Raw genomic sequence first — 56,324 nt, 5'->3', positions numbered from 1 at the left:
CATAGGTATCTACACATTTATCGTGATACCTGTTATTACTTTGCAGAATGATTTCAACCTATCTGTTGGCGGGATTGACTCTCGCCTTACCCGCCGATATCAGACGCTGGTTAAACAGCATATGACGCCCGCGGCTCTTCTTGCTTCTGCGGTTAAAGACCTCGCAAGTGCTCAAAAATCAACTTTCGCAACTACCCAAGCTGTCTGGCGTTTTCTGAATAATAAGCGAATTAGCTTCAGTCAACTCAATGAGCCAATTATTTCGCTAGCACTTGAGCAAATTTCGCTTAGCCCGCATCCATACGCTCTCGTTGTTCATGATTGGTCACGTTTACAATTTCTTTACCATCATGCCAAATACGGACGCTTAAAAATGACGCACGGTGGCGATGTTGGATATGAACTTCAAAGCAGCTTGCTGGTTGATGCTGGCACGGGTTTGCCAATAGCGCCTCTATCTCAGACACTTACCGATGCAACCGGTTGTCATTCAACGTTGGCGGAAGGACTGTCCGAACGGCAGACACATATGGACGCCTTGACGACCGATATTGCCCGTGTGGAATCGCTTAATATAGGTAAAAAGCTGATTCATATAATTGATAGAGAGGGTGACTCTATTGGACATATGCGGACGTTGAGTACTCAAGGAATATGCTGGCTTATCCGAGGAAAAGAAGGACATGGTGCAGAGTGGCAAGGTAATTCATTGAAAATTGGTGAGATTGCTGCTCTTCTGCCATACAACGGATGCGGACAGGTAGACTGGAAAGGGAAAAAAGCTGATATGGAAATCAGTGAAACCTCGATAGTCATAACCCGAGCTGCGCAGCAGAAGCGTAAAGATAAAGAAACCGGCCGCCGCATAAAAATCCAACCTGGAGAGCCTCTGACGGTCAGATTGGTTGTTGTTCGGCTTACGGATGATCTCGGTAATGTGGTGGGACGCTGGACGCTGCTTACAAACGTTTGCAGCGAGATCACCTGCGAGGAAGTAGCTCGTTGGTATTACTGGCGCTGGAATATTGAATCATTTTTTAAGTTGCTGAAAGGTGCCGGACATGACGTAGAAACATGGCTTCAGCGCAGCGCGCCAGCCGTACTACGCAGGTTGTTAATAGCCAGTATGGCTGCTGTTCTGGTATGGCGGCTGCAACGCGCTGAAGGAGAAGAAAATGCGGCAGCCCGCCAGCTGATATGTCGCTTGTCAGGACGACAGCAAAAGCGAGGCCGCAGAGAGAGCGCTCCTGCTCTGCTCGCTGGCCTATCCATCTTGTTGAATACACTAAAATTATTATCGGAATATAGTCTGGAAGAACTTACTCATTTAGCGAGAGTTGCTCTTAAGCCTCCTCCCTGATGTGTAGATACCTATGTAAGGGGCGCTGTGCCGTCTTTTTTTGCACACGGCGGTGGAAGATAAACGGATTTTACGCGCTTTTTCCTCGTCAGCCAAAGCCCGATAGCGAGAACCATCCACCGTTGGCGCCGCAGTACATCGCGTACCACGTCCCTCTAAAAAAAACGCCCGTCAGCAGCGACGGGCGGTGGAGGGTTAGCCGAAGCGGTCGGCAGAGATTGCCGCCGACCAGCTACGCGTCAGACCGCGGTTTGGAAAATGACCTGATCGGCTTTATCGGTATATTCGCTGAGACGGTCGAAATTCAGGTAGCGATAGGTATCCACCGCCGTCTGATCCACCATCGCCATCGCCTGCAGATACTCTTCGACCGTCGGTAAACGGCCCAGCAGCGAGGTGACCGCCGCCAGCTCCGCGGAGGCCAGATAGACATCGGCACCGTTGCCCAAACGATTGGGGAAGTTACGGGTCGAGGTCGACACCACCGTGGCACCATCCGTTACCCGCGCCTGGTTACCCATGCACAGCGAACAGCCCGGGATTTCCATGCGCGCACCGCTCTTGCCGAATACGCTGTAGTACCCTTCTTCGGTGAGCTGGGCGGCGTCCATTTTGGTTGGCGGCGCGACCCACAGGCGGGTCGGCAGTTGTCCTTTGTGGCTGTCGAGCAATTTGCCCGCGGCGCGGAAGTGGCCAATATTGGTCATGCAGGAGCCGATAAAGACTTCATCGATTTTGCTCCCGGCAACGTCCGACAGCAAACGGGCATCGTCTGGGTCGTTCGGCGCACACAGGATAGGCTCGTTGATCTCGGCCAGATCGATGTCGATGACCGCGGCATATTCAGCATCCGCATCCGCCGCCAGCAGCGAGGGATTGGCCAGCCAGCTTTCCATGCCGGTAACACGCCGTTCCAGCGTGCGGCGATCGCCGTAACCCTCCGAAATCATCCATTTCAACAGCACGATATTGGAATTCAAATATTCGGTAATGTGCGCCTGATCGAGCTTAATGGTACAACCGGCGGCTGAGCGTTCCGCCGAGGCGTCCGCCAATTCAAACGCCTGTTCCACTTTCAGCTCCGGCAGCCCTTCGATCTCGAGAATGCGGCCGGAGAAAATGTTTTTCTTGCCCTTTTTCTCAACCGTCAGCAGCCCCTGCTTGATGGCGTATAGCGGAATCGCATGCACCAGGTCGCGCAGGGTAATGCCCGGCTGCATGGTACCTTTGAAACGCACCAACACCGATTCAGGCATGTCCAGCGGCATCACCCCGGTCGCGGCGGCAAAGGCCACCAGACCGGACCCTGCCGGGAACGAGATGCCGATCGGGAAGCGAGTGTGGGAATCCCCGCCGGTGCCGACGGTATCGGGCAGCAGCATACGGTTCAGCCAGGAGTGGATGATCCCATCGCCCGGGCGTAAAGAGACGCCACCGCGGTTCATGATAAAGTCCGGCAGGGTATGGTGGGTCTGCACGTCCACCGGCTTGGGATAGGCGGCGGTGTGGCAGAACGACTGCATCACCAGGTCGGCGGAGAAGCCCAGACACGCCAGATCTTTCAATTCATCGCGGGTCATGGGGCCGGTGGTGTCTTGCGATCCGACCGACGTCATTTTCGGCTCGCAATATTGCCCAGGCCGCACGCCCGGCACGCCGCAGGCGCGGCCGACCATTTTCTGCGCCAGCGTGTAGCCTTTGTCGCTGGCGGCGACATCGCGCGCGTGGCGGAAGATGGTGCTCGGGGGAAGCCCCAGCGATTCGCGCGCGCGCGCGGTCAGACCGCGGCCAATGATGAGCGGAATACGGCCGCCGGCGCGCACTTCATCGACCAGCACATCCGTTTTCAGCTCAAAACTGGCCAGCAGCGCGCCGGTGTCATGATGACGCACTTCACCCGCGAAGGGGTAAATATCAATGACGTCGCCCATGTTCAAATCAGAAACGTCCACTTCAATCGGCAGGGCGCCGGCATCTTCCATTGTATTGAAGAAAATCGGCGCGATTTTGCTGCCCAGTACCACGCCGCCGCCGCGTTTGTTCGGCACATAGGGAATATCGTCGCCCATGAACCACAGCACCGAGTTGGTGGCGGATTTGCGCGAGGAACCGGTCCCTACCACATCGCCGACGTAGGCCAGCGGGAAACCTTTGCCGTTCAACGCCTCGATCTGCTGAATGGGGCCCACGTTGCCGGGCTGATCGGGGATAATGCCGTCACGGGCGTTCTTCAGCATCGCCAGGGCATGCAGGGGAATATCCGGCCGCGACCAGGCGTCGGGCGCCGGCGAGAGGTCATCGGTATTGGTTTCGCCGGTGACCTTGAAAACGGTAACGGTCATTTTTTCCGCCAGCGGCGGACGGGATAAGAACCATTCCGCCTCGGCCCAGGATGCCATGACGTCCTGGGCATGGGTATTGCCGGCGCGGGCTTTTTCTTCCACATCATAGAAATTGTCGAACATCAGCAGCATCGGCTTTAGCGCGCGCGCGGCGAGGGGCGCCAGCGCGTCATTATCCAGCGCGTCCACCAGCGGCAAAATGTTGTAGCCGCCTTGCATGGTGCCCAGCAGTTCAATGGCCTTTTCCGCCGTCACCAACGGAGACTGCGCCTCACCCTTGGCAACGGCCGCGAGGAAACCCGCTTTCACGTAAGCTGCTTCGTCCACGCCTGGGGGGACCCGATTGGTCAGCAGATCCAGCAAATAGGCTTCTTCACCCGCCGGCGGGTTTTTTAGCACTTCAACCAGCGCCGCCATTTGTGCGGCATCGAGAGGCTTAGGGGCAATGCCCTGTGCAGCACGCTCGGCAACGTGCTTACGATAATCTTCTAGCACGACGTTCTCCTCGCTTTCATTGTCATAGGTAGTGCCTGGCTTTCCATACCTCACCGGCGATACTTTTTTTAGAAAAGGTTTGTTGTTATCCGGCTGGGCAAGCGCCAGTTTATCAGTATTTAACCGCCTTGTTAATTTGTTTACATAAAAGCAACATGATATTTGGCCGAAACGATAAGGCTTTAGCGACTTATATCAAGGCGGGCAGCAGCACCGCGCTAGGCGCGAACCGCCGGGCAAATCACTTTGACATGAAAGCCTGCCGAAGCAAAGCGCCAGCGCCCACCTTGGCGTCAAGGTTATCGCCAGCGCGGCATAGCGAGGGCAATTTCGCGCCGCGCCGCGCCGCCCCGCCCCCGCGCTACCCTGCTGTCCCTCTGCTGTCTGCCGCTGCGCTTTCGTTCAAGAGTTAATGCCTAACGTCCCCTTTTTTTTCATCAATACTCCTCTGGCGCGCGCGCAATTATTAATTCCAACAGTAAGGAGACTGAATGAACACCCTTTTTATGCCCTATCTGGACGTGTCGGTTAACGCAAAATGGGACGAGGGAGAGGCATTTCGCGCAGGACGTCCCAACCCCCTATATGCCGAACTCGCGGCCGCCTTGAAAACCGATGGCCTAACGCTGTCTTTCATTACGCTTGGTCAAGATAATACGCCCTGCTGGTCCGGGCAAACCGCTACCCCTTTAGACTGGGCTAAACCGCTTACCGATGCCTTGGCCGACGCCGGGCTGGGCTTTAATTTGTCCTTCGGAGGCGCTAGCAATACGGATATCTCCAGCGTCCTTTCCGAAGATGAGTTGCTGGAGGCTTATCGCCAGGCGATTGCGCTTTATCAGCCGCGAGGCCTGGATTTTGACTTAGAGAACAACCAGTTTGACATTGGGAAAATCAGCGCGGCGCTGGCCCGGTTGCAGCCGGACTATCCGAATGTGCAGCTGTCGCTGACGCTTCCGACGCTGCCGACCGGACTGTCGCCTGAGCAATTTGCTCTGGTAGAGCAATTGGCTACCGCAAACGTGGATTTTATCATTAACGCCATGGCGATGGATTATTTCGAGCCCGGCGTTGCCGGCGAAATGGGCCAGGCGGCGAAAGAGGCGGCAATGAATATCGCGGCCCAGTTGGAGACGCTCTATCCCGATCTCTCCGAGAAAGCGCGATTCGCAAAAATCGGCGTGACGCCAATGATCGGCCGCAACGACGATGGCACCATATTTACCCTCGACAATGCCTTTAACGTCGGCGCCTTTGCCGCTCAGCAGGGATTATCGATGCTATCGCATTGGTCGCTGAACCGTGACAATCCCTCCGATCACGGATATGTGGATAGCGAGAGCAGCAGCAATCCTGAGCAGCGCGTGACCGGCGAATACACCAGCAGCTTCCTGGCGGGCGCGTCGAGTGTGCCATTGCCTATGTTGCCCGATGTGGTACAAGTGGTCGACGCACAGCGGAAAACGTCGCCGGTCGACATTACCTCATCGCCGCATTGGCGGGCGAAAGAGATTGAAGCCGCCGTCGCCAGCGCATTGTCCGCCTCAACGCCAGCCGAGGAAGCGCCGGCATGCGATCTCGTCGCCTCAGCCGAGCAGGGCGCTGACGAGACTGACGGCGCCGAGATCCCGGCCGCCCTCGCGGGCAATATCGCCGCCGCCGCCGAGCAAACCGCTGACGAGGCCGCGCTGGCCGCTGCCGCGACTGACGGCGCACCGATCCCGGCCGCTGTGGCGGGCAGTATCGCCGCCGCCGCTGAGCAGGCCGACATCCCCGACGCCAACGTGACGCAAGATTAAGCCGTTGTCAGCGCCGTCGCCACCGCACAGAGCGACGTGCCCGCTGCGGTGATGACTGCCGCCGCCGACAGCCTTTTGCCGAGCGCTCGCGCCGCTGAAACCGACGCTGAAGTCAACGTCGGAGTCGAGGCTGGCGTTGCAACCGCCGCCGTCGCCGCAACGGCAACCAAAGAGGAGGCTAAAGCTGAAGCCTCCGCCGCAACGGCAACCGAAGCCGAGGCTAAAGCTGAAACCGTCGCCGCATCGGCAACCGAAGCAGAAGCCGAAGCGATGGCGTCCTAACGCTTCGTCGCCGCACAAGGCCCAACGCCCGCCCAATCCCCGTCGGCATGCCGGTAGTTGTCCTGGGGGGCGTTGTTTCGGTCTGACGGGGCGCGACCCGCTTCAGTCCAAAAGCGAAACGCCGCCTTATCCTCACTGACCGCGGCCTATCATCAGCCGTTTCACCCTTCAACAAAGGCCGCATCGTTACCCCGGCCGCCTGCCTACCGCCCCTGCCGGCCGGGCCGATCGAGTTGCAAAAAGCGATTGGCAACGACAATAACGGTTTGCCAATCGCGGGGGGTTGGCATTAGATGGTTGCCCATTACGACGGAGGCATCATGATATGGATATCATCTCTTCTCTCCCTCTCAGCACTATTCTGAACAGCGGTTTTGCACTCAACAGCGGGCGTATTGCGCGCATTATCCAGGCCCGAACGCTGGAAGACGCCAGCCATATGGGGCTTGTCGATCGGCTGTTTGATAAATTTCTGCGCAAGGGGGGCAAACGCGCGGCCATCGCCCGGCTATACCGGCAAATCAGCCAGCCCGGCACCGGCGAGCCGCGGGATCTCTCACCGGCGGCGGTGGTTGCCCGTTTTATGCAGTTGCGCGCCTTTGCCAACAGCGAGTACCGTAGCGCTTTTCAGCTGGCACTGCGCTACGATCCACTCGAGCAGGCGCCCTGGTCTTATCTGCTGCAGATCGGCAATTATCGGATCTATCAATCGCCGCCGCTGGATTACCGTCTGGATCATCAGTTCGCTGAAGTTTGCACAATGAAAGTCTGCCAGTCGCTGGACGATGCGCTGATGGAAGTCCATGACCAGCTGACGCCGGAACGGTATATCCAATCGCAAGTCGAAAGTATGGCCGACGCGCCGGCGGTGCGGCAAAAAGTCCTTGCCGTGCTTGACGATCCCGCCTACGGCCGCGCGAACCTGGTACGCATTACCGACAGTGACGATAGCACCTGTTTTCTGGCGCATTTTCGCCATGATGTGCTGGCACTTGCCAACCGCTGCGCCACCCACGATGAATTTCGCGGCCGCCGGTTAAAAACGGCGCTGCTGGAAACCGACTACGTTGATTTGCGGGCGCTTTGCCGCGACAGCTACCTGACCAAAGAGGATGCGCTGTTGAAATACCTCGCCAGACCGCATTTGCTGCAGCTGGTTGACTACATCGGCGATGCGGTTTATCGCCCGGAGGTGAGACAGCTATTATCGGGTTTTCCGGTGGGCAAAACGACCGCCTGTGAATTATTCAATCTGGCGCAGCCTGATTACGGCGATAGCGACGGGCGTCTGGCCCAGCCCGATTACGGCGATAGCGACGGGCGGCAAGCGCGCATGACGCAATAAGAAAGGCGCCCGCAGGCGCCTTTGTTTTGCCACAGAGCGCAGAAAAATTATTTCTTTTTCTTCGCTTTGGCGTTGGGCAGATCGGTAATGGTACCTTCGTACACTTCCGCCGCCAGCCCTACCGATTCGTGCAGCGTGGGGTGCGCATGGATGGTCAGCGCAATATCTTCCGCGTCGCAGCCCATTTCGATTGCCAAACCGATTTCGCCCAGCAGCTCGCCGCCGTTAACGCCGACCACGGCGCCGCCGATGACCCGGTGGCTTTCTTTATCGAAAATCAGCTTGGTCATACCGTCCTGGCAGTCGGAAGCGATGGCGCGCCCGGAGGCCGCCCACGGGAACGTGGCGACTTCGTAGCTGATGCCTTTTTCTTTCGCTTCTTTTTCCGTCAGGCCGACCCATGCCACTTCCGGCTCGGTATAAGCGATAGACGGAATGACTTTAGGATCGAAATAGTGTTTTTTGCCGGCGATGACTTCCGCCGCCACGTGGCCCTCGTGGGTGCCTTTGTGCGCCAGCATCGGTTGGCCGACGATATCGCCGATAGCGTAAATGTGCGGCACATTGGTGCGCATTTGTTTGTCGACGCGGATAAAGCCGCGATCGTCCACCTCAACCCCGGCCTGGCCGGCATCCAGCAGCTTGCCGTTCGGCACGCGGCCGATGGCGATCAGCACGGCGTCATAGCGCTGGGCTTCCGACGGCGCTTTTTTTCCTTCCATGCTGACATACACGCCGTCTTCCCGGGCTTCCACCGCGGTGACTTTGGTTTCCAGCATCAGGTTGAATTGGGAACTGATGCGCTTGGTGAACACTTTCACCACGTCTTTATCGGCCGCCGGGATGACCTGATCAAACATTTCCACCACGTCGATTTCCGAACCCAGCGCGTGGTAAACGGTGGCCATTTCCAGACCGATAATCCCGCCACCCATCACCAGCAGACGCTCTGGCACCGACGTCAGGGCGAGCGCATCGGTAGAATCCCATACGCGGGGATCATCATGGGGGATAAACGGCAGCTGGGTCGGGCGCGAGCCCGCGGCGATAATGGCATTGTCAAAGGTGACGGTGGTGGTACCGTTCTCGCCTTCCACTTGCAGCGTGTTGGCGCCGGTGAATTTACCGTAACCGTTTACCACCTTCACCTTACGCGCTTTGGCCATACCGGTCAGGCCGCCGGTCAGCTGATTGACCACCTTTTCCTTCCAGGTGCGCACTTTGTCGATATCGGTTTGCGGCTCGCCAAAGACGATACCGTTTTTGCTCAGCGCCTTGGCCTCTTCGATAACCTTAGCGACGTGCAATAATGCTTTGGAGGGGATACAGCCTACGTTCAGGCAAACCCCGCCGAGGGTGGAATAACGCTCCACCAGGACGGTCTCCAGACCTAAATCCGCACAGCGGAATGCCGCGGAATACCCGCCCGGGCCCGCCCCAAGTACCACGACCTGAGTTTTTATTTCAGTACTCATCATGACCTCTTAGTTGATTGTCCGGCGGGTCAGACGTCTATTTTATCGCCTGTGTTTGCATAACGCGCTGTGTCCACCGGGACGTCTCCATCGCGCATAGTTTACAGAAATGTTAATAGACTGCAAATTATGTGACGACGGCGCATGTTTAGTTGGTACCGCCGACGACCCCTTCGCCACCGGCGGCGGCGCAGAAACAAGCAGGCCGGCCCGCGGGCCGGCCTGGAGGGTTACATGACCAAGCGACGGATATCAGACATCACGTTGTTGATGAAGCTGATAAAACGCGCACCTTCGGCGCCGTCGATGACCCGGTGGTCATAGGACAGCGACAGCGGCAGCATCAGTCGCGGCGCAAACTCTTTACCGTTCCACACCGGTTTCATTGCCGATTTGGACACGCCGAGTATCGCCACTTCCGGCGCATTGACGATAGGCGTGAACGCCGTACCGCCGATGCCGCCCAAACTGGAGATGGTGAAGCAGCCGCCCTGCATATCCGACGAAGTCAGTTTGCCGGCGCGGGCCTTTTTGGAGATCTCCGTCAGCTCGCGCGACAGCTCTACAATGCCTTTCTTGTTCACATCGCGGAACACCGGCACGACCAGACCGTTCGGCGTATCAACCGCCACGCCGATATTGATGTATTTCTTCAGCGTCAGTTTCTGGGCGTCCGCCGACAGCGAGCTGTTAAAACGCGGCAGCTCTTCCAAGGCCTTGGCAACCGCTTTCATGATAAACACCAGCGGGGTGATTTTCACATCCAGCTTTTTCTTCTCGGCTTCGGCGTTCTGCTGTTTGCGGAAGGCTTCCACTTCGGTGATATCGGCCTCATCGAACTGGGTCACATGGGGGATCATGACCCAGTTGCGGTGCAGGTTGGCGCCGGAGATTTTCTGGATCCGGCCCAGCTCCACCTCTTCGGTGTCGCCGAACTTGCTGAAGTCCACCTTCGGCCACGGCAGCAGCCCCGGCAGCGAACCGCCGCCGGCAGCGGCAGGCGCGGCCTCGGCGCGTTTAACCGCCTCTTTGACGTAAGTCTGGATATCTTCACGCAGGATACGGCCTTTGCGCCCGGTGCCCTTCACCTTCGCCAGGTTGACGCCGAACTCGCGCGCCAGACGGCGAATTACCGGGGTGGCGTGCACATAGGCATCGTTTTCGGCAAATTCACCTTTGCCTGCGGACGACGACGGGGCGGCAGCCGCGCTTTTGTTGGCGTCGGATGCCGGCGCAGGGGCCACAGCCGCGGCGCTTTCCTTGGTGGCGGCCGGGGCCGGGGCAGCGCCTTCCACCTCGAACACCATAATTTGCGAACCGGTGCTGACCTTGTCGCCGACGTTAATCTTGATCTCTTTGACGATACCCGCGAACGGCGCCGGCACCTCCATCGATGCTTTGTCACCTTCCACGGTAATCAGCGACTGCTCGGCGCTTATCTTATCGCCCACCTTGACCATGACCTCGGTGACTTCCACTTCATCGCCGCCGATATCCGGGACATTAACTTCTTTGTTGCCGCCGGATTGAGCAGGCGCGCTCTGCTGCTGCGCCTGCGGCGCTTCGGCCTCGGCCGGTGCCGCATCGCTGCCGCCACCGGCGACCTCGAACACCATGATAAGCGAACCGGTGTTCACTTTATCGCCGGTATTGACCTTCAGTTCTTTAACCGTGCCCGCAAACGGTGCCGGCACTTCCATCGACGCCTTATCGCCCTCGACGGTGATAAGCGACTGCTCGGCCTCGACCTTATCGCCGACCTTCACCAGCACCTCGGTGACTTCCACCTCGTCGCCGCCGATATCGGGAACGTTAACGTCCTGATTCTGTGCGGCACCGCCCGCGGCGGCCGGTTTGGCCTCCGGCGCGCTGGCGTCCTGCTGCGGCGCGGCAGCGGGTTTTTCGGCGGCGCCTTCTGCCGCCTCAAAGGTCATTATCAGTTTGCCGGTGGCGACCTTGTCACCTACCGCGACCTTGATGTCTTTTACCACCCCCGCCTGCGGCGAGGGCACTTCCATGGAGGCTTTATCCCCTTCCACGGTAATCAGCGACTGCTCGGCTTCAACCTTATCGCCCACGCTGACCAGGACCTCGGTGACTTCCACTTCATCTGTACCGATATCCGGTACGTTGATTTCAATAGCCATGATTTACTCTACCTCTTACGCCAGACGCGGGTTGACTTTGTCAGCATCGATGCCGAATTTGCTGATGGCCTGCGCCACCACATCAGCGCCGATATCGCCGCGTTTGGCCAACTCGCCCAGCGCCGCAACCACAACATAGCTGGCGTCCACTTCAAAGTGATGACGCAGATTCTCGCGGCTGTCGGAACGGCCAAAACCGTCGGTGCCCAGAACGCGGAATTCGCTGGCAGGAATAAAGTTGCGGATCTGCTCGGCGAACAGTTTCATATAGTCGGTGGACGCTACCGCCGGCGCTTCGTTAAGCACGGTGGCCACATAAGGCACGCGCGGGGTTTCGGTTGGGTGCAGCATGTTCCAGCGCTCGCAATCCTGGCCGTCGCGCGCCAGTTCGGTGAACGAGGTCACGCTGTACACATCGGAGCCGACACCATAGTCTTTCGCCAGGATCTGCGCCGCTTCGCGCACGTGGCGCAGAATGGCGCCAGAGCCCATCAGCTGCACTTTGCCTTTGCTGCCCTCCAGCGTTTCAAGCTTGTAGATCCCCTTGCGAATACCCTCTTCCGCGCCTTTCGGCATGGCGGGCATGGCGTAGTTTTCGTTCAGCGTGGTCAGATAGTAGTAAACGTTTTCCGGCTTATCACCGTACATGCGGGTTAAACCGTCATGCATGATGACCGCGACTTCATAGGCATAGGCCGGATCGTAGGAGATGCAGTTCGGGATGGTCAGCGACTGGATATGGCTGTGGCCGTCTTCGTGCTGCAAGCCTTCACCGTTCAGCGTCGTGCGCCCCGAGGTGCCGCCGATAAGGAAGCCGCGCGCCTGCTGGTCGCCCGCCGCCCAGCACAGATCGCCGATCCGCTGGAAACCGAACATCGAGTAATAGATGTAGAACGGAATCATCGGCAAATCGTTGGTGCTGTAGGAGGTCGCCGCCGCCAGCCAGGAGGAGGCCGCACCCAGCTCGTTGATCCCTTCTTGCAGGATCTGCCCTTTTTCGTCTTCACGGTAATAGGCGACCTGCTCGCGATCCTGCGGCGTGTACTGCTGACCGTTGGGGCTGTAGATGCCTATCTGGCGGAAAAGACCTTCCATGCCGAAGGTACGGGCTTCGTCGGCAATGATCGGGACCAGACGATCTTTGATCGACTTGTTCTTTAACATCACATTCAGCACGCGAACAAAAGCGATGGTGGTGGAAATTTCTTTCTTCTGCTCTTCCAGCAGCGGCGCAAAGTCCTCAAGCGTCGGCAGTTCCAGCGGCTTGGTGAAATCCTTCAGGCGGCTCGGCAGATAGCCGTGCAGCGCTTTGCGGCGCTCGTGCAAATAGCTATGCTCTTCGGACCCTTCGTCAAACGTGATGTAGGGCAGCGCTTCAATCTTTTCGTCGGTAATGGTGCTCAGGTTGAAACGATCGCGGAAGTAACGCACCCCTTCCATGTTCATTTTCTTCACCTGATGGGCAATGTTCATGCCTTCCGCGGTCACACCCATGCCGTAGCCTTTAATGGTGTGCGCCAGGATCACCACGGGCTTGCCGGTGGTTTTCTTGGCCTTTTGCAAAGCGGCATAAATTTTCTTCGGATCGTGGCCGCCACGGTTAAGCGCCCAAATCTCGTCGTCGCTCATGTCTTTCACTAACGCTGCGGTTTCCGGGTATTTACCAAAGAAGTGCTCGCGGACGTAGGCGCCGTTTTTCGATTTAAAGGTTTGATAGTCGCCGTCAACGGTTTCGTTCATCAGCTGAATCAGCTTGCCGGAGGTGTCTTTGCGCAGCAGCTCATCCCAGCGGCTGCCCCAGACCACTTTGATCACTTCCCAGCCGGCGCCGCCAAATACGCCTTCCAGCTCGTTGATGATCTTGCCGTTACCGGTGACCGGGCCGTCCAGACGCTGCAGGTTACAGTTAATGATGAATACCAGGTTGTCCAGCTTCTCGCGGGTCGCGATGGTGATGGCGCCCTTGGATTCCGGCTCGTCCATCTCGCCGTCGCCCAGGAAGGCGTACACGGTCTGATTGCTGGTGTCCTTCAGCGCGCGGTGGTCCAAATATTTAAGGAATTTTGCCTGATAGATAGCGCTTATCGGGCCGAGGCCCATCGACACCGTCGGGAACTGCCAGAACTCCGGCATCAGCTTCGGATGCGGATAGGATGACAACCCTTTACCGTGCACTTCCTGGCGGAAGTTGTTCATCTGATCTTCGCTCAGACGACCTTCAAGGAAGGCGCGGGCGTACACGCCGGGGGAGATGTGCCCCTGGAAATAGACCAGGTCGCCGCCGTCTTTGTCGTTGCGCGCGCGGAAGAAATGGTTGAAGCACACTTCATAAATGGTGGCGGACGACTGGAATGACGCCATGTGGCCGCCCAGTTCCAAATCTTTCTTCGACGCGTGCAGCACGGTCATCACGGCATTCCAGCGAATAGCGGAACGGATACGGCGCTCAAGTTCCAGATTGCCGGGATACTCAGGCTCCTCTTCGACCGGAATCGTGTTGATGTAGTTGCGTCCGGCGGCACCTTGCGCAATGCTTACCCCACCTTTACGCGCTTCATCCAGCACCTGATCAATCAGGAATTGCGCGCGTTCAATACCTTCTTCACGGATTACCGATTCGATCGCCTGGAGCCAGTCGCGTGTTTCGATCGGATCCACGTCATTGTACAAACGTTCTGACATGGTGGTGTTCCTTATCTATCTTTAATATTGGTTTAGTTGGAGCCTGTCTTCCTATGCTCTGGCCGTCAGAACATACGAAGACAGGCCCATAGCTTCTGCTGCCGCGTGGGCCGCCGTTCCCGGAGGCTTAATCCTTGCGTTGCTGGAGACGTCGAAGCGATCGTTCGCGCCGGCTATGTTCCCGGCCAAGGTCCAGCAAAATTTCCTCAATAAACGCCAGATGGCGATGTGACGCCTCGCGCGCCTTTTCCGGCTCGCGCGCAACTATCGCCGCGAAAATTCCGGCGCGGTGGCTGCTCACCTGCGCCAGCATTTCCCGGCGCGAGTAAAGCAATTCAAAATTCTGACGCACGTTGTTTTCCAGCATCGGCCCCATGCAGCGCACCAGATGTAATAAAACCGCATTATGCGCGGCTTCGGTGACGGCAATTTGATAATTCATGACGGCATCCGCTTCCGCGTCGAGATCGCCGCTGTCCTGCGCCGCCTGAATCGCCTGATGGCATTCACGGATATGCTCGAAATCCTGCTCGGTACCGCGCAGCGCCGCATAATAGGCGGCAATCCCTTCAAGGGCGTGGCGGGTTTCCAACAGGTCGTATTGCGATTCAGGGTGCTCCGCCAACAATTCAGTCAGTGGATCGCTGAAGCTTTGCCATAAATTGCTTTGCACAAACGTCCCTCCGCCCTGCCGACGCAGCAGCAGGCCTTTGGCTTCCAATCGCTGGATGGCTTCCCGCAGCGAGGGGCGGGATACGTCAAACTGCTTGGCCAGTTCACGCTCGGGGGGCAGTTTTTCGCCGGGGCGTAGCGTCCCTTCCAGAATCAAATATTCCAACTGTTGTTCTATGACATCCGATAACTTGGGTTGGCGGATCTTACTATAGGCCATTTCTTATCTTCTCAGCGGATGGCGCGGAGTCAATTGGTAATACCAATTACATTTACACGGTGCTAAAAGTAACAAAGTATTCACCTTCTGTCTATCCTGGCTTTGACCTAAATCATCAAATCGCGCACATTCTCACAAAAGCCTTACATCTGTGCTGCGCCAGGCCCGTCCGACAGCACAATCGTGTTTACGTTACAAAAGGTTATTAACCTCTGTGAAACCTAATCTGCGCCCGGCAAAGAGATTTCCCTGCGCGTTTGAGCCAAAAAACCGCTGGGAAATGCATAACCATGCACGCCCGGGATCACTCTGCCAAGGGCAGCGGTTTTCGCGCTAAGGCAACCTTCGTTGTCCGCCTGTCGACGTGCGCGATTTATTACTTAGCCACCATCATAAATCCCGTGCAAACCTTCCCAAATATCACTATTCTGTTGCCCGCGACAGCCCGGACGCGAAATTACCACGCCGCGGCGCGTAAATTAAAACGTACAACAACCGTAACCGTGGACAGACACAGCGCAGGCCGGCATCCAGGTACTTGCCCGCCTTAACGACAGAGGATTCGATGATGGAAGGTCAACAGCGCGATGAGACGCTGAAACGCGGGCTAAAAAACCGCCATATACAGCTCATTGCTTTGGGCGGGGCGATTGGCACCGGCCTGTTTCTGGGGATTGCACAAACCATACAAATGGCCGGACCTTCGGTTATTTTGGGCTATGCCATCGGCGGTTTTATCGCTTTCCTTATTATGCGCCAGCTGGGCGAGATGGTGGTGGAAGAGCCGGTAGCGGGCTCGTTTAGCCACTTTGCCTATAAATACTGGGGTAATTTCGCCGGTTTCGCCTCCGGCTGGAACTATTGGGTGCTCTATGTTCTGGTGGCGATGGCGGAATTGTCCGCGGTCGGCATCTATATGCAATATTGGTGGCCCGGGCTGCCGACCTGGGTATCGGCGGCGGTGTTTTTCCTGCTGATTAATGCCATCAACCTGGCCAACGTAAAGCTTTACGGTGAAATGGAATTCTGGTTTGCCATTATCAAGGTTGCCGCTATCGTCGCGATGATCGTGTTTGGCGCCTGGCTGCTGCTCAGCGGACGTGGCGGCCCAGAGGCCAGCGTCAGCAATTTATGGGCGCAGGGAGGCTTTTTCCCACACGGCGGCAAAGGGTTGCTGATGGCCATGGCGGTCATCATGTTTTCCTTTGGCGGTCTGGAGCTGGTGGGGATTACCGCCGCCGAGGCCGACGACCCGACGCGCAGTATTCCTAAAGCCACCAATCAGGTCATTTACCGCATCCTGATATTCTACATCGGCGCGCTAGCGATCCTGCTTTCGCTCTACCCCTGGACCAAAGTGGTGGAGGGTGGCAGCCCGTTTGTCCTGATCTTCCAGGCCCTGAACAGCTACTGGGTGGCCAATATCCTTAATCTGGTGGTCTTGACCGCCGCGCTGTCGGTCTATAACAGCTGCGTTTACAGTAATAGCCGCATGCTGTACGGTCTGGCCCGTCAAGGCAATGGCCCGCAATCGCTGGCGAAAGTCGACCGCCGCGGCGTGCCGGTGGCCGCGCTGGGCGTTTCGGCGGTGGCGACCGCGATTTGCGTGTTGCTTAATTATTTCATGCCCGGCGAGGCGTTTGGTCTGCTGATGGCGCTGGTGGTGTCAGCACTGGTGATCAATTGGAGCATGATCAGCCTGGCGCATTGGAAATTCCGCCGCAAAAAAATGCAACAGGGCGCCGTCCCGCGTTTTCCGGCGCTGTGGTATCCGGTGGGCAACGGTCTTTGTTTGCTCTTCATGGCGGGTATTCTGGCGATTATGTTGCTCACCCCGGGCATGGCGATTTCGGTGTATTTGATTCCGGTATGGTTGGTGGTGTTGGGCATCGGCTTCGCACTGAAAACCTCCGGCCAGCGCGCAGCCGCACGCTGATCCCCGGTCCCCGCGCCGGCCGGTATTACCGTGTCGGCGACCGGCGCTATTCCGTGCCAACGACCGGCGCTATTCCGTGCCAACGACCGGCAGTATTCCGTGCCGGCGACCGGCGGGCAGCCTAGACCAACGCGCCGTAGATGGTCAACAGCGCCACGACCACCACAATCACCAATGTGACTTTTTTCGCCAGCGCTACCGCGGCGCGGGGCGTTTGCACCGCATCCAGATGCGGCTCACGCGCCAGCGAAAACTGTGCCAGCCGTGTCAGCACCTGATATTGACTGCTGTGAATATCCCATAATGAGGCAAACCAGGCCGGCAGCGCCTTCTCACCATGCCCCAGCAAAGCATAGGCCGCGCCCGCCAGCCGCACCGGCAGCCAATCCAGCCAGTGCAACAGCATATCGATGCCGGAGCGCGCGCGTTTTAACGGCGTGGAGCGGCGCGCCAGCCAGGTTTGCCAAGCGCGCAGAAAGGCATAGCCCGCCAGAGGCACTGGCCCCCAGGGGCCGCCGATGACCAGCCAAAACAGCGGCGCCAGATAAAACCGGAAGTTGATCCACAGCAGCGCGTTTTGCAGTTCGCGCAAGCGCTCGGCCGGCGCGCCTTCCACCGGCAAGCCGTGAATCAGCGCCAGCTCGTCGCTCATCGCCGCACTGGCATCGATGTCGCCGCGGGCGGCGGCAACCAGATAGTCACGATAATGGCGACGGATCCCGCCCGCGCCGATGCACAATAGCGCCAGGATGACCCACAGCAGCAGCAGGGGGATATGGTAAAACCAGCCCGAGGCCAACCGCAAACAGACCGCGACCAATAACATCCAGCACAGCACCAGCATCAGCGTCTGCGCCAGCGACGTCTCGCGCAGGCGGCTGAACGGCCGCTCAAGCCAGCGATCCAGTTGCCAATGTTCACCGTGCTTGAATAACAGCTCCCAGGCCAGCACCAATAGTAATGTAAACAGCGTCATAACCCGCGTCTCCCTGTTAAATGTCGTCAGGCGGTAGTGACAGTAGTTGTCGAAAATCGCGCCAGCTAAAGGCCGGTCCTGGATCGGTTTTACGCTCCGGCGCGATATCACTATGACCGGTAATGTGCGCCGGCGTTATGGGATAATGGCGCATCAACACGCGGGTCACGTCGGCAAGGGCGCAATACTGAGCATCGGTATAGGGCAGCGTATCGGTCCCTTCCAGCTCAATGCCAATGGAAAAATCATTGCAGCGCTCACGCCCTTGGTAGCAGGACACCCCCGCGTGCCAGGCGCGTCGGTGAAAGGGAACATACTGCACCACCTCCCCATCGCGCCGGATGAGGCAATGCGCGGACACGCGCAGTTGCCAGATAGCGGCAAAATAGGGATCGTCCGCAGGATCCAACGTACCGGTAAACAGCCGATCTATCCAGGGGCCGCCAAAATGGCCCGGCGGCAAACTGATATTGTGCACCACCAGCAAGGTAGGAAATACGTTCGCCGGTCGACAGTCGCAATGGGGGGAAGGCACGCGCTTCACATCTGCAATCCAACCGTTATCCAACCGCATGGTGACCTCATTTTACCGAGTATGGTACTTCGCCCGGCTTCAGGGTAGCATGAATCATCGCTTCCCTTTATCCGCAGATACGGAGATTTTTATGTCGACCCGCCGTTACAACGTTGAGCGCCGCCGGGCGGAATTGCTTGCACGAATTCAACAGGATATCCCGCCGTCGGTCAGCGCCGCGTTAAAAGAAGATCTGGGCGGCGGCACCGACGCGCAGGCCGATATCACCGCCTTACTGCTGCCGGCGGACAGGCAGGCCAGCGCCGTGATTATCACCCGCGAAAACGGCGTTTTTTGCGGCCAACGCTGGCTTGAAGAGGTCTTCAACCAGTTGGGCGGCGGCGTGGCGATTGACTGGCTGGTCGCAGATGGCGATGACATTATAGCCAATCAACCCCTGTGCCGACTGAGCGGGCCGGCGCGCCTGCTGCTTACCGGCGAGCGAACCGCGCTCAATTTCGTCCAAACGCTGTGCGGCGTGGCCAGCGAAGTGAAACGCTATGTCGCTGCGCTGGCGGGTACCGATACCACGCTGCTGGATACGCGTAAAACCTTACCGGGGCTTCGGACCGCGCTGAAATACGCGGTACTGTGCGGCGGCGGCGGCAACCACCGGTTAGGGCTGGCGGACGCGTTCCTCATCAAGGAGAATCATATCATCGCCGCCGGGTCTATCGCCAACGCCATGGCGCTGCGCGCCGATGTGCCGGTGGAAGTCGAAGTAGAATCGCTAGATGAGCTGCATCAAGCGCTGGACGCCGGCGCTGATATCATTATGCTCGACAACTTCAGCCGTGAGGATATGGTGCAAGCGGTGGCGGTGACCCGGCAGCGGGCAGCGCTGGAGGTGTCCGGCAATGTCACGCTCGCCACGCTGCGCGATTACGCGCTGACCGGCGTCGATTACATCTCCGTCGGCGCGTTGACCAAGCATCTGCGGGCGCTGGATCTCTCCCTGCGTTTTCATTAACGAAATATTGCGCGCGGCCACGCATTTGGCATGTCACAACCTGCAGCCGAGCGATGTATAGCTGAATCCGTCTGCCACTTTTTCTTTCCGCCGCTATCGGGGCGTTTGCTGGGCCACTAGGGTGAAGGGGTTTTCGTTCACCCAAGGAGCCCGACATGCATCGCCAGTGCGGATTTACTCTCATGGAGCTGATGGTGGTGATCGCCATCATCGCTATTCTTAGCGCTATTGCGCTGCCCGGCTATCAACGTTATCTGGATCGCGCGGCATTGACCGATATGCTGCGTATCGCCAGCCCCTACCGTCTGGCGGTGGAGCTGTGCGCAATGCAGCAGGGCGACGTCGATAGCTGCAACGCCGGTCAACAGGGTATCCCGGCCACTCATCGGTCCCGTTATGTCAGCGGCGTCAGCGTGCGTCAGGGCGTGATAAGTCTGACCGGCCGCCAAACACTGGCTGGGCTGACGCTGGTGATGACGCCCGCGACACACGGCGACGGCCTGCTCTGGCACCATCGCTGCGACGCGGCGGCGGGCAGCCATCTCGCCGCGCCGTGTGGGGCGTTATTCCAGAACGCCGAACGCGAGGATGTCGGGTAGCAGCAGCGCATTACTGCGCCGCCGCCCCCTCAGAACCGTACGTGCCAGTTTCCCGGCATACGGCTCAAGCCTTTCGATAACTCCATGTAAGAGCCGGTTTAACAACGGAAAAACCACGGCCACGGGCTGTGTGATGACATTCCGGATGTAGCATGACCAGATTCGAGGGCTTATCCAGTCCACCATTCACCTTCCGCACGATATGGCGGAGTTGCCAGCCTGTCTCAGCGGTGATGAAAAGATGGCAGATAGGGCACCTGCGCCCCTGTGTCCGCCACAGGCGCTTAAGTTGTCCGTATCCTTTAATCGACTCCAGCATTGCTGCTCCCAGTCTGGCCTCGAAATACGCCTCGTAACTGGGATCGAATGGATTGGCGGTCGTCTTAACCTGTCGGTGGCGCCGGATTGGCATATCCGAGACTTCATATAAAGTATTAAGTTCGCGTTGTCCCGAGCGGAGAAACCTTCCTGTTTCGACGCCAAACACCCAGTGCCGGAAACCGACGGAGCGGAAGTATTTCTTCTTGACCCAGCCGGTACCTTTGCCGGGATGTCTGCGGCGAGCCCAGTTCCATACCGATCTCCATACTTCATGATTGACTCTGTGGAAGATTTTCTTGGATATAACGTGCCTATAATACCGAGCCCAGCCTTTCAGCATCGGGTTTAGCAGCCATATCAGCTGGTTCTGGCTAATCATAGGGTTACTTTTCACGGTTCGGCGGAGCTTGTTGAGAAACGTTTTCACGCTTTTCGTCGCCGGTTTGATCAGCAATTTGCCATTGTATTTGCGAACGTTCATGCCAAGGAAATCGAACCCCTCGGTGATATGTGTGATTTTCGTTTTCTCCGGTGAGAGTGTAAGCCCACGTTCAGCCAGAAATTGCTCAATCACGGGACGAACTTTATCGGCCAGCACTTCCTGTGTTATCCCTGTGACCACAAAGTCGTCCGCATATCTGATGATATTAACTTTGTACGGGTTTAGCCCGCTTCGGCAGAAATTTTTCTTTAGAAGAGATTGAAGCCCGTCCAACGCTATGTTCGCCAGCGTTGGCGAAATGATCCCGCCCTGCGGCGTTCCCGCGTCTGTCGATTTGAAAAGACCCTCGTGCATATAGCCAGCCTTGAGCCATCCTCTCAAGATCGCCTTGTCCATCGGGATATTGGCGATCAGCCATTCATGTGAAATTTCGTCAAAGCAGCTGCGGATGTCGGCTTCCAGTATCCAGTGGGCTCGATCAGCGCGGTGGAGTGTAGTAAAGCATTGCTCTACCGCATCAGCCGTTGATCTTCCCTGCCTGAATCCAAACGAATTCGGATCGGCACGGGTTTCAGCGACAGGCTCCAGCGCCAGCAAGTAAAGTGCTTGCATGGCCCTGTCGCGCATTGTCGGGATACCCAGCGGTCGCTGTCTGCCGTTAGATTTCGGGATATATATGCGCCTCAGGGGCTGGGGGCGGTACCCCCGTCGCCTTAAGGCATCGATAGCCCTCATTCTGCCGCCGGGAGTGGACCATGTTTTACCATCCACACCCGGCGTCCGCTTTCCACGGTTTTCCGTCACCCGTTTTACGGCGAGCGCTTTGCCGCTAAACGAATGGGTAAGCAGCCATTGCAGGGCTTTAACCCTGCCTTGTCTGCCTTCCTGTGTTGCCTTCACGATACGTGCCTGCAGCCTTCTGACTTCGCGGCGGCATTTTGCCCAATCAATGCTGTGCCAATGCGCCGTATGGCCGGTGGGGGCACCCGCGCTGAGTTTCTTCGCAGTCATCTGCTCTCCCTCCTGAAAAAAGGTGTTCAGGTTATCTCGTGATGAAAGACCCTGCGGAAGTCTGCCCGCTTTCGCGTGGGGTGATGTTGCAGATGCTCAACCCCTGTCCGAGCCATTACAGCCCGGCGTTCGCTTTTTCCGCTCTCCTCTGCCCGCACCGCCGACAGCGAACCTTGCGGTTAGCCTGCCTCAGCGAGGCAGCGATACGGGTTTACCGTGTTCCACCCAGTTTGCACGTGACGGGTTAGGTTCTGCCTATCCACCGGTAGCCTTGATGTCCGTGCCTCCCCATTAAACAAAAGAAGGTCCGACTACATTCCCATTTTGGGTCAGGCCTGTCAGTGTCTTTGGCCTGTTCTGGACTGACGATGTTTATCAGCAGTTCACCTATGTTAACCATACCGTCCAGCCTTGCGCCCTGTCCGCATTGACACTCGCAGACATGCTTCTTCCTCGCGGATTTCACACAGTTCAAAACCGGGCTACGTTGTCCTGAAGGCTCCATACCAAACCGTTACCCGTTTCGCATGCTTCAGTAGGCTACAGGCGACGGAACGCCTGGTTTCTCTGCCATCGCCGGGGCGATGGTGAAACAACAAACTGAGCGACTTTCACGTCGCACGAGTAATGTTCAACCGCACGCATACTGATGCGCGCTGGCCGGTGACCGGCACCCCGCTGCGCGACGATATGCCGGTGACCGGCACGTTGGATCTGCTGCTGCAGCGCGCGCTGTGCCGCGAAGCGTCGGATATTCACATTGAGCCCTGTTCGCCCGCAGGCTACCGGCTGCGGTTGCGCGTCGATGGTCTGATGACCCCCGCTCAGGGTTGTCCCGCCGCGCTGGCGGAGGGTCTGGTCGCGCGGCTAAAGGTGTTGGCGCGGCTGGATATCGCCGAACGCCGCCAGCCCCAGGACGGACAATTCAGCGCCGGCGGCGATGGCCCACCGTGTTCGCTACGGCTTTCCACGCTGCCCACCCTGTACGGTGAAAAAGCGGTACTGCGTTTGTTACGCTGCTCGCCGGAGCATCTGACGCTGAAAAGGTTGGGCATGCCGGCGACGCTCCAGCGGCGCATGATACGGGTGCTGCGTCAACCCCACGGGCTAATGTTGATAACCGGCCCCACCGGTAGCGGTAAAACGTTGACACTCTACGCCATGCTGAATATGCGGCGCCGCCGTCCGCTCAATATTTGTAGCGTGGAGGATCCGGTTGAGCTGCCGTTGGCCGGTATCAACCAGAGTCAGGTCAATTTCCGGGCACGGCTGGATTTTCCGCTGCTGTTGCGGGCGCTGCTGCGCCAGGACCCAGACGTGCTAATGGTGGGCGAGATCCGCGACAATGAAACCGCCGCCGTGGCGCTGAACGCCGCCCGCACCGGCCATCTGGTGCTCTCCACGCTGCATACGCTGTGCGCCGACGACGCCATAAGCCGGCTGCGCCAGCTCGGGCTGGATGCGACGCAGGCAGGGCCAGCGCTGAGCCTGGTGTTGGCGCAGCGCCTGGTGCGACAGCTGTGCCCCGACTGCCGGCGCGCGCCGTGTTCTGAGGCTCCCCGACAGGACGCGACAGGCGGCTGGCAGGCGCAAGGTTGCGTCCGCTGCCGGCGTGGCTATATCGGCCGCTGTGGCCTGTTCGCGCTGCTGGAGGATGACGCCAGCGGTGGCCAGGGATTGTGGTGTGCCGGCATGGCGCTGGCGCAGCAGGGCACAACCTCATTGGCCGAGCTCAGGCGCGTCTTGGGGAATCCGCCGTGACCGGCTGCTGGCTCTGGCGTTGGCAGGGTTTGTCCGCCGAAGGCCAACTTTGTCGGGGTGAGATAATAGGCCACAGCCGCCGCGACTGCGGTCTGCGTTTAGTGGCGTTGGGCCACCAGCCCTTTCGCTTGCGTATTCACGGCTGGCTGCCGGCGCGCTATTGGCAACGCCGGGCGCTGATTGACCTTACCGACCGGCTCGCCTCGCTGCTGCAGACCGGCCTGCCGCTGCGGGAAAGCCTGACGCTGCTGGGCGCCGAATACCCCCGCGCAGGCTGGCGCTGCCTGCTGGCGCAGATCGGCGCGGATATCGAACGGGGGGTGACGCTATCACGGGCCTGCGCCGCCTGGCCGCAGGTCTTTCCGCCGGTGTGGTGCGCCATGTTCGCCCTGGGCGAGCTTACCGGCAGGTTAGATAGCTGCTGCGCCGAACTGGCGCAAAGCGAAGCCCGGCTGTGGCGTCTTAGACAGCAGGTCATGCGGTCGCTACGCTATCCGCTGCTGGTCAGTATGGGCGCGGTCGGCGTGCTGCTGCTCATGCTGCTCATGCTGTTGCCGGCCTTCACCCGAATCTATGCCAGCGCAGGCGTCCCCCTACCGCCCACCGCCGCCCTGCTGCTGCGTTTCGCGGCGCACGCGGGGGAACAGGGTCTGATTTATCTCGCCGTCGCGCTGTCGCTGTACGGCGTCTGGCGGCGACTGTGCCACTATCACCCGCGCTGGCGTCATCGGCTGCGCGCCACAGCGCTGTGGCTGCCGCTGGCGGGCCCGCTGTTGCGACATCACGCGCTTCACCAGTTGTTCCAGACGCTGTCAATGACCCATCGCGCCGGCATCGCTCTCGATCGGGCGCTGGCGGTCGCGGCCCGCGCCGTGGGGCACCCGCGCTATCGTCAGGCCGTGCTGCGCTGCCGGCAGGATCTGCGCCGCGGCAAGGCGCTGCACCAAACACTGGCGCCAACATCGCTGTTTCCGGCGCATTGCCGCTGGCTCATTCGCAATGGCGAGCTCACCGGCACGCTGGACGAGGTTTTATCGCAGCTGGCGCGGTTACACGGCGAGCAGGCGCGGGAAAAGGCCGAACAGCTGGCGCAGCTGGCCGAGCCTGCGCTGCTGCTGCTGACGGGCGCCATGGTGTGCGGACTGGTGGTGATTCTTTATTTACCCCTGCTGCAGTTAGGCGAAGTGTTTAGCCAGTTTTGAGCGACTACGGCACACCCGCCACGCACGGTTGCAGAGATAAGGAAACGCCGCCGGGCGCGCACGGTTCTAGGCCGAAGGACGCGCCGGGCAGGTACATACGAATGGCAGGCGGCAGGATGCGCCGCCGGGCGCGCACGGTTGCAGGCCGAAGGACACGCTGGCAGGTGCGTAGGGTGGCAGGCTGCAGGATGCGCTGGTTATGGGTGCACGATGGCGGGCCCCGCGCACGCGCGGTTGCAGGCCGAAGGACGCGCCGGGCAGGTACATACGATGGCAGTCTGCAGGATGCGCTAGTCGATGGTGCACAATAGCGGGCCGCAGGAAGCGCCGGTCGCGGGCGCCGCCGTCACCTCTCTTTGCAGGGCCGGGAGACGCTCAAGGCAACGGCAGGCTAAGAGCAATGCTGAACCACGCAACCGGGGACATGTTCAGGCGGCGGCGTCCCGTTCGCCGCCTGACGCTGTTTACAACTGGGTGAAGACTCGGTTTTCCTGCTCGGCGACGCGGATAAACGTGGTGCGTTTGGTCAATTCCTTCAAACGCGAGGCGCCAACGTAGGTGCAGGCGGAACGCAGACCACCGAGGATATCGCGGATGGCATATTCCACCGGCCCGCGTAGCGGAAGTTTGACGGTCTTGCCCTCCGCCGCGCGGTAATCCTCCACGCCGCCGACATGCCGCTTCATGGCTGACTCTGAGCTCATGCCGTAGAACAGCATAAAGCGTTCGCCGTTTTCCTCGACGAGGGTGCCTTCGCATTCGTCGTGGCCCGCCAGCATGCCGCCCAACATCACGAAATCCGCGCCACCGCCGAACGCTTTGGCGACGTCGCCCGGCACCGCGCAGCCGCCGTCGCTGACAATCTGCCCGCTCAGACCGTGGGCGGCATCGGCACACTCAATGACCGCCGACAGCTGGGGATAGCCGACGCCGGTTTTCACCCGAGTGGTGCATACCGAGCCGGGGCCGATACCCACTTTGACGATATCGGCGCCGGAAAGAATAAGTTCTTCCACCATTTCGCCCGTCACCACATTGCCGGCGCAAATCACTTTATCCGGGCAGGCTTCGCGAGCTTTTTGAACAAAGTTCACAAAATGCTCCGAATAGCCATTGGCGACATCAATGCAGATAAAATTTAGCTGCGGCGACAGCGCCAGGATCTGCTTCAATTTCTCGAAGTCGGCGGCTGAGGTGCCGGTGGACACCATCACATGACGCAGTACCGATTCCGGCGCCCGCGCCACAAACTCACGCCACTGATCCACGTTATAATGTTTGTGCACCGCGGTGAGTACGTCGAAGGCGGCCAGCGCCTCCGCCATATTAAAGGTGCCGACGGTATCCATGTTCGCGGCGATAACCGGCACACCGGACCAGCGAATGCCGGGGTGTTTGAAGGTGAAGTCGCGCTGTAGTTCAACATCGGAGCGGCTTTTCAGCGTGGAGCGTTTTGGCCGGATAAGGACATCTTTAAAACCTAACTTCACATCTTCTTCAATACGCATAGGGTTTTCCTGGTAAAAGGCGACGAGTCGCTAATCAATATCGGATACAATTTGCCTATTCCAGTAGCGGTATCATACGCGGGATTAAAGTTAGGGCAAGACTGCGAAATCTGCCCATTTTACGCTACAATCGTACCAATTTACCTGGTGCCGGGGGATTCTCTTTCGGGGTGAGGCAGTTAACGTGACGCAATACATTGTCGCCTTGACCGGCGGTATCGGCAGCGGTAAAAGCACGGTGGCCAACGCCTTTGCCGCGCTCGGCGTGCCTCTGGTGGACGCCGACGTGATCGCCCGGGAGGTGGTGCAGCCGGAAAGTCCGGCCCTGCACGCCATCGTGCAGCGTTTTGGCCCGGCGATGCTAAGCGCGGACGGCTCGCTGGATCGCGCCGCGCTTCGCGCGCGTATTTTCAGCGACCCGGCAGAAAAAGCCTGGCTTAACGGCCTGCTTCATCCGCTTATTCAACGGCAAACCGAGCAGCAGTTACGCTCAGCCCGCACCCCGTATGTGCTGTGGGTAGTGCCGCTACTGATTGAAAACAACCTGCAGCAGCGCGCCAACCGGGTGCTGGTGGTGGACGTCGACCGCGAGCGCCAGATCGTGCGTACGCTCAGCCGGGACGGCGTCAGCCGTGCACAGGTAGAAAACATTTTGGCGTCGCAGGTGTCGCGTCAGCAGCGTCTGGCCTGCGCGGACGATATTATTGATAATAGCGGGCGCCCCGAGGAGATAACGGATCGCGTTGCTACCTTGCATCAACGCTATCTTGCGCTTGCGGCATCAGCAACCCGACAGGATAAATCACCATGAGTGACGTTTACTCGACAACGGTGCTATTTGAACACCCGTTAAATGAAAAAATGCGTACCTGGCTTCGACTGGAGTTTCTTCTTCAGCAGCTTTACCGACATCCGGCATTAAGCGAGACGGCCAACGCGCTGACGTTTTTTCGTACCTTGTCCGATCTGCTGGACGTTCTGGAACGCGGCGATATCCGCAGTGAAATGCTCAAAGAGCTCGATCGCCAGCAGCAAAAGTTATTGCAGTGGGAAGGCGTGCCCGGCGTCGACAGCGAGCGCGTCAGCGCCCTGCGCACCGAGTTCAAACGTTGCGCCACCACGCTGATGTCGGCCCCGCGCCTGGGTCAGTTGCTGCGCGAGGATCGCCTGATCGGCGCCGTGCGCCAGCGGCTTTCCATTCCGGGCGGCTGCTGCAGCTTCGACCTGCCGGCGCTGCATATTTGGCTCCATCTGCCGCAGCCGCTGCGGGACGCGCAGGTCAACGGCTGGCTGCAAACGCTGGATCCGCTCAACGCCGCGCTGACCCGCATCCTTGATATCGTGCGCCATTCGGGGCCGTTCAAGAATCAAATCAGTTTAAACGGTTTTTTCCAGGACAACGCCGAGGTTGGCGATTTGCTGCGGCTACGCATCCCTGTTGAGCATCAACTTTATCCACAAGTATCCGGCCATAAAACCCGTTATGCTATCCGTTTTTTATCCCTGGACAGCGAAAACGGTGTGGTGCCGAACCGCCTGCCGTTTGAACTGGCCTGCTGTTAGGAGAACGCGACCATGAGCGACGATATCGTTAACGTCCCCTGCCCCACCTGCGGCAAAGCGGTGGAATGGAGCCAAAAAAGCCTGTTCCGGCCGTTTTGCAGCAAACGCTGTCAGCTGATTGATTTGGGCGAATGGGCGGAAGAAGAAAAACGCATTCCAAGCGACGTGCAGATTATCGACAGCGACGAGTGGAGCGATGAAACCCGCCATTAACAGGGCCGCACCGGCGGCGGTTTACCCTGCCGTCGCAGGCGACACGCTTCACCCCCGCATGCCGCACCAGCCACCCCGGCTTACCCTGGTTTCCCCGCCCGCCGTCGGCGGCACGGTGCGCTTGTCTGCCGCCGGCGACCAACTGCGCGGGACAGCGTAGCGTAATCCGTTGACTCCTCGCGGGGCAGCGTCGCGCTGTACGTTGACTCCCAAGCGACAGCGTTGCGCTGTGCGTTGACTCTCAAGCGACAGCGTTACACCTCCGCTGGCCCTCGCGCGGCAGCGTTGCGCTATTGGCTGACGCCGTGCTCTTAGTCCGCCGTTAGTTGGCGGATGATGGCCGCGTTGGCCGGCGGGAACTCATCCGCGCGCAGCGCCTGCTGTGGGCACCAGCGCACCGGCTGCCCTTCGTTGCCGCAGGGCGTGCCGCGCCACTGTTCCACTAGATAGAAATAAAACGCCAACTGCCGCTCGGCGAAAGCATGCTGGGTGGTCGCCAACAGCTGGGCATGCTCGACCTCAATGCCGATCTCTTCGCGCAATTCGCGATACAGCGCCTGTTCGGGGGTCTCTCCCGGCTCTACCTTACCGCCTGGAAACTCCCAAAATCCCCCCATGTGCACATCCGCCGCCCGTCGGGCGATAAAAATTTCCCGCCGGGCGTTACGAATGATACCCACCGCAATGGTTCGTATCGTCATAGCTGTCAGCGCTCCTTCAGGTTGTCCCGCACAGCCAGGCCGCGCGCCTTAGAAAAAGTGTAAACCGTATTTACTAAAACGCCCGGCGAACCGGGCGTGATGGGCGACTATCGGTCAAGAGGTGCCGTACTATTGCAATTTGCCGTGGCAATGCTTGAATTTCTTGCCCGAACCGCACGGACAGGGATCGTTGCGCCCGACTTTGCGACTTTCCAGCGCCGCTGCCGCCTCACCCTGGGCGAGCTCATCCACCGGCGCCTGATGGCTCAGCTGCTGCTGTCTGGCGAGACGTTCGGCCTCCTCGCGCCGCTGCTGCTCCATCGCCTCCACCTCTTCCGGCATGCGCACCTGCACTTTGCTAAGCGTGCTGATCACTTCATATTTCAGCGACTCCAGCATAGCGGCAAACATGGCGAAAGATTCGCGCTTGTACTCTTGTTTCGGATCTTTTTGCGCATAACCGCGCAGATGGATGCCCTGACGAAGATAGTCCATCGCCGCCAGATGCTCTTTCCACAGGGAATCCAGCGTTTGCAGCATGACGCCCTTCTCGAAATTGCGCATCATATCGGTGCCGACGATCTCTTCTTTACGCTGGTATTGAGCCAGCGTCTGCTCAAGCACACGTTCGCGCAGGGTTTCTTCATGCAGGCCCGGTTCATCGTCCAGCCATTGGGCGACGGGCATTTCCAGATCGAAGTCATCCTTGAGGCGCTGCTCCAGCCCCGGCACGTCCCACATTTCCTCCAGCGACTGCGGCGGAATATAGCTATCGAGGATGGTCTTCAGCACATCTTCGCGGATGCTCTTAACGGTCTCGCTAATGTCCGCCACGTCCAGCAGTTCGTTGCGCTGGGTGTAGATCGCGCGGCGCTGATCGTTGGCGACGTCGTCATATTCCAGCAATTGCTTACGGATATCAAAGTTGCGGCTTTCCACCTTGCGCTGGGCATTGGCAATCGCCTTGGTGACCCAGGGGTGCTCGATGGCTTCACCGGGTTTCATACCCAGTTTGCGCATCATGCCGGAGACGCGATCCGAGGCGAAAATACGCATCAGGGCATCTTCCATCGACAGATAAAAACGGGAGGAGCCGGCGTCGCCCTGACGGCCGGAACGGCCGCGCAGCTGATTGTCGATACGGCGCGACTCATGGCGCTCGGTGCCGATAATATGCAGGCCGCCGGCGGCCAGCACCGCCTCATGGCGCGGCTGCCAGGCATCCTTAATGGCGGCGATCTGCTGCTCGTCCGGGGACTCCAGGGCCGCGATTTCCGCCTGCCAACTGCCGCCCAGCACGATGTCGGTACCGCGCCCAGCCATGTTGGTGGCGATGGTGACCGCCCCCGGCTGGCCCGCCTGGGCGACGATGTCGGCCTCCATGGCATGGAATTTGGCGTTCAGCACCTTATGCGCAATGCCGGCTTTCTCCAGCTCGCCGGAAACCAGCTCCGATTTTTCAATGGAAATCGTCCCCACCAGGACCGGCTGACCGCGTTCGGTACAGGTTTTGATATCCTCGATGATGGCGTCAATTTTTTCTTTTTCCGTCATATAGACCAGATCGGCCAAATCCTTACGGATCATGGGACGGTTGGTCGGCACCACGATGGTATCGAGTTTATAAATGGAGCTGAACTCAAACGCTTCGGTGTCGGCGGTACCGGTCATACCGGCCAGCTTCTCATACAGGCGGAAATAGTTCTGGAAGGTAATCGATGCCAGCGTCTGGTTTTCATTCTGGATGGCGACATTTTCCTTGGCCTCCACCGCCTGGTGCAGCCCGTCGGACCAGCGGCGGCCCGGCATGGTGCGGCCGGTATGCTCGTCGACAATGATAACCTCACCGTCTTTGACGATATAGTCCACGTCGCGAGCGAACAGCACGTGGGCGCGCAAAGCGGCGGTCACATGATGCATCAGCATAATGTTGGCCGGCGAATAGAGCGATTCGCCCTCCTCCATGATGCCGGCTTTCACCAGCAGCTCTTCAATCAGCACCAGCCCGCGTTCGGTCAGGTTCACCTGGCGGGACTTCTCATCCACCGAGAAGTGCCCCTCGCCCTGGAAACTCTCGGAGTCTTCTTTATCCTGACGAATCAGATGGGGGATAAGCTTATCGACGCGGCGATACATATCCGAGCTGTCTTCCGACGGGCCGGAGATAATCAGCGGGGTACGCGCTTCATCGATAAGGATGGAATCCACCTCATCCACCAGCGCGTAATGCAGCTTGCGTTGCACCCGCTCTTCCGGGCTGAACGCCATATTGTCACGCAGGTAGTCAAAGCCGTACTCGTTATTGGTACCGTAGGTAATATCGGCGGCGTAGGCGGCCCGTTTGGCCGGTGCCGGCAGCCCCGGCAGGTTGATGCCGACGCTCAGACCCAGAAACTCGAACAGCGGGCGGTTGTTTTCCGCATCGCGCTGCGCCAGGTAATCGTTCACCGTGACCACGTGCACGCCTTTTCCGCTCAGGGCGTTCAGGTAAGCCGGCAGCGTCGCGGTTAGGGTTTTCCCTTCACCGGTGCGCATTTCGGCGATGCAGCGGTCGTTAAGCACCATACCGCCCATCAATTGCACATCGAAATGGCGCATAGCGAATACCCGCGTGCTGGCCTCGCGCACCACGGCAAAGGCTTCCGGCAACAGGCTGTCAACGGTTGCCCCTTGGGCGATACGGTCACGGAATTCAACGGTTTTGGCCGCGAGCTGTTCGTCGCTCAGCTGTGCCATCGCCGGTTCCATCTGGTTGATAGCGTCCACCGCTTTGCTCATACGGCGCAGGGTACGATCGTTACGGCTGCCAAAAATCTTGGTAAGTAATTTTGCTAGCATAGTCAGTCACATCTCATCACGGCCCCGTCCATCGGCGGCCAAAAAATCGTTTGCGGGAAAGTTAAGGTCCTTCAGCGTCAGGCGACGGCCGGCGGGCCGGCGCGTATTCCCTGCAGCTGCGCCAGACGGATGCCGCTACGATTGTCGATGAAAGCGACGTGGTCCGTTAACCGCAGCCGGCGGACCAGCACCGGCGGCCGCGCTTCGCGGTTGAGCAACAGACTCAGCGTGGTCAGCAGCACCTGATGCTGAACGCGCAGCGGCGCGACGGCCTCGGGCAACGGCGCGGGGGCCCAGGCAATGGAGAGATGACGGATGACGGTACGTATGGCATGCTGATGCCAGTAGTCAACGGCGTAGGTGGGGCGACCCGGGACATCCTTCAGCCGCGCCAGCTGACTAAAGCCGACCTGAAAGGCGCTTTGTCGGCTAAGGCTTGGGCAATTGTCGGCCTGGTGCAGCATCTCCTGGCCGCCTGGCAATAACGGCACGCCAAAACCGGCCGCGACCATCCCCAACAGAAGATGCGGCCAGAAATAACGTCTGCCAAATTGTCGCCAACGATTTAGAATACCCATTACCCGATCATGTCTTCCGCCGGAGTGTTGTTATGCGCGATAGTCGTCCACATCCCATCGACAGCCTGTTTAGCGACGCCGCCGAAACGGGCCGCGTGTCCCTCTCAAAGATTCAGCAGCGCGCCATCTTGCTGCTTAAGCTCAACCGCACGGTCAACGCGCTGTTGCCGGCACCGCTGCGCCCCTGGTGCCGCGTCGCCAACGTCCGCCAGGGGGTACTGGTACTGGAAACCGCCAATGCCAGCTGGAAGATGCGGTTACGCTATGAACAACCTCAATTATTGTCCACGTTAAGAGCGCAGATTCTACCATCATTGTCGTCTATCGACATCAGGATTAACCCTGGCCTGGCGAGAAAACAGGAATTGCATGCGCAAAACAACGACAGCGACCGTCAACGTGACCGGCCGCTGGGGGAAAAGCCAAGGCGTTTGAGTGTACAGAGTGCGGCGTCTATTCGCCATGTGGCGGCGCGCAGCGAAGGTAAATTAAAGAACGCGCTAGAACGACTGGCGGAGCTGGCCGGAGAGAGTGCCGACCCCGCCCGTCGCGGGAAATAGACGCCAAAAGGCTAACCTGGCCTGCGATATACCGGGACGCCGCCGTCAAGCACCGCGTCACCGCGACCTCGATGATGACGCTCAGGCCATAACGAAGGTCGGCGCCTTGAACGCCAGCGGCAGTTCAGCCTCATCCTCGAAGGTCACCAGTTCCCAGGCTTCCTGACGCGCCAGTACCGCCTGCAGCAGCTTGTTATTCATGGCGTGGCCGGATTTGAAGGCGGTAAACGCGCCGATGATGTTGTGGCCGCACATGAACAGGTCGCCGATGGCGTCGAGCATTTTGTGGCGGACGAACTCATCTTCAAAGCGCAGGCCGTCTTCATTCAGCACCCGATAGTCATCGACCACGATAGCGCAGTCGAAGCTGCCGCCAAGCGCCAGGCCGCGAGATTGCAGGTACTCGATATCGCGCATGAAGCCAAAGGTGCGCGCCCGGCTTATCTGGCGCACGAAAGACTCCGCGGAGAAGTTCAGGAAATAACGTTGCGAGCTGGCATCAATCGCAGGATGTTTGAAGTCGATGGTAAAATCGAGCGTAAAGCCGTTATACGGCGCCAGCTCGGCCCATTTATCCCCATCCTCGACGCGCACCGCCTGTTTCAGACGCAGGAATTTTTTGGCGCTGTTAAGCTCCTCAATGCCGGCATCCAGCAGCAGGTAGACGAAGGGGCTGGCGCTGCCGTCCATGATCGGGATTTCAGGCGCATCCACTTCAACGATGATGTTGTCGATTCCCAACCCCGCCAGCGCCGCGTTCAGGTGCTCTACGGTGGAAATACGCACATCATGCTCGTTCACCAGACAGGTGCAAAGCATGGTGTCACGTACCGACTTGGCGTCCGCAGGAAAATCCACCGGCGGGTTCAAATCGGTTCGACGATAGATGACCCCGGTGTTTGCCGGTGCAGGGCGTAGTGTCAGTGTGACCTTTTTGCCGGTATGTAACCCCACACCGGTGGCCTGCACGATACGTTTTAATGTCCGCTGTTTGATCATCTGTTTCTCTCGCAATGTTTAACCATGCCGCCTACTCCACACAGTATAGAGAAGAGTGGGCGGGCCAGTTTAGCACAAAGAGCGGCGTTTCCCAAAACGGCACGGTTTAATCCGCCTGTTTACGCAAGAATGCCGGGATATCCAGGTAGTCGGGTTCCTTACTCCCCTGGGCGTTTTGCTCATTGACCGCCTTGGCCGCCGTTTTCTGCTCATGATTGAGCGAAGACATGCCTGCGGTGTGATCGCGGTAGCGGTTATCCATCACCGGCTGGCTGCTCTGCTTATTGGTCACCAGCGTGATTTCCGGCCGTTTGTCCATACCGATGCCGGTCGCGACCACGGTAACGCGCAGTTCGTCGTTCATATCCGGGTCCAGCGAGGTACCGATAACCACCGTGGCGTTGTCGGAGGCAAAAGCGCGGATAGTATTACCCACGGTTTCAAACTCGTCCAGACGCAGGTCGAAGCCCGCGGTAATGTTGACCAGAACCCCACGGGCGCCGGACAGATCGATATCTTCCAGCAGCGGGCTGGAAATCGCCATTTCCGCCGCTTCTTCCGCGCGATCTTCGCCGCAGGCGACGCCGGAGCCCATCATGGCATAGCCCATTTCCGACATCACGGTGCGCACGTCGGCAAAGTCGACGTTCATCAGCCCCGGGCGGGTGATAAGCTCGGCGATACCCTGCACCGCGCCTTTCAATACATCGTTGGCGGCGCCGAACGCGTCCAGCAGCGAAATACCGCGCCCCAGGACTTTCAGCAGCTTGTCGTTAGGGATGGTGATAAGCGAGTCGACATGCTTGGAGAGTTCAGCAATGCCCTGCTCGGCGAACGCCATACGTTTTTTGCCCTCAAAATTAAAGGGCTTGGTGACCACCGCCACGGTCAGGATCCCCAGATCCTTGGCGACTTCCGCGACAACCGGCGCGGCGCCGGTACCGGTACCACCGCCCATACCGGCGGCGATGAACACCATATCGGCCCCTTCTAGCGCGGCCCGCAGCGCTTCGCGGTCCTCTTCGGCGGAGTTGCGGCCCACTTCGGGATTGGCGCCGGCCCCCAGCCCTTTGGTAATGCCGCTGCCGATTTGAATGGTCTGGCCCACCGCCGTCTTACGCAATGCCTGAGCATCGGTATTCACCGCGAAGAAGTCCACGCCTTCGATGCGCTCGCGCACCATATGCTCGACGGCGTTGCCGCCACCGCCGCCGACGCCGATGACTTTAATCACCGCGTCGTTGGTTAATTCCATAGGTTCAAACATAATTTCTCTCCGTTTTGTGCCTGTCGCTTCGGAATCGGCCGCCTGCACAGCCGGGTTCCGTCTTGAAAATCGTTAAAATTCTTTGCGCAGCCAGCCGCTGAACCGCTTGAACCATGTGCTGACCGACGTTCTTTTTTCCACGTCTACTTCGCCGCTTAAATGTGACTCTTTACCGTAATGCAGCAGCCCCACGGCGGTAGAATAATAGGGCGCCTGCGCATAATCCGTCAGGCCGGTGATATTCAGCGGCTGGCCGATACGCACCTGGGTATGAAATACCCGCTGCGCGCACGCCGCCAAGCCGTCGATTTGCGCCGCGCCGCCGGTCAGGACAATGCCGGCGGCCAGATGGTGTTTCACCCCCTGCGCCCGCAATTGCTCCTGCAGTTGCAAAATCTCGTCGTTGACCAGATTCAGCAGCTCGGTGTAACGCGGCTCGATCACCTCGGCCAGGGTCTGGCGCTGTAAGCTGCGCGGCGGCCGGCCGCCGACGCTCGGTACTTCCACGCTCTCGTCCTTGCTGACCACCGCCCCCAGCGCGCAGCCGTGGCGAACTTTGATCGCCTCGGCGTCGGTGGGCGGCGTGCCGAAGGCATAGGCGATGTCGCTGGTGACCACATTGCCGGCGTAGGGGATCACCTTGGTGTGGCGCAGTGCGCCGGCGGTATACACCGCCATGTCCATGGTGCCGCCGCCGATGTCGACCACGCACACGCCCAGTTCGCGTTCATCTTCGGTCAGTACCGCGTAACTTGATGCCAGACCGGCGAAAATAAGTTGGTCAACTTTCAGCCCGCAACGTTCAACCGCTTTGACAATGTTCTTTGCCATATCATTATGGCAGGTAATCAGATGGACCTTGGCCTGCATGCGTACGCCGGACAAACCCACCGGATTTTTTATTCCTTCCTGATAGTCAATCGCATAGTCCTGCGGGATGATGTGCAAGATACGGTGCTCATCGCGCACCCGCACCGATTTGGCGGTATGCACCACATTCTCCACGTCTTCCTGGGTCACTTCTTCTTCGGAAATCGGCACCATGCCAATTTCGTTCTGGCAGCTGATATGTTTGCCGGACAGGGCAAGATACACCGACGAGATCTGGCAATCCGCCATTAGCTCCGCCTGATCAACAGCGCGCTGGACGCATTTCACCACCGATTCCAGATCGTTAACGCCACCCTTGTCCATGCCACGCGACGGGCAACTGCCGACACCGATGATATTCACCATACCATCGGGCAGCACCTCCCCTACCAGCGCGGCCACCTTGGCCGTGCCGATCTCCAGTCCTACTACCAGTTTTCTGTCCGTCGCCTTGATCATTGTTGTTCTGCCTGTGCCTGAGTCTGTTGCTGATTACTGTTTTCCGGTTCGATATAGGCCGCGGCCCAACCGACGGCCAAGCCCGAGTCATAGCGCAGGTCCACATAGCTGATGCGCTTATTATCGTTCCGGGCCTGCTGGAGAAGAACCGGATAAATCCCGATAAAGCGCTGCAGGCGCCTGGCTCTGTCGTCCCGGCCCAGCTCCAGCCGGGTATCATCCCGTAACGTCAACTGCCACGAATGGCGGGCGCTCATGCTGACAGCCTTGAGCTGAAACTTGGCCGCCGTCAGCACCGCGTTCATGGTGCGATAGCCGCTCAGCACGTCTTGCTCGCTGCCCTCCGGGCCATACAGCATCGGCATGGGCTGATTGCCGATACGCTCCGCCGGGGCGCTGAATACCTTGCCGCTGCCGTCAAGCAGATGTTGATCGTTCCAGCGCGCCACCGGCACATATTCCACCAAGTGGATTTTTAATTCGTCCGGCCACTGTTTACGCACGCTGACCTGCTTTATCCACGGCATGCGTTCAATTTGCTGCTGAATGACGTTAACGTCCTGCGTCATAAAGGTGCCGGGCGCTCCCAGCGCCAGAATCGCCTGGCGAATATCGTCATTGGTGGTGTAATGATGTTCTCCGGTCACCACCAGCCGGGACAGCGGTAAACGGTGGGCATCTTTCATCCAGCCCACGACCATCCAACCTCCCCAAACGATGGTGCCGAGCACCATCAGCAAGAAGATCAGACCCGCGAGCTGGCCGCCGTTGCTGCGTCCCGCAGCGGCTCTCTGTGTCTCACGGTTGCGTACGTTTATCGCCGCCTGCGACATGTCAGGCCGCTCCCGCCGCGGCGACCGTCGGCGCGTGCCGGTGAAGATCAAGCCGTTTAACCATGACGTCCTCGCCCGACTGCGGTTGCAGCCTGCTGTCAGCCAGTTTACGGGCGATTTTGCCCACCGTACCGGCGCCCTGCATCAGCACCAAATCGTTGTCTTGCAGCGCCTGCGCCAGCGTTGCGGGCAGCGCCTCCATATCCGGCACCAAAATCGGATCCACCTTGCCGCGACCGCGAATAGTACGGCACAAAGAGCGGCTGTCGGCGCCGGGGATCGGCGCTTCGCCGGCGGGATAGACGTCCAGCATCAGCAGGACATCCACGCCGGAGAGGACGTTGGCAAAATCGTCGTACAGGTCCCGCGTACGGGTATAGCGGTGCGGCTGAAACACCATCACCAGCCGCTTGTCCGGCCAGCCGGCACGCGCTGCTTTGATCGTGGCGTCCACCTCAGTCGGGTGATGGCCGTAATCATCCACCAGCATCACTTCGCCCGTTTTGCCGTTGACGTTGGCCAAATCGTAAAGGCCCAAATCATCGAAGCGGCGACCGGTGCCCTGAAATTGCAGCATCGCCTGCAAAATGCTCTCGTCATTGATGCCTTCTTCGGTCGCCACCGCAATGGCCGCCACCGCATTCAGCGCGTTGTGGCGACCCGGTGCGTTGAGCTCCACCCGCAAATCGGCCTTTTCCTGCCGGGTGAGGGTAAAGCTGCCGCGCGCACCGTCCTGGCGGTAATCGGTAATACGCAAATCGGCATCGTCGCTGAAGCCATAAGTGGTGATCTGGCGCCCGACGCGGGGCAGCAGTTCGCGGATCACCGGATCGTCGATACACATCACCGCACGGCCGTAAAACGGCAGATTGTGCAGAAAGTTAATAAACGTCTGCTTGAGATTTTCAAAGTCGCCCTGATAGGTATCCATATGGTCGGCTTCGATATTGGTGATAATCGCCACCATCGGCTGCAAATGCAGGAAGGAGGCGTCGCTTTCGTCGGCCTCGGCAATCAGGTAACGACTGCAGCCCAGACGGGCGTGCACGCCAGCGGCTTTCACCAATCCGCCGTTCACGAAGGTCGGATCCAGGCCGGCCTCGGCATAAATACTGGCCACCATCGCGGTGGTGGTAGTTTTACCGTGCGTACCGGCAATCGCGATGCCGTGACGAAAACGCATCAGCTCCGCCAGCATTTCCGCGCGCTGAATGACGGGAATACGCGCCTCTTTGGCCGCCACAATTTCCGGGTTATCGGCCGCGATGGCGCTCGACACCACCACCACGCTGGCGTCGCTAATATTCTCCGGGCGGTGATTGAAATAAATCTGCGCGCCCAGTTCCGTCAGTTGCTGCGTGACCGCGTTCGGCGCCAGATCGGAGCCGCTGATTTGATAGCCCTCGTTCGCCAGCACCTCCGCGATACCGCCCATGCCGGCACCGCCGATGCCGACAAAATGGATTTGCCTGACGCGGCGCATCTCGGGGACAAACGTTCGCAGTTTAGCCAGTTGTTGTGTATTCACAGTGTCATCGCTTAAGTCAAAAAAACGCTCAAGACGGCCCGCACGGCCCGTCCGGTGTTGTCGGCGCACGCTCAGGCGCGCACCGCCGCCGCCACTTCCCGCGCCACGCGCTCCGTTGCATCGGGTATCGCCGCCGCCCGGGCGCGTTGCGCCATGGTCAGCAATGTCGGCCGATCCCAGCCGGCCAGCACGTCGCTGACCCGCTCAACGCTAAAGGCCGGCTGCTCAATAATTTTCGCCGCGCCGGCCTGCTCCAGCGGCCGCGCGTTCCAGTACTGCTGACGATCTTTGTGCATAAACGGCACAAACAGGGCCGGCAGGCCGGCGGCGGCGATTTCGCTCACCGTCAGCGCCCCGGCGCGACACACCACCACATCTGCCCAGGCGTAGGCGGCGGCCATATCGTCGATAAATTCCACCACCTTGTGCTGCGTCTCGCCGTTCGCGGCGTAGGCCTGGTTGACCTCCTCCAGCGCCCCTTTACCGACCTGGTGCCACAGCGTCAAGGTGCCCGCTAACCGGGCGGCGACCGGCGGCATGGTCTGATTGAGCACCCGCGCGCCCTGACTGCCGCCGATAATCAGCACCCGAATCGGGCCTGTGCGATCGTGAAAGCGCGCTTCGGGCGCCGGCAGCGCCAGCACCGCATCCCGTACCGGATTGCCCACCACCTCGGCATGGGGGAAGGCGCCGGGAAACGCCTGCAATACTTTGCGGGCAATTTTCGCCAAGCCGCGATTGGTCAGGCCGGCGATACCGTTCTGCTCGTGCAGGACCACCGGAATGCCGCAGCTCCAGGCCGCCAGACCGCCGGGCCCGGAAACATAACCGCCCATACCCAGCACCACATCCGGCCGCCACGCGCGCATAATCCGCCGCGCCTGCCGCAGGGCGCGCCAAATGCGCACCGGCGCCAGCAGTTGCGCTTTCAATCCCTTGCCGCGCAGGCCGCTAATGCGGATAAAATCGATATCAATGCCGTGCTGCGGCACCAGATCGGCCTCCATGCGATCGGCGGTGCCGAGCCAGCGAACCTGCCAGCCCTGCGCCATCAGGTGATGCGCGACCGCCAGCCCCGGGAACACATGTCCGCCGGTCCCGCCCGCCATCACCATCAACCGCCGTGTCTTTGCCATCATCGCGGCCCCCTCGCAAACGCCTGCGCTTTAGTCAGACGCGTCTCAAAATCGATCCTCAGCAGCAGGACTATCGCCGTCGACATAATAAGCAGGCTCGAACCGCCGTAGCTGATTAACGGCAGGGTCAAGCCTTTGGTCGGCAGCATGCCGGCGGCGGCGCCCACGTTGACCAGCGCCTGGAAGCTGAACCAGATGCCGATGGAACAGGCCAGAAAACCGGAAAAGCGCTGGTCGATTTCCAGCGCTTTGCGGCCGATGGACATGGCGCGGAACGCAACCAAAAACACCATCAGTAGCGCCAGCACCACGCCGAAGTAACCCAGCTCTTCGCCCAAAATGGCGAAGATAAAGTCGGTATGGGCTTCCGGCAGATACTCCAGTTTCTGTACCGAGTTGCCCAGTCCTTGTCCCCAGAACTCGCCGCGACCAAACGCCATGAGCGACTGGGTAAGCTGGTAGCCGCTGCCGAAAGGATCATCCCACGGGTTCCAAAACGACGTCACCCGCCGCATACGGTAGGGCTCAGCGATGATGAGCAACACCACCGCGAAAATGCCCGAACCGATAATCGATAAAAATTGCCATAGCTTGGCGCCGGCCAGGAACAACATCGCCAGGGTGGTGACGAACAACACCACCACGGTGCCGAGATCGGGCTGCGCCAGCAGCAGTACCGCCAGCAGCACCATCACGCCCATCGGTTTGCAAAATCCCCAGAAGTTAGTACGTACTTCCTCTACCTTGCGCACCAGATAACTGGCCAGATAGCAAAACAGCGCCAGCTTGGATAATTCCGCTGGCTGGATGCGCAGCGGCCCGAGCGCTATCCAGCGCGACGCACCGTTAACCGAGCTACCGACCACCAGCACCACCAGCAGCATCACCAGCGTGATAAGCAGCATCACCGAGCTGTAGCGCTGCCAGACCGCCATCGGGATCCTGAGCGTTGCCAGCGACAGCACAAACGCCAGACCGAGATAAAACGCATCACGTTTGGCAAAATAAAACGGGTCGTCCGACAGGCGCGCCCCGATCGGCATCGACGCCGAGGTCACCATCACGAAACCGATACCGGCCAGCCCCAGCGTCAGCCACAGCAGCGTACGATCATAGAGCAGATGGGTCGGCGCCTCAGGCTCGCGCGCCCCCATCACCCACGCCTTCAGGCGGGGGATCAAGCCTAAACCGGGAAAGCGCATCAGCACACCTCCCGTGCCAGGCGGGTGAATACGTCACCGCGCACTTCAAAATTGCTGAACTGATCCAGGCTGGCGCAGGCCGGCGACAGCAGCACCATATCCCCTGCCCTCACCCGGGAACCGATGATGCGCATCGCCTGCTCCAGCGTCTCGGTGAGCGTCGCGGCGTCAGGACCAGGACGCAGGGACGCCAACTGCTCGCCGTCCTGGCCGAAACAATACAGCTGCACCCGGTCGCCCTGCAGCCACGGCGAGAGCGGCGTGAAATCGGCGGATTTACCATCGCCGCCCAAGAGCAAATGCAGCGTACCCGCCACCTCTAGCCCGTTCAGCGCCGCCTCGGTACTGCCCACATTGGTCGCTTTGGAATCATTAATCCAGCGTACGCCGCGGCGTTCATGCACCAACTCAAAACGGTGCGCCAGACCGCGGAACTGCCGCAGCGCCGCCAGACTTGCCGCGCGCGGGATGCCCACTGCATCCGCCAGCGCCAGCGCCGCCAGGGCGTTGGTGTAATTATGGCGGCCGCCAACGCGCAGCTCCGCGCCTTCCAGCAGCGGCTCGCCGTGGGCCATCAGCCAGGTCTGCCCCGCATGCCGGCGGAGGCAATAATCGCCGCGCTCCGCGCCGAAACTGATGCAGCGCGCGTCATGTCCGCGCACCGGCAGGGTAAGCGCATCTTCCGCGTTGACCACGCAGACCGCGGCATCGTGATAAATTTCCAGCTTGGCCGCCCGGTACTGTTGCAGGCCAAGCGGATAGCGGTTCATGTGATCTTCGCTGATATTGAGAACCGTCGCCGCCGCCGCTTTCAGGCTATGGGTGGTTTCCAGCTGGAAACTCGACAGCTCCAGAACATACAGCTGGCACGGCGAGTCCAAAAGCGTCAGCGCTGGCAGACCGATATTGCCGCCAACCCCCACCTGCCAGCCGGCGGCGGCGGCCATTTCGCCCACCATACGGGTAACGGTGCTTTTGCCGTTGGAGCCGGTTATCGCCACCACCGGTGCCGATACCTCGCGCGCGAACAGCTCGATATCGCCGATAATGGTCACGCCGGCCGCTGCGGCCGCGGCCAGCGCGGGATGCGACAGGGGAACGCCGGGGCTGGTGACGATAAGCGTGGCGTCGAGCAGCCACGCCTCGTTAAGCGAACCCAGATGGCGCGGCACATCGGCCGGCAGTTTCTCCAGACCCGGCGGCGTAAAACGGGTGTCCAGCACCCGCGGCGTCACGCCACGGCGGCAAAAGAAGTCAACGCAGGAAAGGCCGGTAAGCCCCAGCCCGATGATGACCACTTGTTCGCCCCGATAGTCCGTCTTCATTACCGTACCTTAAGCGTAGCCAGCCCGATAAGGACCAGCATCAGGGAAATAATCCAGAAACGCACGATGACGCGCGGCTCCGGCCAGCCCTTCAATTCATAGTGGTGATGGATGGGCGCCATACGGAAAATGCGCTGACCGCGCAATTTGAACGAGCCCACCTGTAAAATCACCGACAGGGTTTCCACCACGAACACCCCGCCCATAATCAGCAGTAAAAATTCCTGGCGCAGCAGCACCGCGATGGTGCCGAGCGCGCCGCCCAGCGCCAGCGAGCCGACGTCGCCCATGAACACCTGCGCGGGGTAGGTGTTGAACCACAAAAACCCCAGCCCGGCGCCGACGATGGCCGTGCACACTACCACCAGTTCACCCGCGAAACGCACATAAGGAATGTGCAGGTAGCCGGCAAAATTCATGTTGCCGGTCGCCCACGCCACCAGCGCCAGACCGGCGGCGACGAACACCGTCGGCATAATCGCCAGACCGTCCAGACCGTCGGTCAGGTTGACCGCATTACTGGTGCCGACGATGACAAAGTAGGCTAAAAGCACATACCACAGCCCTAGCTGCGGCATGATGTCCTTGAAAAACGGCACCACCAGCTGGGTCGCCGGCGTATCTTTGCCCACCGCGAACATGGTGAAGGCAACCGCCAGCGCTATCACCGACTGCCAGAAATATTTCCAGCGGGCGATAAGCCCCTTAGTGTCTTTGCGCACCACCTTGCGATAGTCGTCGATAAAGCCCACGATGCCGTAGCCCACCAGGACAAACAGCACGCACCAGACATACGGGTTGGACGGATAAGCCCACATCAATACCGAAATCGTGATCGAGGTGAGGATCATCAACCCGCCCATGGTCGGCGTGCCGCGTTTGCTGAAATGCGATTCTGGGCCATCATTGCGCACCACCTGTCCGATCTGCAGCTTTTGCAGCCAGGCGATAAGACGCGGTCCCATCCACAGCGACAGGAACAGCGCGGTCAGCAGGCTGACGATGGCGCGAAACGTCAGGTAAGAAAAGACGTTGAATCCTGAATAAAATGGGACCAGATGTTCGGCCAGCCAGACTAACATGGTGCTTTCTCCTGTAACGCGCGCACCACCTGCTCCATCGCGGCACTACGTGAACCCTTCACTAATACGGTTATTACCGCCTGTTCGGACAGCAGCTGCGCCAGTCGGGCGGTCAGCGCGGTTTTGTCCTGAAAATGTTCGCCCCGGCCGCTGGCCTCACCGATAAGGTGGCTCAGGCTGCCGACGCTTAAGACTTTGTCGATACCGGCCAGGGCGACGGCTTCGCCGACCTGTCGATGGCATTCCGCCGCTTCCTCCCCCAGCTCGGCCATATCGCCGACCACCATTACCCGGTAGCCCGGCATTTCCGCCAGCACCTGCGCGGCGGCGGTCATGGAGCCGACATTGGCGTTATAGCTATCGTCCAGCAGCAGACGGCCGGCGCCGAGCGCAATAGGGAACAACCGTCCCGGTACGGCCTGCAACTGCGCCAGACCGGCGGCAACCGCCGGCAACCCGGCACCCACCGACAGCGCCAGTGCGCAGGCGGCTAGGGCATTGGCGATATTATGCTTGCCCGGCAGCGGCAACCGCACCGGGCATTCACCCAGCGGACTGTGCAGGGTGAAACGCACCGCCTGCTGTGTGCTTGCGATGTCGCTGGCAAAAAAATCCACGCCGTCGGCGGCCTGTACGGCGAAGCGCCAAACCGCCTTGTGGCCCAGTACCTGTTGCCAGTGCGGCCAATCATGGCTGTCGGCGTTAAGAATGCCGCGTCCGTTGGCCGGCAGGCCGGCGAAGATTTCGCCCTTGGCCTGCGCCACGCCCGACAACGAGCCGAACCCGGCCAGATGGGCCGCAGAAAGGTTGTTCACCAGCGCGGTTTCCGGGCGCACCAAATCGGTGGTCCAGGCGATTTCGCCAAGGTGATTGGCCCCCAGCTCGATAACCGCAAAATCATGGGCCGGGGTCAAACGCAGCAGCGTCAGCGGTACGCCGATATCGTTGTTGAAATTACCGTCGGTCGCCAACACCCGCCCGCACTGGCGCAGGATGGCGGCGGTCATTTCCTTGACCGACGTTTTGCCGGAGGACCCGGTCAGGGCCACCACCCGCGCCGGGACCTGCTGGCGCACCCAGGCGCCCAATTGGCCCAGCGCGCGCCGGGTATCGGCGACCACCAACTGCGGCACGTCCAGCGGCAAACGGCGGTTGACCAGCAGCGCGACGGCGCCGGCGGCGACCGCCTGCTCGGCGAAATCATGGGCGTCGAACTGATCGCCCTTCAGCGCGACAAATAAACACCGCTGCGCCGCCGCCGGCGCCCGCGAGTCGGTGACGATGGTCTCAATAGTGCCATCACTGCCCAGCCGTTCGGCGTTAAGCACCGGCGTGATGGCGCTGAGCGTAAAGGGGATCATGCCACCACCCCCAACAACCGCGCCACGGTAGTCCGGTCGGAATAGTCCAGCCGCTGCTGGCCGATTATCTGGTAATCCTCATGGCCTTTACCGGCCACCAGCACCAGATCCGCCGGCGCGGCCTGCATAATGGCGCTGGTAACCGCTTCCGCGCGGCCAGAAATCGCCTGGATACGACCCGCATCCAGCAGGCCGCTCTTAATGTCGTTGATGATATCCTGCGCCGCTTCGCCGCGCGGATTATCGTCGGTGATGATTACCCGGTCGGCGTACTGCTCGGCGATAGCGCCCATCAGCGGCCGCTTGCCCTTATCGCGATCGCCGCCGCAGCCGAACACGCACCACAGTTTGCCGTGGCAATGCAGTCTGGCCGCCGCCAGCGCCTTTTCCAGCGCGTCGGGGGTGTGGGCATAATCCACCAGCACCATAGGGCGGCCTTCGGTATGAAACACCTCCATGCGACCGCAGACCGACTGCAGGCGGCTGGCGCACTCAAGCAGCGCCGGCAGCGGATAGCCGAGCGCCAGCAGCGTGGTGAGCGCCAGCAACAGATTGCTGACGTTGAATTGGCCCACCAATGGGCTGCTGAGCGTCCCCTCGCCCCAGCTGGAGCGAAAGGGGATCTGTGCGCCGCGCGCATGATAACGTACCTCGCCGGCGCACAGCCAGTCGCCCTGGTGTTCCGGCGGCAGCGCCTCGCTGACCGCGACCGCAATCGCCTGCGGCAACCTTTTGAGCCAGCGCCGGCCGGTGGCGTCATCGGCGTTGATAATGCGCTGACCGACGTCCAACTCGCTGAATAACCGCCATTTGGCCGCTTCGTACTGCGCCATGTCGCCGTGATAATCGAGATGGTCGCGACTTAAATTGGTAAACACCGCAGCGGCAAAATGCACATCGCTGACCCGGTGCTGCACCAGGCCGTGGGAGGAGACTTCCATCGCCGCGAAGCGCGCGCCCTGCCGCTGCAGCTGAGACAGCAGCTGTTGGACTTCAACCGGTGAGCCGGTGGTATTGTCGGCCGGATGGATATGGCCCAGCACGCCGTTGCCGACGGTGCCCATTACGGCGCTGGTCTCACCTAATAACTGCGCCCACTGCGCCAGAAGATGGGTGGTGGTGGTTTTGCCGTTGGTGCCGGTGACGCCGACCAGGCGCAGCGCGCGCGACGGCTGCTGATAAAAGCGTCCCGCCAGCGCGGATAAACGCGCGTGGAGATGGTGGAGATAGATGACCGGCACGCCGTGCAGTTCGAGGATTTCACCCTCTTCGGCCTCACCTTCCGCTTGTGCCACGACGGCGGCAACGCCTTGCGCGATCGCCTGGGGAATATAGCGACGCCCGTCCGTCTGATGGCCGGCGACGGCCACAAACAGATCGCCCGCAGCCGCGGTGCGGCTGTCCAGCGTCATTTCCCTCAGCACGCGTTCCGGGGCATCAGGTACCCAGGGCGCGAGCAGCTCACGCAAATTACGATCGGTCACCGGATGCCTCTTTTCGATTATTGACCACCATGTCGGATTTCTCACCGGGCTGCGGCAACGCGTCCGGCTCTATGTTCATTGTCCGCAGTACACCGCCCATGATGGCGCCAAATACCGGCGCGGATACCGCCCCGCCGTAGTACTTGCCGCCCTGCGGATCGTTTATCACCACCACCAGCGCAAAGCGCGGGTTACTGGCGGGTGCGACCCCGGCGGTATAGGCGATATATTTATTAATGTAGTTGCCGTCCGGCCCGACCTTTTTGGCGGTACCGGTTTTAATAGCGATGCGGTAGCCCTTAATGGCGGCTTTGGTGCCGCCGCCGCCCGGCAGCGCCACGCTTTCCATCATGTGTACCACGGTACGCACCAGCGATTCGGGAAACACCCGCTCTCCCGCCACCGGGGGATCGACCCGGGTAATGGAAAGCGGGCGTAAAACGCCCATACCGCCGATCGTGGCGTAGACCCGCGCTAATTGTAACGGCGTTACCATTAGCCCGTAGCCGTAAGAGAAGGCGGCCCTCTCCATGTCGGACCACCGTTGTTTATGGGGATATAAGCCACTGCTTTCTCCGACCAGCCCCAAATTGGTCGCCTTACCCAATCCAAAGCGCGAGTAAGTTTCTACCAGCGCCGAGGATGGCATCGCTAACGCCAGCTTGGACACTCCGACGTTACTCGATTTCTGCAAAATTCCGGTCACGGTTAATTCGGCATAGCGCGCCACATCCTTGATTTGGTGGCCGCTAATCATGTAGGGCAGCGTATTGAGTACGCTGTTTTCCCGCACCACGCCGCGCTGTAGCGCGGTCATCACCACCATCGGCTTGACCGTCGAGCCCGGCTCGAAAATATCGGTGATGGCGCGGTTGCGCATCACGTCCATCGTGGTTCCGGTCAGGTTGTTGGGGTTGTAGGAGGGGCTGTTGGCCATGGCCAGCACTTCGCCGGTATTGACATCCACCAACACCGCGGTGCCGGACTCGGCCTTATTGAACGCCACCGCATTGTTTAACTCGCGATACACCAGCGCCTGTAAACGCTCGTCGATGCTGAGCGCCAGATTGTGCGCCGCCTGACTGTCCACCGAGGAAATATCCTCGATAACCCGGCCAAACCGATCTTTGCGCACCGTACGCTCGCCGGGTTGTCCGGTCAGCCAGCGGTCAAAGCTCTTCTCGATACCTTCAATCCCCTGGCTATCGATATTGGTCACGCCGATGAGATGCGCGGTCACCTGACCTGCGGGATAATAGCGCCGTGACTCTTGGCGCAAGAAAATGCCCGGAAGTTTAAGTTTATGGATGTACTCGCCGATAGCAGGATTAACCTGGCGCGCCAAATAGACAAAACGCCCTTTGGGATTGGCGTTAATGCGCGAGGAGAGCTGATCGAGAGGGATGGAAAGCGCATCGGACAGCGCCTTCCAGCGGCTGTCGGCGCTGATGCCGCCGTGATCGTTAAGCTCTTTCGGATCGGCCCAGATGGCGTTAACCGGCACGCTCACCGCCAGCGGACGGCCGGCGCGGTCGCTTATCATTCCGCGCGCGGTGGGGACCTGCTGCACGCGCAGCGAACGCATATCCCCTTCGCGCACCAGTTTGTCGGGATTGATCACCTGCAGATAGGCCACCCGCAACATCAGCCCCAACAGCGCCAGCAGGATGCAACCGCACAGCAAGGCGAAACGCCAGCTGACAAAGCTGGTCTGGTTCTCCTGGCGTTTGTGTTTCATCGTGCGTGCTGCGGCTTTCATGTATCGTTAGCGATCCCTGTGTAGATTACGGTTGAACCACAATATTTTCTTGCGACGGACTCACATGCTGCATCTGCAATTTATCGGTGGCGATACGCTCCACGCGGCTGTGATCCCCCAGCGCGTTCTCTTCCAGGATCAGGTTGCGCCATTCGATATCCAGCGCGTCCTTCTCCAGCACCATCTGTTCACGTTCGGCGGTCAGCCGCCGGCTCTGATGGGTCGTCATCACCACCAGGACTGCGGAGACCATGACCGCAATCAGTAACAACAGCGGCAGTTTGCCGTGGCGCAGCAAATCGCTGCCGATAACGCCTATCAACCCGTGCCGTTCGTTGCCGATCATGGCACCAGCTTCTCGGCAAAGCGCAGCACCGAACTGCGCGCGCGCGGGTTATCGCTTATCTCCCGCGCCGATGGCTGCATTTTGCCCGCCGCTTTCAGCTGACGCTGGTCTTGGTACTGTGCGGCGATCTGCGCTTCCGTGAGCGGCAACCCCGCCGGCACCTGCGGTCCGCGGCTGTGCTGACGAATAAATTGTTTCACCAATCGATCCTCCAGCGAGTGGAAGCTGATAACCGACAACCTGCCGCCGGGGGCCAACACCGTTAGCGCGCCGTCCAGCGCCCGTTCGATCTCTTCCAGCTCGCTGTTGATGTAAATGCGGATCGCCTGGAAGCTGCGCGTCGCCGGATGCTTATGCTTGTCGCGAAACGGGCTGGCGTCGGCAATCAACGCCGCCAGTTCGCGGGTGCGGGTCATCGGCTGCTGACGATTATGCGCGACGATGGCCTGAGCGATTCGCTTGGCGAAGCGCTCTTCGCCAAAGGTCTTCAACACCCAGGCAATGTCCTCCGCCGACGCCTGCGCCAGCCACTGCGCGGCGGACTGGCCGCGCGTGGTATCCATACGCATATCCAGCGGTCCGTCGCGCATAAACGAAAAACCGCGTTCCGGGTCGTCGAGCTGCGGCGACGAGACACCAAGATCCAGCAATATACCGTCAACCTTGCCCAGCAGGTCCCGTTGCGCCATGTACTCCGCCATGGCGGAAAACGGCCCGTGGATAATGGTAAAACGCGCATCGCCAATGGCCCGCGCCGCTTCGATGGCCGCCGGATCGCGATCGATAGCGAACAGCCGTCCCTGCGCCCCCAGCTTTGATAAAATAAGACGCGAATGCCCGCCGCGCCCGAAGGTCCCGTCCAGATAGACGCCGTCTGGCCGAAGATTCAGACCCTTCACCGCTTCATCCAGCAGCACGGTGGTATGTAAATAATTTTCTGACATGGCTATAGCGATAAGTCTTGCAGCCGGTCGGTAAGCGGTAGCTCCGCCGACAGCTCAGCGTCGATGTCATCCTTGACTTGTTGATACCAGGTCTGTTCGTCCCACAACTCGAACTTATTGAATTGCCCAACCAGCATCACTTCTTTTGACAGCCCGGCGTGCTGCCGGAGCGTCGGCGCCAGCAGAATTCTGCCTGCGCCATCCATCTGGCACTCGCTCGCATGCCCCAGCAACAAACGCTGCACCCGGCGTTCCGCGGGGTTCATGCTCGACAATCGCGACAGCTTTTGTTCGATGATTTCCCAGGCCGGCAAGGGGTAAAGCAACAGGCATGGCTGATGGAGGTCAATGGTACACACCATTAAACCTGCCGAGTCCTCATTCAGCTTTTCCCGATGACGGGTAGGCACGGCGAGCCGGCCTTTGCTGTCAAGGTTAACCAAGGTTGCGCCACGAAACATGCGTCCGTTTACCCCTTAAAAACCTTAATCACCACTTTGCCCCACAAATTCCCACGCAAAAGAGTGTACGAATGGTGTCAAAACATTGTCAAGCGACTAAATGACTCAGAAGGGATTATTTACGTCGGTAATTACCATTCGTGAGGAGAATGCGTAATACATCACGAAAAAAAGCTAAAAATAACATCACTCTATTCATCGTCATTCTGTTCGGATTAAAAAATATAAATATTCGCGCCTGCGAAACCACCGCCGGCCAAAAACCGGTCTAATGGACTTCCGGGCAGCGAGACAACGCTAGGCAACACGAGGGCGGATGAAGCAAGGGGGGAGTAACAGAAGGGTTTACCATTCCTCTTTTTTCATACTGCGCAGATATTTTAACGCCTTTATTAATCCGCTGAAAGCGTTCTGTTTGACGGCTTAAAATACACCTTTACTTTTATATGCCCTAATCTTTGTTGATTTTATCATCAGATGTTTATTGGTAACCGTCCGCTTTATTTTATCACCAGACTAATCCTAAAAATAGCGCAATTCTTTTTTTGGCACCGCTGCGGTAGTTAAAACCCCCCACGACCGATTTAAGAAATCATTTCGCCCAACCATTTGATTCTCATTATCTTTCATTAACTGACGGCGAGAAATCGCCTAAATGGTCAACGATGGATATTTTATCGGCATAAAAACTGTTATTTATCATTTAAATAAAAATTATTAACTAGTTAACTTAGAGTATGCAGTGATGTAATCTACACTGCATAAATTAACCATTACAAATCACTCCCGCCACTGTCACGCTAGCGGGAGATTCCTTTTCTTTTTTACGCTGGAGCTGTCATCTCATGTCTGCTGCATCATCTCGTTTACGCAGTGCTACTGCGGACACCTTCGCACTGGTGGTGTACTGCTTTTTTACCGGCATGGCGATTGAGATCCTGTTGTCCGGCATGAGCCTGCAGCAGTCGTTATCGTCACGTGTGCTGGCGATCCCGATTAACGTGATTATCGCCTGGCCGTTTGGCCAGTATCGCGATGCGGTGCTGCGTCTGGCATGGCGCCACGGGCCCAAACAAGTCTGGAACCGTAACTTGGCGGATCTGCTGGCGTACGTCAGTTTTCAATCACCGGTGTATGCGGCGATCCTGCTGGTGGTGGGGGTAGAGTGGGGGCAGCTGCTAGCAGCGGTGGCCAGCAACGCGGTGGCCTCTATGGTGCTCGGCGTGGTGTACGGCTACTTCCTGGATTATTGCCGCCGGCTGTTCCGGGTGACTGGGACGCTGCCGGTCGCCTCGGCGCCGTCTCGGCTCACGGCCCGGCGGCGCAGGGTTTAATTACGGCTAAGCTGACCGCGCCGGAACAGGCTGCGGCGAATACGCGTCAGACCCGGCTTGGGCCGGTGAGGCTCGTCAAGACTGGCGAGCACCAGCTCCAGCACCCGCTCCGCCACTTCCCGATGGCGCTGGGCGACCGCCAGCACTGGACACTCCAGAAAATCCAGCAGTTCATTATCGCCAAAAGTGGCGATGGCCAGATGGGTCGGCAGCCGGCCGCTGCGTTTGAGCGTTACGTCCATCACCCCCTGCAGCAGAGAAAATGACGTGGTGAACAGCGCCTGCGGCATGGGATTGCTCTCCAGATAGCGGCCGAACAGCCCCGCCGCCGCTGAACGCTCATAGCTGTTGGCATAGAGAAAGTCCGGCTTGCGCCGATCCTGCCCCCAGCCGCGCCGGAACCCCTGTTCACGCAGGAAACTCACCGACAGCTCCGGCAGAGCGCCAAGATACAACACGTGCTCCCCCGGGAACTGACTCAGCTCCTGGGACAGCATTTCCGCATCTTCCTCATCCGCACCGACGACGCTGATAAAGTGCTCGCGATCCAGCGCACGGTCGAGGGCAATGATGGGGAATGCGTCATTGGCCCAGCGCTGATAGAACGGATGCTCCGGCGGCAAGGCGGTTGAGACGATGATAGCGTCAACCTGCCGCTGAAGCAGATGCTCCACGCAGCGCATCTCGTTGTCCGGCTGGTCTTCCGAACAGGCGATCAATAGCTGATAGCCGCGCTGACGCGCCTGGCGTTCGAGATAGTTGGCGATGCGGGTATAACTGGTATTTTCCAGATCGGGGATAACCAGGCCGATGGAGCGGGTGCGCCCGGCGCGCAGGCCGGCGGCGACCGCATTGGGATGGTAATTATGCTCCCTGACCACTGCCATAACCTTTTCCACGGTTTTATCGCTGACGCGGTATTGTTTCGCTTTGCCGTTAATGACATAACTGGCGGTTGTGCGCGAAACACCAGCCAGGCGCGCGATTTCATCCAGTTTCACATAGACCCCTTTATGCTTATTAATTAACCCTTTGCCCGAATGTCCATAGTCGCACCGGGGAATTCAACCATGCTACAACTATCAGCACAAAATGCTAAGCGAAAATCCGGCGGCCGTTGTCGAAGCGGCGTCAGCGCCCTGCCAATAAGGCTTAAACGGCCGATACAGCTAATAAAGCGACTTCGGCCGATGCGGCGAATACCGTTGACACGCCTGATACAACCGACAAAGCTGATAAAGCGACTTCAGCCGAAGCGGCTAAGACCGTTGACACGCCCGATACAGCCGACAAAGCTAATAAAGCGAATTAGGCCAATACGGCTAAGACCGTTGACACGCCTGATACAGCCGACAAAGCTGATAAAGCGACTTCAGCCGATGCGGCTAAGACCGTTGACACGCTCGATACAGCCGACAAAGCTGATAAAGCGACTTCGGCCAATACGGCTGATAAAGCTGATAGGGCTTAAACGGCCGATACGGCCGGAACAGTTGAACCGGCTCAAACGGCCGATAGCATAAATTCAGTGGAAGACATGACAACAGGGCACTGCACGGTATTAGGCCCGGTTGGACCTGAGAACCCGTTTTGTCGTCCCGTGGGCATAGGCCGGATAATGTCGGGGACCCGTTATGCTCAGCGGAGGACCGCCCCTGCTACGGCCTGTCAGCCCGCCATGCCGGTCCGGGGAGACGCGCCGGGCACCGGCGTAAGCTAGGCGCCAGGGTAATCATCCGCCGGGCGAGGCAAAAACCCCGCCCGGCGCGAACAGGGGCGTTCAGCCGATAACGCAGGCTGTAGCCCCCGGCAGGACACAGGTTCAGCGCATCACTTTATCGCCGCGCGAAAGGCCGACGATGCCCGAGCGGGCGACTTCCACTATCTCCGTCACCTCGCGCACGGTGGCGAGGAAGGCGTCCAGTTTCTCACTGGTGCCCGCCAGCTGAACGGTATAGATAGCCGGCGTGACGTCAACAATCTGACCGCGGAAGATTTCGGCGCAGCGTTTCACCTCTTCGCGCCCAAAACCACTGGCCTGCACTTTCACCAGCATAATCTCCCGTTCAACGTGGGTGCTTCCACCCTGCCCCAGCTCATTGACGCGCAACACGTCCACCAGCTTATGCAGCTGCTTTTCAATCTGCTCCAGCACCTTCTCGTCGCCCACGGTCTGAATGGTCATGCGTGAGAGGGTGGGATCGTCGGTGGGGGCCACGGTCAGACTTTAGATGTTGTAGCCACGCTGGGAAAACAGCCCGATAACCCGGGATAATGCGCCGGATTCGTTTTCCAGTAACACTGATAAAATACGGCGCATGATCAAGTCCTCTCCGTTTTACTTAGCCACATTTCATCCATGCCGCCGCCGCGAATTTGCATGGGGTAAACGTGTTCCGTGCCGTCCACCATCACGTCCACGAACACCAGACGGTTTTTCACCGCCAGCGCCTGAGCCAGCTTGGATTCCAGCTCATCGGGCCGCTCAATGGCGATGCCAACATGGCCATAGGCCTCAGCCAATTTCACGAAGTCCGGCAGGGACGCCATATAGGATTGGGAGTGGCGGCCGGAATAAATCATGTCCTGCCACTGTTTCACCATGCCGAGATAGCGGTTGTTCAAACTGACCACCACCACCGGCAGATCATATTGCAGTGCGGTGGACAGCTCCTGAATATTCATCTGGATACTGCCGTCGCCGGTGATGCACAGCACGGTTTCCTGTGGAAAGGCCATCTTCACCCCGAGCGCCGCCGGCAGGCCAAAGCCCATGGTGCCCAGGCCGCCGGAGTTGATCCAGCGCCGCGGTTCATCGAACGGGTAGTACAGCGCGGCAAACATCTGATGCTGGCCGACGTCGGAGGTGACGTAAGCCTTCCCCTGCGTCAGCCGGTACAGCGTCTCAATCACCGCCTGGGGTTTAATTTTATCGCTGCTGCTGTCGTATTTCAGGCAGGCGCGGGCGCGCCACTGCTCGATATCCCGCCACCAATCACGCAGCGCGTCGAACGGTTGACGGCTTTCTCCCGCCGCCAGCAGCTCCAGCATCTGTTCGAGAACCTGGCGGGCGTCGCCCACAATCGGTACGTCGGCGGTGACGGTTTTGGAAATCGACGCCGGATCGATATCGATATGCAGTACCGTGGCATCTGGACAGTATTTCGCCAGATTGTTGGTGGTGCGATCGTCAAAACGAACCCCGACGGCGAAAATCACATCGGCGCGATGCATCGCCATATTCGCCTCGAAGGTGCCATGCATCCCCAGCATACCGAGGCTTTGCCGATGGCTGCCGGGGAAACTGCCCAGCCCCATCAGCGAGCTCACCACCGGCAAATTCAGCTGTTCAGCCAGTTGACGCAGCGCGTGGTGGCAGGCGGAAGTGATGGCACCGCCGCCGGTATACACCACCGGCCGCCCGGCTGCGAGCAGCGTCGTGAGCGCGCGCCGGATTTGCCCCTTGTGGCCCTGCACGGTGGGGTTGTACGAGCGCATCGACACCGCGTCGGGATAGAGGTAGGGCAATTTGTGCGCCGCGCTGAGTATGTCTTTGGGCAGATCGATCACCACCGGCCCCGGCCGGCCGCTGGCGGCCAGAAAGAAGGCTTTTTTCAGCACCAGCGGGATATCTTCGGTCTTCTTCACCAGAAAGCTGTGTTTCACCACCGGGCGCGAAATGCCAATCATATCGCACTCTTGAAAGGCGTCGTAACCAATCAGCGAGCTGGCTACCTGGCCGGACAGCACCACCAAGGGAATCGAGTCCATATAGGCGGTGGCGATACCGGTTATCGCATTGGTGGCGCCGGGCCCGGAGGTCACCAGCACCACGCCGACCTCGCCGGTGGCGCGGGCGTAGCCGTCAGCCATGTGTACCGCGCCCTGTTCGTGACGCACCAGCACGTGATCGATGCCGCCGACCGTGTGCAACGCGTCATAAATATCCAGCACGGCACCGCCGGGATAACCGAATACCTGCTTTACGCCCTGATCAATCAATGACCGGACCACCATCTCGGCTCCTGACAACATCTCCATGGTTTGCCTCCAGGCTTACAGTGTTACGCCGACAGCGGAACGCCTTTCCGATTGTCGTGAGGGACAGGGTAATAAGCACCCTGAATACTGTGTTGTTATAATTTATGGCCGATTACGATAGCGCCTGTTAATGATGCAGGCAAACAGCAAAAAACCCTGCGCCATAAACGGGTATATTTAATACGCTACCCCAATGGGACTCCACAAGATAATTCACTGGATAAGACCCTTTTTTACGGCAGGTTATTTCTGCCGGTGGGTCAATTTTAGCAGGGGTGCATAAAAGTGCGCGCCGACAAATCGGCCCTGGCCGGCCGGCCGGCCGCCGCGATGAACGGTTGACAGCGCGCGCCGGATGCGGTACCAATAACCTTACTAAACGAATTCATTACTGGAATGCACAGAATTTATGTTCACGTCTCTCCGTCTACTAAGCCTACTGCTACACGCAAAATTGATGCGCGGTAGGCTGGTGCACGGAATTCAGAACTGAATTCGGGCCACTCCAGATAAAAACCCGCGCACTGCGCGGGTTTTTTTATGCCTGGCGTGTGCGGCAACCAACAGAATAAGGATCCACCATGAGCCAACAAGTCATTATTTTCGATACCACGCTGCGTGATGGTGAACAGGCGCTGCAGGCGAGCCTGAGCGTAAAAGAGAAACTGCAGGTTGCGCAGGCGCTGGAAAGAATGGGCGTTGACGTCATGGAAGTGGGCTTTCCGGTGTCTTCCCCCGGCGATTTCGAGTCGGTGCAGACCATTGCCCGCCAAATCAAAAACAGCCGGGTTTGCGGCCTGGCGCGCTGCGTCGATCGCGATATTGATGTCGCGGCCGAGGCGCTGCGCGTGGCGGAGGCTTTCCGTATCCATGTTTTCCTGGCCACCTCGACCCTGCATGTGGAATCCAAGCTGAAAAAAAGCTTTGACCAGGTGGTTGAAATGGCGGTTCACTCGGTTAAACGCGCGCGCAACTATACCGATGACGTCGAATTTTCCTGCGAGGACGCCGGCCGCACCCCGATCGACAACCTGTGCCGTATTGTTGAAGCCTGAATAACCCCGAGTTTATTAGAGAGTAATTTTGGCAATACTACGCCGCTTCCTCTGATGCTAATTGCAAAGCGTAATAGTTCATTTCGGCTTCAGTAGGAGGGATGTAACCCAGCCGCCCGAGCAGCCTTCTGTTGTTGTACCAGTCCACCCAGTCCAGCGTGGCCAACTCCACTTCCGTCCGGTTTTTCCAGCTCCCGCGGTGGATAACCTCCGTTTTGTACAACCCGTTGATACTCTCTGCCATCGCATTATCGTAGGAGTCGCCG

Annotated in this window: 44 protein-coding genes and 2 pseudogenes; 15 read left to right on the top strand and 31 right to left on the bottom strand. The window is 59.2% G+C overall.

Going from position 1 to position 56,324, the window contains the following annotated elements; translation table 11 throughout:
- The coding region (locus CINSTRO3249_RS00470; RefSeq protein WP_254304262.1) for a flagellar biosynthesis protein FlhF at positions 1–1,360 on the top strand (1,360 nt) is incomplete at its 5' end.
- A gap of 239 nt (positions 1,361–1,599) precedes the next feature.
- On the opposite strand, the gene acnB is transcribed toward CINSTRO3249_RS00470, so the two are convergent.
- Positions 1,600–4,197: a bifunctional aconitate hydratase 2/2-methylisocitrate dehydratase gene (gene acnB, locus CINSTRO3249_RS00465; protein ID WP_074011712.1), complete on the bottom strand. Its 2,598-nt coding sequence runs from the start codon at positions 4,195–4,197 to the stop codon at positions 1,600–1,602.
- A gap of 491 nt (positions 4,198–4,688) precedes the next feature.
- On the opposite strand from acnB, the gene CINSTRO3249_RS00460 reads away from it, so the two are divergent.
- From CINSTRO3249_RS00460 to CINSTRO3249_RS00450, 3 genes are all read left to right on the top strand, one after another.
- Complete coding sequence (locus CINSTRO3249_RS00460) at positions 4,689–5,996, top strand: glycoside hydrolase family 18 protein (RefSeq protein WP_074011711.1); 1,308 nt, start codon at positions 4,689–4,691, stop codon at positions 5,994–5,996.
- Between the two features lie 48 nt (positions 5,997–6,044).
- Positions 6,045–6,278 carry a hypothetical protein gene (locus CINSTRO3249_RS00455; RefSeq protein ID WP_125933080.1) on the top strand — a complete coding sequence of 78 codons (234 nt, stop codon included), beginning with the start codon at positions 6,045–6,047 and terminating at the stop codon, positions 6,276–6,278.
- A 325-nt stretch (positions 6,279–6,603) separates the two neighbouring features.
- Positions 6,604–7,623, top strand: coding sequence for a hypothetical protein (locus tag CINSTRO3249_RS00450; RefSeq protein ID WP_074011709.1), 1,020 nt, complete (start codon positions 6,604–6,606; stop codon positions 7,621–7,623).
- A 47-nt stretch (positions 7,624–7,670) separates the two neighbouring features.
- On the opposite strand, the gene lpdA is transcribed toward CINSTRO3249_RS00450, so the two are convergent.
- The 4 genes from lpdA to pdhR form a co-directional block, all read right to left on the bottom strand.
- A complete protein-coding gene (gene lpdA / locus CINSTRO3249_RS00445) occupies positions 7,671–9,098 on the bottom strand; it encodes a dihydrolipoyl dehydrogenase (protein WP_074011714.1) in 1,428 nt (475 codons plus the stop codon).
- A 230-nt stretch (positions 9,099–9,328) separates the two neighbouring features.
- The gene (gene aceF, locus CINSTRO3249_RS00440; RefSeq protein ID WP_074011708.1) at positions 9,329–11,245 is read right to left on the bottom strand and encodes a pyruvate dehydrogenase complex dihydrolipoyllysine-residue acetyltransferase; all 1,917 of its coding nucleotides are present in this window, start codon (positions 11,243–11,245) and stop codon (positions 9,329–9,331) included.
- Between the two features lie 15 nt (positions 11,246–11,260).
- A complete protein-coding gene (gene aceE, locus CINSTRO3249_RS00435) occupies positions 11,261–13,927 on the bottom strand; it encodes a pyruvate dehydrogenase (acetyl-transferring), homodimeric type (protein WP_074011707.1) in 2,667 nt (888 codons plus the stop codon).
- Between the two features lie 127 nt (positions 13,928–14,054).
- Positions 14,055–14,819, bottom strand: coding sequence for a pyruvate dehydrogenase complex transcriptional repressor PdhR (gene pdhR, locus CINSTRO3249_RS00430; RefSeq protein WP_025423456.1), 765 nt, complete (start codon positions 14,817–14,819; stop codon positions 14,055–14,057).
- A 568-nt stretch (positions 14,820–15,387) separates the two neighbouring features.
- On the opposite strand from pdhR, the gene CINSTRO3249_RS00425 reads away from it, so the two are divergent.
- Entirely contained in the window at positions 15,388–16,755 is a 1,368-nt protein-coding gene (locus tag CINSTRO3249_RS00425; RefSeq protein ID WP_074011713.1) for an amino acid permease, read from the top strand.
- Positions 16,756–16,876: 121 nt separating this feature from the next.
- On the opposite strand, the gene ampE is transcribed toward CINSTRO3249_RS00425, so the two are convergent.
- Both ampE and ampD read right to left on the bottom strand, forming a co-directional pair.
- A complete protein-coding gene (gene ampE / locus CINSTRO3249_RS00420) occupies positions 16,877–17,731 on the bottom strand; it encodes a beta-lactamase regulator AmpE (RefSeq protein WP_074011706.1) in 855 nt (284 codons plus the stop codon).
- A 16-nt stretch (positions 17,732–17,747) separates the two neighbouring features.
- The gene (ampD, locus tag CINSTRO3249_RS00415) at positions 17,748–18,305 is read right to left on the bottom strand and encodes a 1,6-anhydro-N-acetylmuramyl-L-alanine amidase AmpD (protein WP_074011705.1); all 558 of its coding nucleotides are present in this window, start codon (positions 18,303–18,305) and stop codon (positions 17,748–17,750) included.
- Between the two features lie 91 nt (positions 18,306–18,396).
- Between ampD and nadC the strand changes: the two genes are divergently transcribed.
- Together nadC and ppdD are read left to right on the top strand one after the other, a co-directional pair.
- Positions 18,397–19,275, top strand: coding sequence for a carboxylating nicotinate-nucleotide diphosphorylase (gene nadC, locus CINSTRO3249_RS00410; RefSeq protein ID WP_074011704.1), 879 nt, complete (start codon positions 18,397–18,399; stop codon positions 19,273–19,275).
- A 155-nt stretch (positions 19,276–19,430) separates the two neighbouring features.
- Positions 19,431–19,874, top strand: coding sequence for a prepilin peptidase-dependent pilin (gene ppdD / locus CINSTRO3249_RS00405; RefSeq protein WP_074011703.1), 444 nt, complete (start codon positions 19,431–19,433; stop codon positions 19,872–19,874).
- A gap of 64 nt (positions 19,875–19,938) precedes the next feature.
- On the opposite strand, the gene ltrA is transcribed toward ppdD, so the two are convergent.
- Positions 19,939–21,648: a group II intron reverse transcriptase/maturase gene (gene ltrA / locus CINSTRO3249_RS00400; protein WP_074011702.1), complete on the bottom strand. Its 1,710-nt coding sequence runs from the start codon at positions 21,646–21,648 to the stop codon at positions 19,939–19,941.
- 627 nt (positions 21,649–22,275) lie between these two features.
- Here ltrA and CINSTRO3249_RS00390 point away from each other — a divergent pair.
- Together CINSTRO3249_RS00390 and CINSTRO3249_RS00385 are read left to right on the top strand one after the other, a co-directional pair.
- A complete protein-coding gene (locus CINSTRO3249_RS00390; RefSeq protein ID WP_074011700.1) occupies positions 22,276–23,409 on the top strand; it encodes an ATPase, T2SS/T4P/T4SS family in 1,134 nt (377 codons plus the stop codon).
- Complete coding sequence (locus CINSTRO3249_RS00385) at positions 23,406–24,611, top strand: type II secretion system F family protein (protein ID WP_074011699.1); 1,206 nt, start codon at positions 23,406–23,408, stop codon at positions 24,609–24,611. Before CINSTRO3249_RS00390 ends, CINSTRO3249_RS00385 begins: the two co-directional genes overlap by 4 nt.
- A gap of 464 nt (positions 24,612–25,075) precedes the next feature.
- On the opposite strand, the gene CINSTRO3249_RS00380 is transcribed toward CINSTRO3249_RS00385, so the two are convergent.
- Positions 25,076–26,119 carry a GMP reductase gene (locus tag CINSTRO3249_RS00380; protein WP_074011698.1) on the bottom strand — a complete coding sequence of 348 codons (1,044 nt, stop codon included), beginning with the start codon at positions 26,117–26,119 and terminating at the stop codon, positions 25,076–25,078.
- A 184-nt stretch (positions 26,120–26,303) separates the two neighbouring features.
- On the opposite strand from CINSTRO3249_RS00380, the gene coaE reads away from it, so the two are divergent.
- The 3 genes from coaE to yacG are packed head-to-tail and all read left to right on the top strand — an operon-like array spanning position 26,304 to position 27,895.
- Positions 26,304–26,930: a dephospho-CoA kinase gene (coaE, locus tag CINSTRO3249_RS00375; RefSeq protein ID WP_074011697.1), complete on the top strand. Its 627-nt coding sequence runs from the start codon at positions 26,304–26,306 to the stop codon at positions 26,928–26,930.
- Entirely contained in the window at positions 26,927–27,682 is a 756-nt protein-coding gene (gene zapD, locus CINSTRO3249_RS00370; RefSeq protein ID WP_074011696.1) for a cell division protein ZapD, read from the top strand. Before coaE ends, zapD begins: the two co-directional genes overlap by 4 nt.
- A 12-nt stretch (positions 27,683–27,694) precedes the next feature.
- The gene (gene yacG, locus CINSTRO3249_RS00365; RefSeq protein WP_074011695.1) at positions 27,695–27,895 is read left to right on the top strand and encodes a DNA gyrase inhibitor YacG; all 201 of its coding nucleotides are present in this window, start codon (positions 27,695–27,697) and stop codon (positions 27,893–27,895) included.
- A gap of 311 nt (positions 27,896–28,206) precedes the next feature.
- Here yacG and mutT read toward each other — a convergent pair whose 3' ends face one another.
- From mutT to secM, 3 genes are all read right to left on the bottom strand, one after another.
- Entirely contained in the window at positions 28,207–28,596 is a 390-nt protein-coding gene (gene mutT, locus CINSTRO3249_RS00360; RefSeq protein ID WP_074011694.1) for an 8-oxo-dGTP diphosphatase MutT, read from the bottom strand.
- A gap of 129 nt (positions 28,597–28,725) precedes the next feature.
- Positions 28,726–31,434 (bottom strand): preprotein translocase subunit SecA, encoded by a 2,709-nt coding sequence (secA, locus tag CINSTRO3249_RS00355; protein WP_074011693.1) that lies wholly within the window; start codon positions 31,432–31,434, stop codon positions 28,726–28,728.
- Between the two features lie 77 nt (positions 31,435–31,511).
- Entirely contained in the window at positions 31,512–32,012 is a 501-nt protein-coding gene (gene secM, locus CINSTRO3249_RS00350) for a secA translation cis-regulator SecM (protein WP_074011692.1), read from the bottom strand.
- Positions 32,013–32,044: 32 nt separating this feature from the next.
- Between secM and CINSTRO3249_RS00345 the strand changes: the two genes are divergently transcribed.
- Complete coding sequence (locus CINSTRO3249_RS00345; protein WP_074011691.1) at positions 32,045–32,572, top strand: DUF721 domain-containing protein; 528 nt, start codon at positions 32,045–32,047, stop codon at positions 32,570–32,572.
- 81 nt (positions 32,573–32,653) lie between these two features.
- Here the strand turns inward: CINSTRO3249_RS00345 and lpxC are convergent, their stop codons facing one another.
- The 15 genes from lpxC to mraZ all read right to left on the bottom strand — a co-directional run bounded on the left by lpxC (position 32,654) and on the right by mraZ (position 49,628).
- Complete coding sequence (lpxC, locus tag CINSTRO3249_RS00340; RefSeq protein ID WP_074011690.1) at positions 32,654–33,571, bottom strand: UDP-3-O-acyl-N-acetylglucosamine deacetylase; 918 nt, start codon at positions 33,569–33,571, stop codon at positions 32,654–32,656.
- A gap of 106 nt (positions 33,572–33,677) precedes the next feature.
- On the bottom strand, positions 33,678–34,838 hold the full coding sequence (gene ftsZ / locus CINSTRO3249_RS00335; protein ID WP_074011689.1) for a cell division protein FtsZ: 1,161 nt from the start codon (positions 34,836–34,838) through the stop codon (positions 33,678–33,680).
- Between the two features lie 72 nt (positions 34,839–34,910).
- Positions 34,911–36,167: a cell division protein FtsA gene (ftsA, locus tag CINSTRO3249_RS00330; protein WP_074011688.1), complete on the bottom strand. Its 1,257-nt coding sequence runs from the start codon at positions 36,165–36,167 to the stop codon at positions 34,911–34,913.
- Positions 36,164–37,000 carry a cell division protein FtsQ gene (gene ftsQ, locus CINSTRO3249_RS00325; protein ID WP_074011687.1) on the bottom strand — a complete coding sequence of 279 codons (837 nt, stop codon included), beginning with the start codon at positions 36,998–37,000 and terminating at the stop codon, positions 36,164–36,166. Before ftsQ ends, ftsA begins: the two co-directional genes overlap by 4 nt.
- A gap of 1 nt (position 37,001) precedes the next feature.
- Complete coding sequence (murC, locus tag CINSTRO3249_RS00320) at positions 37,002–38,528, bottom strand: UDP-N-acetylmuramate--L-alanine ligase (RefSeq protein WP_254304263.1); 1,527 nt, start codon at positions 38,526–38,528, stop codon at positions 37,002–37,004.
- A 71-nt stretch (positions 38,529–38,599) separates the two neighbouring features.
- Positions 38,600–39,667, bottom strand: coding sequence for an undecaprenyldiphospho-muramoylpentapeptide beta-N-acetylglucosaminyltransferase (murG, locus tag CINSTRO3249_RS00315; protein WP_074011686.1), 1,068 nt, complete (start codon positions 39,665–39,667; stop codon positions 38,600–38,602).
- Positions 39,664–40,866 carry a cell division protein FtsW gene (ftsW, locus tag CINSTRO3249_RS00310; protein WP_074011685.1) on the bottom strand — a complete coding sequence of 401 codons (1,203 nt, stop codon included), beginning with the start codon at positions 40,864–40,866 and terminating at the stop codon, positions 39,664–39,666. Before ftsW ends, murG begins: the two co-directional genes overlap by 4 nt.
- Positions 40,866–42,191, bottom strand: a complete 1,326-nt coding sequence (gene murD, locus CINSTRO3249_RS00305) for a UDP-N-acetylmuramoyl-L-alanine--D-glutamate ligase (RefSeq protein WP_074011684.1) — start codon at positions 42,189–42,191, stop codon at positions 40,866–40,868. The genes ftsW and murD overlap by 1 nt, the downstream gene beginning before the upstream one ends.
- Positions 42,191–43,273, bottom strand: coding sequence for a phospho-N-acetylmuramoyl-pentapeptide-transferase (gene mraY / locus CINSTRO3249_RS00300; protein ID WP_074011683.1), 1,083 nt, complete (start codon positions 43,271–43,273; stop codon positions 42,191–42,193). The genes murD and mraY overlap by 1 nt, the downstream gene beginning before the upstream one ends.
- The gene (gene murF / locus CINSTRO3249_RS00295) at positions 43,267–44,634 is read right to left on the bottom strand and encodes a UDP-N-acetylmuramoyl-tripeptide--D-alanyl-D-alanine ligase (RefSeq protein ID WP_074011682.1); all 1,368 of its coding nucleotides are present in this window, start codon (positions 44,632–44,634) and stop codon (positions 43,267–43,269) included. The genes mraY and murF overlap by 7 nt, the downstream gene beginning before the upstream one ends.
- Positions 44,631–46,118 (bottom strand): UDP-N-acetylmuramoyl-L-alanyl-D-glutamate--2,6-diaminopimelate ligase, encoded by a 1,488-nt coding sequence (gene murE, locus CINSTRO3249_RS00290; RefSeq protein WP_074011681.1) that lies wholly within the window; start codon positions 46,116–46,118, stop codon positions 44,631–44,633. Before murE ends, murF begins: the two co-directional genes overlap by 4 nt.
- The gene (locus tag CINSTRO3249_RS00285) at positions 46,105–47,877 is read right to left on the bottom strand and encodes a peptidoglycan glycosyltransferase FtsI (protein ID WP_074011680.1); all 1,773 of its coding nucleotides are present in this window, start codon (positions 47,875–47,877) and stop codon (positions 46,105–46,107) included. Before CINSTRO3249_RS00285 ends, murE begins: the two co-directional genes overlap by 14 nt.
- Positions 47,878–47,902: 25 nt before the next feature.
- Complete coding sequence (gene ftsL / locus CINSTRO3249_RS00280) at positions 47,903–48,223, bottom strand: cell division protein FtsL (protein WP_074011679.1); 321 nt, start codon at positions 48,221–48,223, stop codon at positions 47,903–47,905.
- Positions 48,220–49,167: a 16S rRNA (cytosine(1402)-N(4))-methyltransferase RsmH gene (rsmH, locus tag CINSTRO3249_RS00275; RefSeq protein ID WP_074011678.1), complete on the bottom strand. Its 948-nt coding sequence runs from the start codon at positions 49,165–49,167 to the stop codon at positions 48,220–48,222. The genes ftsL and rsmH overlap by 4 nt, the downstream gene beginning before the upstream one ends.
- Positions 49,168–49,169: 2 nt before the next feature.
- Positions 49,170–49,628, bottom strand: coding sequence for a division/cell wall cluster transcriptional repressor MraZ (gene mraZ, locus CINSTRO3249_RS00270; protein ID WP_074011677.1), 459 nt, complete (start codon positions 49,626–49,628; stop codon positions 49,170–49,172).
- Between the two features lie 845 nt (positions 49,629–50,473).
- Between mraZ and CINSTRO3249_RS00265 the strand changes: the two genes are divergently transcribed.
- A complete protein-coding gene (locus CINSTRO3249_RS00265; protein WP_074011676.1) occupies positions 50,474–50,962 on the top strand; it encodes an L-alanine exporter AlaE in 489 nt (162 codons plus the stop codon).
- Here the strand turns inward: CINSTRO3249_RS00265 and cra are convergent.
- The 3 genes and pseudogenes from cra to ilvI all read right to left on the bottom strand — a co-directional run bounded on the left by cra (position 50,959) and on the right by ilvI (position 55,003).
- Complete coding sequence (gene cra, locus CINSTRO3249_RS00260) at positions 50,959–51,963, bottom strand: catabolite repressor/activator (RefSeq protein WP_074011675.1); 1,005 nt, start codon at positions 51,961–51,963, stop codon at positions 50,959–50,961. The two genes, CINSTRO3249_RS00265 and cra, sit on opposite strands and share 4 nt — an antisense overlap.
- An 821-nt stretch (positions 51,964–52,784) precedes the next feature.
- Positions 52,785–53,282, bottom strand: a pseudogene (ilvN, locus tag CINSTRO3249_RS00255) (acetolactate synthase small subunit).
- A gap of 2 nt (positions 53,283–53,284) precedes the next feature.
- A complete protein-coding gene (gene ilvI / locus CINSTRO3249_RS00250) occupies positions 53,285–55,003 on the bottom strand; it encodes an acetolactate synthase 3 large subunit (protein WP_074011674.1) in 1,719 nt (572 codons plus the stop codon).
- A 581-nt stretch (positions 55,004–55,584) separates the two neighbouring features.
- Here ilvI and CINSTRO3249_RS00245 point away from each other — a divergent pair.
- A pseudogene (locus CINSTRO3249_RS00245) lies at positions 55,585–56,055 on the top strand (2-isopropylmalate synthase); the annotation flags it as partial.
- Positions 56,056–56,095: 40 nt separating this feature from the next.
- On the opposite strand, the gene CINSTRO3249_RS00240 reads toward CINSTRO3249_RS00245, so the two are convergent.
- Positions 56,096–56,324, bottom strand: a 229-nt coding sequence (locus CINSTRO3249_RS00240) for an integrase core domain-containing protein (protein ID WP_143146879.1), incomplete at its 5' end; no start/stop codon positions are given.

This window comes from Candidatus Sodalis sp. SoCistrobi (genome assembly GCF_900143145.1).
Classification (GTDB): Bacteria; Pseudomonadota; Gammaproteobacteria; order Enterobacterales; family Enterobacteriaceae; genus SoCistrobi.
This window is presented reverse-complemented; position numbering and strand designations above follow the sequence as displayed.

Excerpts from the sequence above, each read along its gene's own strand:
- CINSTRO3249_RS00265 (WP_074011676.1), top strand. The coding sequence starts at position 50,474 with ATGTCTGCTGCATCATCTCGTTTACGCAGTGCTACTGCGGACACCTTC.
- mutT (WP_074011694.1), bottom strand. The coding sequence starts at position 28,596 with ATGACGATACGAACCATTGCGGTGGGTATCATTCGTAACGCCCGGCGG.
- secA (WP_074011693.1), bottom strand. The coding sequence starts at position 31,434 with ATGCTAGCAAAATTACTTACCAAGATTTTTGGCAGCCGTAACGATCGT.
- ftsW (WP_074011685.1), bottom strand. The coding sequence starts at position 40,866 with ATGCGCTTTCCCGGTTTAGGCTTGATCCCCCGCCTGAAGGCGTGGGTG.
- aceF (WP_074011708.1), bottom strand. The coding sequence starts at position 11,245 with ATGGCTATTGAAATCAACGTACCGGATATCGGTACAGATGAAGTGGAA.
- yacG (WP_074011695.1), top strand. The coding sequence starts at position 27,695 with ATGAGCGACGATATCGTTAACGTCCCCTGCCCCACCTGCGGCAAAGCG.
- CINSTRO3249_RS00425 (WP_074011713.1), top strand. The coding sequence starts at position 15,388 with ATGGAAGGTCAACAGCGCGATGAGACGCTGAAACGCGGGCTAAAAAAC.
- ppdD (WP_074011703.1), top strand. The coding sequence starts at position 19,431 with ATGCATCGCCAGTGCGGATTTACTCTCATGGAGCTGATGGTGGTGATC.
- ampE (WP_074011706.1), bottom strand. The coding sequence starts at position 17,731 with ATGACGCTGTTTACATTACTATTGGTGCTGGCCTGGGAGCTGTTATTC.
- murD (WP_074011684.1), bottom strand. The coding sequence starts at position 42,191 with ATGAAGACGGACTATCGGGGCGAACAAGTGGTCATCATCGGGCTGGGG.
- CINSTRO3249_RS00285 (WP_074011680.1), bottom strand. The coding sequence starts at position 47,877 with ATGAAAGCCGCAGCACGCACGATGAAACACAAACGCCAGGAGAACCAG.
- ftsQ (WP_074011687.1), bottom strand. The coding sequence starts at position 37,000 with ATGTCGCAGGCGGCGATAAACGTACGCAACCGTGAGACACAGAGAGCC.
- CINSTRO3249_RS00380 (WP_074011698.1), bottom strand. The coding sequence starts at position 26,119 with ATGCGTATTGAAGAAGATGTGAAGTTAGGTTTTAAAGATGTCCTTATC.
- secM (WP_074011692.1), bottom strand. The coding sequence starts at position 32,012 with ATGGGTATTCTAAATCGTTGGCGACAATTTGGCAGACGTTATTTCTGG.
- ftsZ (WP_074011689.1), bottom strand. The coding sequence starts at position 34,838 with ATGTTTGAACCTATGGAATTAACCAACGACGCGGTGATTAAAGTCATC.
- CINSTRO3249_RS00450 (WP_074011709.1), top strand. The coding sequence starts at position 6,604 with ATGGATATCATCTCTTCTCTCCCTCTCAGCACTATTCTGAACAGCGGT.
- ampD (WP_074011705.1), bottom strand. The coding sequence starts at position 18,305 with ATGCGGTTGGATAACGGTTGGATTGCAGATGTGAAGCGCGTGCCTTCC.
- ftsL (WP_074011679.1), bottom strand. The coding sequence starts at position 48,223 with ATGATCGGCAACGAACGGCACGGGTTGATAGGCGTTATCGGCAGCGAT.
- lpxC (WP_074011690.1), bottom strand. The coding sequence starts at position 33,571 with ATGATCAAACAGCGGACATTAAAACGTATCGTGCAGGCCACCGGTGTG.
- ltrA (WP_074011702.1), bottom strand. The coding sequence starts at position 21,648 with ATGACTGCGAAGAAACTCAGCGCGGGTGCCCCCACCGGCCATACGGCG.
- CINSTRO3249_RS00460 (WP_074011711.1), top strand. The coding sequence starts at position 4,689 with ATGAACACCCTTTTTATGCCCTATCTGGACGTGTCGGTTAACGCAAAA.
- pdhR (WP_025423456.1), bottom strand. The coding sequence starts at position 14,819 with ATGGCCTATAGTAAGATCCGCCAACCCAAGTTATCGGATGTCATAGAA.
- ftsA (WP_074011688.1), bottom strand. The coding sequence starts at position 36,167 with ATGATCAAGGCGACGGACAGAAAACTGGTAGTAGGACTGGAGATCGGC.
- aceE (WP_074011707.1), bottom strand. The coding sequence starts at position 13,927 with ATGTCAGAACGTTTGTACAATGACGTGGATCCGATCGAAACACGCGAC.
- zapD (WP_074011696.1), top strand. The coding sequence starts at position 26,927 with ATGAGTGACGTTTACTCGACAACGGTGCTATTTGAACACCCGTTAAAT.
- nadC (WP_074011704.1), top strand. The coding sequence starts at position 18,397 with ATGTCGACCCGCCGTTACAACGTTGAGCGCCGCCGGGCGGAATTGCTT.
- ilvI (WP_074011674.1), bottom strand. The coding sequence starts at position 55,003 with ATGGAGATGTTGTCAGGAGCCGAGATGGTGGTCCGGTCATTGATTGAT.
- mraY (WP_074011683.1), bottom strand. The coding sequence starts at position 43,273 with ATGTTAGTCTGGCTGGCCGAACATCTGGTCCCATTTTATTCAGGATTC.
- murF (WP_074011682.1), bottom strand. The coding sequence starts at position 44,634 with ATGATCCCCTTTACGCTCAGCGCCATCACGCCGGTGCTTAACGCCGAA.
- lpdA (WP_074011714.1), bottom strand. The coding sequence starts at position 9,098 with ATGAGTACTGAAATAAAAACTCAGGTCGTGGTACTTGGGGCGGGCCCG.
- mraZ (WP_074011677.1), bottom strand. The coding sequence starts at position 49,628 with ATGTTTCGTGGCGCAACCTTGGTTAACCTTGACAGCAAAGGCCGGCTC.
- CINSTRO3249_RS00390 (WP_074011700.1), top strand. The coding sequence starts at position 22,276 with ATGTTCAACCGCACGCATACTGATGCGCGCTGGCCGGTGACCGGCACC.
- rsmH (WP_074011678.1), bottom strand. The coding sequence starts at position 49,167 with ATGTCAGAAAATTATTTACATACCACCGTGCTGCTGGATGAAGCGGTG.
- CINSTRO3249_RS00345 (WP_074011691.1), top strand. The coding sequence starts at position 32,045 with ATGCGCGATAGTCGTCCACATCCCATCGACAGCCTGTTTAGCGACGCC.
- murG (WP_074011686.1), bottom strand. The coding sequence starts at position 39,667 with ATGATGGCAAAGACACGGCGGTTGATGGTGATGGCGGGCGGGACCGGC.